Here is a 54186-nt window from a genome sequence, read left to right on the forward strand (position 1 = left end):
CCTGCCGCTGCATCGCGAGCTCGACGCCTTGCGCGAATCGTCCAACGCCATCACCTCGATCGGCACGACCCGCCGCGGCATCGGCCCGGCCTATGAGGACAAGGTCGGCCGCCGCGCCATCCGCCTGATGGATCTCGCCGACCTCGACACCCTGCCGCACAAGATCGAACGCCTGCTGGCGCATCACAATGCGCTGCGCCGCGGCCTCAACCTCGCGGAGATCGACGGCAAGAGCATCCTGAGCGAGCTGTCGGCGATGGCGCCGAAGCTATTGCCCTATGCCGAGACGGTGTGGCGGCTGCTGGACCTCAAGCGCCGCGAGGGCAAGCGCATCCTGTTCGAGGGCGCGCAGGGCGCGCTGCTCGACGTCGACCACGGCACCTATCCCTATGTGACGTCGTCCAACACGGTGGCGGCGCAGGCCGCGACCGGCACCGGCCTCGGCCCGGGCGCGGTCGGCTATGTGCTGGGCATCTGCAAGGCCTACACCACCCGGGTCGGCCAGGGTCCGTTCCCGACCGAGCTGAACGACGAGATCGGCGAGGAAATCGGCCGTCGCGGCAAGGAATTCGGCGTCAATACCGGGCGCAAGCGCCGGGTCGGCTGGTTCGATGCCATGCTGGTGCGACAGACTGTCCGCACCTGCGGAATTGCCGGGCTGGCGCTGACCAAGCTCGATATTCTCGACGGGTTCGACAGCATCAAGGTCTGCATCGGCTACAAGCTCGACGGCAAGGAAATCGACCATCTGCCGGCGGGCGAGGGCGCGCAGGCCCGGGTCGAGCCGATCTATGAGATCATCGAGGGCTGGAAACAGCCGACCGCCAATGCGCGGTCCTGGGCGGACCTGCCGGCCCAGGCCATCAAGTACGTTCGCCGGGTCGAGGAACTGGTGGGGTGTCCGATCGCCCTGCTGTCCACCAGCCCGGAGCGTGAAGATACTATTCTGGTACAGAATCCGTTCGAGGCTTAACGGGATATTACCTATATCCCTCCAATTGTGTGGAAATGGCTGACTACTACCCGCTGATCGCCCGTGCCATCGCCGGATTGGACCCCAACGCCCCCGGCGAAGCCCGCCGTGCGCTGTATGCGCGGGCGCGAACGGCGTTGATCCAGCAGCTCCGCGGCGTGCAGCCGCCGCTCTCCGAGTCCGAGATCACCCGCGAACGGCTGTCGCTGGAAGAGGCGGTTCGCAAGGTCGAGTCCGAGGCCGCGCAGCGCGCCCGCGAGGCCTCGCGTCCCGGTGGCGCTGCCGCTGTCCGCGGCAGCCGCGCCAATGCCCGGCCGCCCGAGCCCGGTCCCGCCGACACTGCCGCGCGCCCGCGGCCCCCGGCCGAACCCCGTCCGCCGCGCAATCTGCGCCCCGACGCGCCGCCGCCGGCCCCGCCGCGGCCGCAAAACCCGCCGGTCCCGCCCGAGACCCAGGCGCCGCCGGCCCGGCCGGGCCCGCCCCGCCGCGGTCCGGAAGGCGCGCCGCCGCCGGTGCCGCCGGCCGCGCCGGGCGTGCGCGGCTTCCGCGACATCACCGCCGATGCTGACGATCTCGGCCGTGCCGCGGCGCAAGCCAGCCGCAACGCGCGCAAGACCTACGCCAACGTGCCGTCGCCCTCGCCGGAATTCGATCGGCTCGAGCCGAGCCTTGAGAATCGCGGCGGCGATCCCGAGGCGCCGTATTCCTACGACGAGTCGATCGAGGAGGCCGAGCGCTACACCCCGCAGCCGCCGCAAGGTCCGCCGCCGCAGCGGTCGCGGGCCGGCAACGGCGAGCGCGAGCCGAAGAAGCCGCCGCGCGTCGGGTCGATGTTCCCGTTCAAGACCGCGATCGTGATCGGCATCCTGCTGATCCTGGTCGGCACCGGCATCCTGTTCCGGCAGCAGGCCATGACCCTTGTCAGCAGCCTGTTCAAATCCTCGGCCCCGGTCGAGGCGCCGAAGGATGCCGCGTCGACGCCTGCGAGCAAGAAGATCACCGACCGCGTCGGCCAGCCCTCGTCGTCGGGCGAGACGGTCGCCCCGGTGGCGCAGCGCGTGGTGCTGTATGACGAAGACCCGTCGGATCCGAAGGGCAAGCAGTATGTCGGTTCGGTGGTCTGGCGCACCGAGCAGGTCAAGGGATCGGGCAACCAGAAGCCCGACATCGCCGTGCGCGCCGACATCGACATTCCCGATCGCAAGTTCAAGATGACGATGTCGTTCCGCCGCAACACCGATTCATCGCTGCCGGCGAGCCATACCGCGGAATTGACCTTCATCCTGCCGCAGGACTTCGCCAATGGCGGCGTCGGCAACGTGCCGGGCATCCTGATGAAGTCCAACGAGCAGGCGCGCGGCACGCCGCTGGCCGGGCTCGCGGTCAAGGTCACCGACGGCTTCTTCCTGGTCGGCCTTTCCAATGTCGACGCCGACCGCTCGCGCAATCTGCAACTCTTGAAGGAGCGCTCGTGGTTCGACGTGCCGCTGGTCTACACCAACCAGCGCCGCGCCATCATCGCGATCGAAAAGGGCGCCCCCGGCGAGCGAGCCTTCAACGAGGCGTTCGCGGCGTGGGGTGAGTAGCGGCCCTAGCTCTCGCCCCGGTCGCCAGCAATGTCGTCGCCCGGCTTCGTCCGGGCGATTCCGTATCGCAGCAAGATCAGCGGCTGTTGCAGCGCATCGACGTGCAGAGCTCCGGAACATCGCCGCGACTTTCGATTTTTCCCTAGAACCGTCGCGCGACCGCGTTACACTTGGTTGACGTCGGGCAAGGGCACGCCATGAAACGCTATCTGATCTTCGCAGCCATCGGGCCGTTCATCGGCGGCTTCCTGCTGCTGCTCATGACCACCTATCAGTCCGGCTACTGGACCGAGACCAGCGGCGGCGAGGTGACCAAGCTGCTCGTCGTGTTCGTGAAGTCGCTGCAATACAATTATCTGTTCGGCATCGTGCCGTCGCTGATGTTCGGTGCGATCGACGACATCCTGATGCATGTGAGGCGGATCGCGCCGGTGGTGCGGATGCTGCTCGTTGGTGCGGTGGCGTTCGTCGGCGCGGCGTTGACCTACGCCTCGCACGGCTCCGAAAGCGGCGCGGTGCAGTTCATCCTGTACGGAATGGTCGGCTTCATCCCGGGCGTGATCACGTCCTGGCTGGCGCACAAATATGCCGAAGAGCTGCACGCGCCGGCGCAGCCGGCTTCCCAGCATTAGGGCAGGTGCTCAGTACCAAGGGAAAAGCAGAAGTCGCGTTCGGCGACTTCTGACCCAACCGCGAAATGAGCACGTCGCGATCGGACAAGGGCCGCGCTCAACGCCCGGCGCGGAATAGATCGCCCCTTGCAGTAATCGTATCAGCGCGCGAGACGCCGGAGGTCCGGCTACCTTCACACAACTGTCACATCATCGTCATGCAAACGTAGTCCCAATGTCATGTCCGCGTTCGTCCTCGCGACCCGCGGCCGCCCGGGGCAGTGGCGATGCCGATCCCGGGCCTGCTCCATTCTGTGTTCGCGCATTTATTTCAGCCGTTGCTGCAGACGACCGGGACGTACGGGATCTGCGTTTCGGATTCGGGGAAAGGAATTTCGAGTGGCAGATGCAAGCTTCAGCCTTCTGACGGGCAACAGTATCGAAACGCGCCTGGTCCGAGCCGGCGGCATTATTTTTCGCGAGGGGGAGCAGGCCAACGAGCTCTTCGTGATCAAGAGCGGCTATGTGCGCATTCAGGTCGGCAACAAGACCATGGCGGACCTCGCGCCTGACACGATCTTTGGCGAGATGGCGTTGATCGACAATGGGCCAAGGAGTGCGACCGCCACGGCGCTCACGGATGTCGAACTCGTCCCGGTCTCGGAAAAGCAGTTTCTCTTCCTCGTGAGCCAGACGCCGCATTTTGCCCTGAAGGTGATGAGGACGCTGGCGCAGCGGCTCAGAACGATGAACAAGGGCGTCTACTGAAGCGAGCACGGCAGAGCGTCGAGGTAACAGGCCTTGAAGGTGACACAGTGGTAATGTGACGCAACTTGAACCGCCTGCCTGCGTTACCATGTGATGGCCATGACCGAGGACGACATCTTCACGCCCCACGCCGCGCGATCGCGGCCGCCCTTTGGCGGCGCGCAGGCGCGCGGCAAGGTCATCGACCAGGACGGGCGCGAGCTCGCCGATGGCCCGCTGCATCCGCAGTTCCAAGGTTTTCAGGAAGGCTTTCAGTTCGACTTCCGCAACTCCACCGCCAACCCGTTCGGCAATCTGACTCGCGAGCAGCGGCTGCAGCGGCTGGAGACGATCGCAAAGTTGCTCGACGTCGCCTTCATCGTGCCGGGCACCAATGTGCGCTACGGCATCGACGGGCTGATCGGCCTGATCCCGGTGGTCGGCGATATCATCACCACCGCGATCTCGCTATGGCTGGTGCGCGAGGCCCGGTTGCTGGGCGCGCCCTGGCACATCACTGCGCGGATGCTCGCCAACGTCGCCGTCGACGGCGTGATCGGCATGGTGCCGGTGGCGGGCGATGCCTTCGACGTCATGTTCCGCGCCAATATCCGCAATGTGCGGATGCTGCGGCGCTGGCTCGACAAGCAGCCGAGATTGTGACCCTCAAAAACAAAAGCCCCCGGATCGATCCGAGGGCTTTTCGTTGAGCGAAGAGCAGAAAGCTTATGCGGCGTCAGCGTCGGTCTGGCTGGCGGCCGGGCGCGGACGACGCGGCAGCGGGAAGGCCTCGCTCTCATAGAGCGAGCGGATGCCGTTCTGGTCGAAACGGGCTTCCTCGACCTGGAGATAGGCGCCGTTCAGCGAGTCCGCCGGCAGCTGCTCCATCGCGAACTGCACGGCCTCGGCAGCGGTGCCGAAACGGCGGTAGGCGAAACCCGCCCGCTTCTTCTTGCGGATCGCGGCGGGGAACAGTTCGGCGGATGTGTTATAGTTGAACGGACGCAGGGGACGCATGGTCGACGACCTCTTGTGTTCTTTTCAGTTGGCGTTGCGAAAGGGATTTTGGGGGACGGCGGCCTATTATCGGCGGCGCGCCGTACATGTCATTTCGACCCCTAATATAGGCCTCTTTGACAAAAATGCGACCCCAGAAGAGCCCCTGACAGGGCACATGCTGAATCCGCGCATAGCACCGGCACCGGCCAGATAAGTCATTTTGTTTCAATGACTTATGGCTCTCAAATCTTGTCGAGCCAGGCCAGGATCGCGACCACGATCAAAATCACCCCGAAAAGGCCCATTCCGGAGTGGCCGAGGCCATAGCCATAGCCGCGAATTCGGCCGCTATAGCCGCCCAGCAGGATAATCAGCAAAAGGATGATGAGGATCAGTCCAAGCGACATGGCGCCCTCCTCAGAACAGGCGGCAGCCGCACGGCGAGACGCCTACGGCCCCCGCGAATACCGAGCAAAGCACATTCCGGCCTGCGAGTCGTTAAGGCCGTTTGCCGATCACGAGGATGTTGTAGGTCGCCGAAGCCAAAACAAAGCCCCACGCGACCGGCCTGTTGGTCGCGTGGGGCGCGGTGTAGTGGGCGCCGTTACTTCTTCTCGTCGAGCTTCAGCGCCGCCGAGTTGATGCAGTAGCGCAGGCCGGTCGGGCCGGGGCCGTCGTTGAAGACGTGGCCGAGATGGCCGTCGCATTTCGAGCACAGCACCTCGGTGCGGATCATGCCGTGGCTCATGTCGCGCTCCTCGTCGACATGGCTCTCGACCGCGGGCTTGGAGAAGCTCGGCCAGCCGCAGCCGGAATCGAACTTCTGGTCGGATTCGAACAGCGTCTGCCCGCAGCCGGCACAGACATAGGTGCCCTTGCGGGGATCATGCTCGTATTCGCCGGTGAAGGGCCGCTCGGTCGCTTTCTCGCGCAGCACGGCGTACTGCATCGGCGTCAATTCCTTGCGCCACTCGGCCTCGCTCTTGCGGACCTTGCCGTCGGTCTTGGTATCGGACATGGAAACTCCCTTGTTGGTTGTCATTGCGAGGAGGGAAGCGACGAAGCAATCCATCTTTCCGCTTGCCGCGGCATGGATTGCTTCGCTTCGCTCGCAATGACGGGAAGCGTCGCCTCAGTTGGTGACCTTGGTGCTGCCCACCAGCGTCGGCTTCTCGATGTAGTTCTCCGCGAAGATCTTCTTCAGGTTCTCGACCTTCGGGATGTCGTTATAGGCAATATAGGGTTGGTTCGGGTGCAGCGTCAGATAGTCCTGGTGGTAGCCCTCCGCCGGATAGAAAGCCTCGAGCGCGCCGACCTTGGTGACGATCGGCTTCTTGTAGACCTTGGCGGCGTTGAGCTGGGCGATATAGGCGTCCGCCACCTTCTTCTGCTCGTCGCTGGTGGTGAAGATCGCCGAGCGATATTGCGTGCCGGAATCCGGGCCCTGCCGGTTCAGCTGGGTCGGGTCGTGCACGACGGAGAAGAAGATCTGCAGGATCTTGCCGTAGGAGATCTTCTGCGGGTCGTACTTGATTTCGACGGACTCGGCGTGGCCGGTGGTGCCGGTCGAGACCTTCTCGTAATCGGCGTTCGCCTTGCTGCCGCCGGAGTAGCCGGACACCGCGCTGACGATGCCGGTGGTGTGCTGGAATACGCCCTGCACACCCCAGAAGCAGCCGCCGGCCAGCACTGCGGTCTTGATGCCGGATTCCGGCGCGCTCGCGGCCGGCGCCGGGATGATCACGGCGTCCTCGGCGGCAAGCGAGGGCGCAACGGCAAAAGCTGTGACGGCCAGCGCGCCGATCGCGGCGGCGCACAGCGAGAGGCGGCTGAGGGAGCTTTTGGGCATGGGTTCCTCGTGGGATCGCAATTGGGGCCAGTCTAGAGCGGGAGCCGGCATTGGCCAATCAGGCCGGGTGGCTCCGACGCTTCAAAATACGGGAGAGGAGGCGTTTTGTTACGGCGCCGGCCACACGGTTTCGTGAGGGAAATGCTGGGGATATGGCGCAATCTCTCCTCCCGTCGTCCCGGCGAAAGCCGGACCCATAACCACAGGATTGAATTGTTAGAAGGCTGTGGCCCCAGCGTCGTGCAACAATGACCTTCGGTGGTTATGGGTCCCGGCTCCCGTGCGCAATTGCGCACTAGGCCGGGACGACATCGGGTATGTTGCGTCATCGAGAGTCATACATTCACGGTCTCTCAGGATGACGGGTCTACAAGTGCGCGGCACGTCACACCACCACGCTCAGCCGCTTCGCCGCCCGCGTGATCCCCGTGTAGAGCCACCGCGCGCGCGAGTCCTGGAAGGCAAAGCTCTCGTCGAACAGCACGACGTCGTCCCATTGCGAGCCCTGCGACTTGTGCACGGTCAGCACGTAGCCGTAGTCGAACTCGTCATAGGGCTTGCGCTGCTCCCACGGCACGCCCTCGACGCCGCCGTCGAAGCACTCGCCGCGCACCGAGACCTTGGTGACCTTGTAGCCGAAATCCTCGTCCGGCATCACGCGCATGGTGATGATCCTGGATTTGGACTGCGCGCGCGCCTTGACCCGCCACAGGCCGCCGTTGAACAGGCCCTTCTTGCGGTTGTTGCGCAGGCAGACCAGCTTGTCGCCGGTGACCGGCAGCGGATCCTCGATGTTCTGCCGCTGCCGCACCCGCATGTTGTAGGCGCGGCGGGTGTTGTTGCGGCCGACCAGCACCTGGTCGGCGCTCATCACGCGGTCCGGATCGAGCTCCTTGCGCGACACCACCTCGCTCTCGCCATGGCGGCCGATCTCGAGCTCGCGACCCTCGCGGATATCCATCGACATCCGCACGATCGGATCGTCCTGCGCCTGGCGGTGCACCTCGGTCAGCATCGCGTCGGGCTCGGCATCGGTGAAGAAGCCGCCGCCCTGGATCGGCGGCAATTGCGCGGGATCGCCGAGCACCAGCAGCGGGCAGTCGAACGACATCAGATCGCGGCCGAGCTCGGCATCGACCATCGAGCACTCGTCGATCACGATCAGCTTCGCCTTCGATGCCGGCGCATCGTCCCAGAGCTCGAAGCTCGGCTGCTCGACGCCGGACTCGCGGGCGCGGTAGATCAGCGAATGGATCGTGGAGGCGCTGTCGCAACCCTTGTTGCGCATGACGAGCGCCGCCTTGCCGGTGAAGGCCGCGAACTTCACCTCGCCGTCGACGCCTTCGGCGATGTGGCGGGCGAGCGTGGTCTTGCCGGTTCCGGCATAGCCGAACAGGCGGAACACCGGCGGCGTGCCATTCTGGCCGGGCTTGGCCTTCAGCCAGTCGGCGACGGCTTTCAGCGCAGTGTCCTGATGCGGCGTGAAGGTGGTCATGGGCTTTCGGAAGAGTGAGCGCGCGACCGATAGCGCCGCGACTCAGGCCAGCACAAGCTAAACATTCATGCGTTCCGATCAAGCCGTCTCCCGCTGCGCGGAATTGGGGTTTCGCCCCCAAGGCTAGACTTGATCCGGAGCGCCACTAGACTGCCCCAAAACAACAAGCGGTCGAGACCACGACAAGTGGTCGAGCAAGCGACCTTGGGAGTGACTCCATGAAATTCGGCATCTTTTACGAGCTGCAACTGCCGCGCCCCTGGAACGACGGCGACGAGCTCAGGCTCTACCAGAACGCGCTGACGCAATTGGAAACCGCCGACCGGCTCGCTTACGACTACGCCTGGGTCGTGGAGCACCACTTCCTCGAGGAATATTCGCACTCGCCGGCGCCGGAATCCTTCCTTGCCGCCGCGAGCCAGCGCACCAAAAACATCCGGCTCGGCCACGGCATCTTCCAGCTCACCACCAATCATCCGGCCCGCGTCGCCGAGCGGGTCGCGGTGCTCGATCTCTTGAGCAACGGCCGCTGCGAGTTCGGCATGGGCGAGAGCGCCTCGATCACCGAGCTGACGCCGTTCGGCCGCGACATGGAGACCAAGCGCGAGGTGTTCGAGGAAGCCGTGCAAGCGATCTTCCCGATGTTCAGCAAGGTCGGCACCGAGCATCACGGCAAGTATTTCGATATCCCGCTGCGCAATGTCGTGCCGAAGCCGGTGCAGAAGCCGCATCCGCCGCTCTGGATGGCATGCTCGCAATTGCCGACCATCGAACGCGCCGGGCAGAACGGGTTTGGCGCGCTCGGCTTTCAGTTCGTCAGCGCCGAGGCGGCGCATGCCTGGGTGCACGCCTATTACAACGCGATCACCAAGCGGCTGAAGAAGCTCGCCGACTACGAGATCAATCCGAACATGGCGCTGGTCTCGTTCTTCATGTGCGCGAAGACCGACGAGGAAGCGCGCCGGCGCGCCGACGGCGCAACCTTCTTCCAGTTCGCGCTGCGCTATTACGGCCAGGCCCAGAACCGGCAGCGGCCGGCGCCCGGCACCGTCAACATGTGGGACGAGTACAACAAGTGGAAGCGCGACAATCCGGAGGCGCAGGAGGCCGCGCTGCGCGGCGGCCTGATCGGCTCGCCGGAGACCTTGCGCAAGAAGCTGCGGCGCTTCCGCGCCTCGCATATCGATCAGGTGATCCTGCTCAACCAGGCCGGCAAGAACACCCATGAGCACATCTGCGAGTCGCTCGAGCTGTTCGCGAAGGAAGTGATGCCGGAGTTCCAGCACGATCCCGAGCACGAGGCCTGGAAGAAGGGCGTGCTCGACGGCTCGATCCAGCTCGAGGAGATCGACACCCAGGCGTTCACGGACCGCTATGGTAAACTCGCTGTCAATGTCGGCTCGAAGGCAGCAGCTGCGGGCTGATCAATTAATGCGCAGCCGCCTCGCGATCGCGTGAAGAAAATAATTCGCTACACGCGCTCGGAGCTTTAAAAGAAACGGCACGCGCGATGCCTACACCGAAGTGCGGGCATCGCTATTTTTGTGCGGTGCTCGACAGCTTCATTCGCGCGCCCCATCATCCTGACATCGCATGATCGTGCAGCGTGATAGCGCGCTTGATCGTCAGGAGAGTTTGGAATGAAGCGTCGTGAGTTCCTCCAGCTGTCGCTCGTCACAGCCGCCGCCGCGCTGTCACGCGGTGCGAAGGCGCAGGCGGACGCGAAGGAAATTCGTATCGGCTACCAGAAGAACGGCGTGCTCGTTATCACGCGCCAGCGCGAGGCCTTGGAAAATCATTTCAAGCCGCAGGGCATCGGCGTGAAATGGATCGAGTTCTCCTCGGGCCCGCCGATGATGGAAGCGATGAATGTCGGCAGCGTCGATTACGGCGCGGTCGGCGATTCCCCGCCGATCTTTGCGCAGGCCGCCGGCGCGGCCATCGTCTATGCCGCGGCGCAGCCCATCATCAACGGGTCCGGCATCCTGGTGCCGCAGAATTCGGCGATCGCGTCAATCGCCGATCTCAAGGGCAAGCGCGTCGGCTTCACCAAGGGATCGAGCGCGCATAACGTCGTGATCCAGACGCTGGAGAAGGCCGGGCTCACCTATGACGACATCACGCCGGTCTATCTGACGCCGCCGGACGCCGGTCCGGCCTTCGCCAATGGCGGCATCGATGCCTGGGCGATCTGGGATCCGTATTTCGCGATCGCCGAGACCAAGCAGAACGGCCGCATCCTGGTCAAGACGCGCGACATCACCAAGACCAACTCGTTCTACATCGCCAACCGCGACTTCGCCCGCAATCGCGGCGCGATCCTGCAGCAGATCGTCGATGTCACGACGTCGAGCGCGGCATGGGCGCAGGCGCATCCCGATGAGGTCGCCAAATCGCTCGCCGCCGTCACCGGCGTGCCGCTCGATATCCAGACCATCGCGGCGAAGCGGGCGGGCTTCTCGGTCGGACCCGTGACCGACGACATCATAGCGACCCAGCAGGGCGTCGCCGACCGCTTCTTCAAGCTCGGCCTGATCCCGAAGCAGATCGCGATCCGCGACATCGTCTGGCGCAATCCCCAGACCTGATCGGCGCGCGTTTGGTCATTTCAATACAGAGGATAGTCCCATGACGCGTTTATTTCGACGCTGGGTCGCTCGCGCGGTGCTGTCGCTCAGCATCGTCGCCGCAACCGTCAGCGCCTCCTACGGCCAGGAGAAGGTCGTCCGCATCGGTTACCAGAAATACGGCAAGCTGGTGCTGCTCAAGAGCAAGGGCTCGCTCGAGGAAAAGCTGAAGGCGGTCGGCACCAAGGTGGTGTGGACCGAGTTTCCGTCCGGGCCGCCGCTGCTCGAGGCGCTCAATGTCGGCGCGATCGATTTCGGCAACACCGGCGAGGCGCCGCCGATCTTCGCGCAGGCCGCCGGCGCGCCGATCCAGTATGTCGCCTATGAGCCGCCGGCGCCGAAGGGCGAGGCGATCCTGGTGCCGAAGGACAGCGCGATCAAGTCGGTCGCTGACCTGAAGGGCAAGAAGGTCGCGCTGAACAAGGGCTCCAACGTCCACTATCTACTGGTGAAGGCGCTGGAGAAGGCCGGTGTCAAATATTCCGAGATCGAGCCGGTGTTCCTGGCGCCGGCCGATGCGCGCGCGGCGTTCGAGCGCGGCGCCGTCGATGCCTGGGTGATCTGGGATCCATTCCAGGCCGCGGCGGAAGCTGCGACCGGCGCCCGCACGGTCGCCGACGGCACCGGCATCGTCGCGAACTATCAGTTCTACTTCGCCTCGAAGAAATTCCTGCAGGCCGATCCGAAGATCGTCGAGCTCGTGCTGGCGCAGCTGAGCGAGGTCGACGACTGGGCCAAGGGCGATATCCACGCCGTTGCCGAGCAGTTGGCGCCGAGCATCGGCCTGTCGGTGCCGGTGGTCGAGGTCGCGTTGAAGCGGCAGGCCTACGGCATCAAGCCGGTCACCGATGCGGTGGTCGCGGATCAGCAGCAGGTCGCCGATACGTTCTTCGCGCTCGGCCTGATCCCGAAACAAATCAAGATTTCCGACGTCGCATGGAGGCCGGGCACGTGAGCACCCCAACCAACGCCAACATCCTCTGGTTCCTGCCGACCCACGGCGACAGCCGCTATCTCGGCACGTCGATCGGCGGCCGCGAGGTGAACTTCAATTATCTGCGCCAGATCGCGCAGGCCGCGGATCAACTCGGCTATTACGGCGTGCTGCTGCCGACCGGGCGGAGCTGCGAGGATTCCTGGGTGGTGGCCTCGGCCGTCGCGCCCTGGACCGAACGCCTGCGCTATCTCGTGGCGGTGAGGCCCGGCCTGCAGTCGCCGAGCGTCGCCGCACGGATGACCGCGACGCTGGACCGGCTGTCGAACGGCCGCCTTCTGATCAACGTCGTCACCGGCGGCGATCCGATCGAGAACAAGGGCGACGGCATTTTCCTCGATCATGACGAACGCTACGCGGTGACCCGCGAGTTCCTCAACGTCTACAGCGATCTGCTGGCGGGCAAGACCGTCAATGTCGAAGGCAAGCACATAAGGATCGAGGACGGCCGCCTGCTGTTCAATCCGGTGCAGTCGCCGCGGCCGCCGCTGTATTTCGGCGGCTCCTCGGATGCCGGCATCGACGTCGCGGTCGACACCGTCGACAAATATCTGACCTGGGGCGAGCCGCCGGCGCAGGTCGCCGAGAAGATCGCCAAGGTGAAGGCGGTGGCGGCGCAGCGCGGCCGCAAGCTCTCGTTCGGCATCCGCCTGCATGTGATCGTGCGCGAGACCAATGCGGAAGCCTGGAAGGCCGCCGACGAGCTGATCCAGTACGTCACCGACGACACGGTGGCCGCCGCGCAAAAGATCTTTGCGCGGATGGATTCGGTCGGCCAGCAACGCATGGCGCAACTCCATGGCGGCCGCCGCGACCAGCTCGAGATCAGCCCGAACCTGTGGGCCGGCGTCGGCTTGGTGCGCGGCGGGGCCGGCACCGCGCTGGTCGGCGATCCCGAGACCGTCGCCGCGCGGATCAAGGAGTATCAGGAGATCGGCGTCGATACCTTCATCATGTCGGGCTACCCGCATCTCGAGGAAGCCTATCGCTTCGCCGAATTGGTGTTCCCGCTGCTGTCGCTGGCGCAGGTCGGCAACGTGACGCCGATCCGCGTCAACACCGGGCCGTTCGGCGAGACCATCGGCAACGACTACCGTCCGCAGAAGCAGGCATCGCAATCATGAGTCTCATCGACAGTCTCCCGCGCCGCAAAGCGTTTTCGAGCGAAGTGGATGCCGGTTCGCGTGAAGAAAACGCGTCAAAACAAAAATCTGGAGCTCCGTTCCGATCCCATCGGAACGGAAACAGCTCCAGCGCGCCGAAACTCCCGAAGGTCGATGGCTTGATCCCCTGGATCGTGCCGCTGGCGATCGTGCTGGTGTGGCAACTTGCCTGCGTCACCGGCTACGTGCCCTCGCGGGTGTTGCCAGCGCCGACCGACGTCGCGGTGGCGGGGTGGAAGCTGCTATTGTCCGGCGAACTGGTCCGCAACATCTGGGTCAGCTTCTGGCGCGCCTCGATCGGCTTCTTGATCGGCGGCGGCATCGGCTTTGCGTTCGGTCTCGCCAACGGCCTGTCGCAGCTGTCGGCAAAGCTCACCGACACCACCTTGCAGATGGTGCGCAACATCCCGCATCTGGCGCTGATCCCGCTCGTCATCCTGTGGTTTGGCATCGACGAGTCGGCAAAGCTGTTCCTGGTTGCGCTCGGCGTGTTCTTCCCGATCTATCTTAACACGCTGCACGGCATCCGCACCGTCGATCCGCAGCTGATCGAGATGGGCCGCATCTACGGTATGACCGACGGTGAGCTGTTCCGCCGGGTGATCTTCCCGGGCGCGCTGCCCTCGATCTTCGTCGGGCTGCGCTTCGCGCTCGGCATCATGTGGCTGACGTTGATCGTCGCCGAGACCATCGCGGCCTCGTCGGGCCTCGGCTACATGGCGATGCAGGCGCGCGAGTTCATGTTGATCGACGTCGTCGTGCTCTCGATCCTGATCTACGCCTTGCTCGGCAAGCTCGCCGACAGCGCCTCGCGGGCGCTGGAGCGGCTGACCCTGTCGTGGCATCCCGCCTTCCAGAAGAAGTGAGAATGAGAATGCAAGAAGCGCTTCGTTTCGAAACCGCTGAAGCCGAGCCGGTCGACCGCACCGAGATCGTCGTGAAGGCGAGACAGTTGCGGCGCGTGCCGGAAGGCGCGGCCCGCGGCCTGTCGCTGACCATCCGCGGCCTGCGCAAGGCGTTCGGCGACAACGAGGTGCTGCACGGCATCGACCTGCACATCCCGGCCGGCCAGTTCGTCGCGATCGTCGGCCGCAGCGGCTGCGGCAAGAGCACGCTGCTGCGTCTGATCGCCGGCCTCGACGCGCCGACGGCGGGAAGCATCGCCTTCGGCGAACCGCCGCGGGCGCAGGATGTCCGCGTCATGTTCCAGGAGCCGCGGCTGCTGCCCTGGGCGCGGGTGCTGTCCAATGTCGAGGTCGGGCTGGGGCGCGAGCGCTCGTCTGCTGATGCACAGGCGCGCGCCGAGCGCGCGCTGGTCGAGGTCGGACTCGGCGACAAGCGCACGCAGTGGCCGTCGGTGCTCTCGGGCGGGCAGAAGCAGCGCGTCGCCCTGGCGCGGGCGCTGGTCAGCCAGCCCCGCGTGCTGGCATTCGACGAACCGCTCGGCGCACTCGACGCGCTGACCCGGATCTCGATGCAGCAATTGCTGGAACGGGTTTGGCGCGATCAGGGCTTTACCGCGATCCTGGTGACGCACGACGTCGCCGAGGCGGTCGCGCTCGCCGACCGCGTGCTGGTCATCGAGGACGGCCGCATCGCCGAGGATGTCGCGATCGACCTGCCGCGGCCGCGCCGGCGCGGGTCGGCCGAACTCGCCGCGCTGGAGGGCGAGATCCTGAAGCATTTGCTCGAAGGCAGCGAAGACAGTCTGTGAGGTCGCCATGAATTCCATCGTCCGCAATGTTTCGATCGAGCCCGCGGTTGCGGCCGCCGAATTCCGCGGCGCGATGCGTCACCTCACCGGCGGCGTCAGCGTGATCACGGCCGGTCGGGGCAAGGATATCTCGGGAATGACGGTGACCTCGGTGTCGTCGCTCTCGGTCGAGCCGCCGTCCTTGATCGTCAGCATCAACCGCGCGGCCTCGTCATGGCCGCTGATCGCACGCCATGGCGTATTCGGCGTCAATATCCTGGCCGCGGACCAGCGCGACATCGCCGAGCGCTTCACCGGCAAGGGCGGCCTGAAGGGCGCGGGCCGCTTCACCGGGGCCGAATGGACGACGCGGGCGTCAGGCGTCCCGCTGCTGGTCGGCGCGCTTGCCGCGGTTGATTGCGAGGTCGAGGAGACCATCGAACGGCATTCGCACGTGATCGTCATCGGCCGCGTGCTCGACGTGATCGCGTCCGAGCGTACCGCCGCGCTGGCGTATTGGCACGGCGAGTATGTCGCGCTCGACCATGAGGAAGACGCCGCACGGCTGGCTGAGGTCAGCCTGCCGTCGCGTCATGTTCATGTGCGAGGGCCGCGTTAGCGCGCCGTGCTTATCCGGATCGGACTTTAGAAAACTGCGCTCAGCGATGCCGGGCTGTCGATGATCACATTGCTGCCGCGGACGCCAGCCCATACAGCTTGGACGGTCTGAGCTGCATTGGCCAGCGGAATGCCAACGACGAGTGTGGTCGGGATACGGCCAAAGCTCGACGGGGTCTCGTTATAGGTGAAGCTTGCGACGACCGGCGAGACCGTGCCATTGACGGTGACTCCGAACACGCCGCCCGGAATATCATTGCCCGTGGCGTAGGGATTCGGAACGTTAAGGGTGATGATCGCGGTGGTGCCGACGCCCTCCGGAATCGTCAGGCTGAGGCCTTGCATCGGCGTTAAAGTCGCGGAGGTTGTGGACAGGGTGCCGCTGGTCTGCACATAAAGGGCCATATCACTCTCCAGTTGTTTAAGAATGTAAATGCAATAGGAGATTGAATAAGGCAACCTGCCGCAAGATTCAAGGGATGAACGGCACCGAGGCCGGCGCGGCTTGTCGGCCGTGGCGCTTTCCCAATCGGCGCATTAAATGGCGCGGATGTTTCGGAGAGGTGACGGTTCGATGAAGCGCGTGGGAACCTGGCTGTTCTACATCGTCGGTGCGATCGCCGTCGCCTATCTTGCGCTCTATGCCTATGTGACGTTCACGGGCCGCGACATCACGCCCGGCGATCCGATCCGGATCTTCCGCAAGCCCGACGCGCCCAGCTATTCGTGAGGCGAGGCAAGCGGCGGGACTTGCCGCCACCAGGGTTTCTCAGCCGGCGTTCGCCATGCGCTGATAGTCGGGCGCGCCATTGCCGGCCGGGGTGATCGGGATGCCGCCGTCGGCATATTCGTTCAGCTTGTTGCGCAGCGTGCGAATCGAGATGCCGAGGATGTTGGCGGCATGGGTGCGGTTGCCGAGGCAGTGCTTCAGCGTCTCCAGGATCAGGTCGCGCTCGACATCGGCGACCGTGCGGCCCACCAGCGCGCGGGTGACCTGCTCGGCGGCCAGCGTGGCGTGCGCGACCGCGGGCGCGGTCTTGGCGAGGTCGAGGCGGTCGCCGTCGGGGGTCAGGATCGCCTCAGCGCCGATCTCGTCGCCCTGCGCCATCAGGACCGCGCGATGGATGGTGTTCTCGAGCTCGCGGACGTTGCCCTGCCAGCGGTTCGCGGTCAGGACGCGGCGGGCATCAGTCGAGATCGGACGGACCGGCATGCCGTTGGCCTCGGCATATTTCCTGGCGAAATGCTGCGCCAGCTCGAGGATGTCGGCCGGGCGGTCGCGCAGCGGCGGAATCTTCAGGTTGACGACGTTGAGGCGGAACAGCAGGTCCTCGCGGAAGGTGCCTTCGCGCACCGCCTCCGAGAGGTTGCGGTTCGAGGTCGCGATGATGCGGATGTCGACCGGGACCGGCTTGGTGCCGCCGACGCGGTCGATCACGCGCTCCTGGATCGCGCGCAGCAGCTTGGACTGCAGCCGCACGTCCATCTCGGAGATTTCGTCGAGCAGCAGCGTGCCGCCGGTCGCTTCCTCGAACTTGCCGATGCGGCGGGCGACCGCGCCGGTGAAGGCGCCCTTCTCATGGCCGAACAGCTCGGATTCAAGGAGGTGCTCGGGGATCGCGGCGCAGTTGATCGAGATGAACGGCCGCTTGGTGCGGGCCGAGCGGGAATGGACGTAGCGCGCCAGCACTTCCTTGCCGGTGCCGGACTCGCCGGTGATCATGACGGAGGCGTCCGAGCCCGCGATCTGCTGCGCCAGCTTGATCACCCGGCCCATCGCCTCGTCGCGGTAGATCAAATCGCGCGCGTCATTGGCGACCGCGGCCAGCACCGCTGCGATCAACTCGGGGTCCGGCGGCAGCGGGATGTATTCCTTGGCGCCGGCATGGATCGCGGCGACCGCGGCGCGGGCGTCGTTGGAGATGCCGCAGGCGACGATCGGCACGTGGATGTGCTCGGCTTCGAGCCGCATCACGAGGTCGCGGATGTCGAGGCCGACATCGACCAGCAGGAGGTCGGCGCCCTTGCCGCCGCGCAGCACGTTCATCGCCTGTTCGGCGGCCTCGGCGTGGGTCACCGAGGCGCCGTTGTCCATCGCGATCTTGGTCGCGGTCGTGAGCTGGCCCTTCAGGGTGCCAACGATGAGAAGCCGCATGATGATCTCCTGTTCGTCTGGTCGCGCAGGTCCCGCGCGTGACCGCCTGAGTTGTTAAGAGCGTTCTGCCTTGATGATTTCGGTCATGGTCACGCCGAGCTTGTCTTCCACCAGCACCACTTCGCCACGCGCCACCAGGCGGTTGTTGACGTAGATGTCGATCGCCTCGCCGACGCGGCGGTCGAGCTCAAGCACGGTGCCCGGTCCGAGCTTCAAGAGGTCGCCGACGTCCATCTTGGAGCGGCCAAGCACCGCCGAGACCTGCACCGGCACGTCGAACACGGCCTCGAGATCGGCCGCGATGCGCGCGGCATGTTCGTCTTCGTTGTAGCCGATGTCGTCGATGGTGGGCGCGTCGGCGGAGTTGAGATCGGGAAGCGGGACTTGGGTGTCGGTGTCGGTCATGGTTCAGCCCTCAATCGCCTTCAGCCGGCCTGGCCGCGGGACGCCAGATAGCGCCCGACGAGTTCGTTGATCTTGCCTTCGATCGCGGCGCGTTCCAGCACGACGCCGCCATCGGCCCATTCGATCCGGCAGTCGCCGGTCGCAATCGTCGGCTCGGCCAGGATCACCAGCCGGCCCTGAAAGCCGGAATGCGCCGCCATCCGCTCGATATTGTCATGCGCCGCCTCGTAGAGCGCGTCGTTGATGCGGACCACGAGATGCGGCGTCGCCACCAGATGCGAGAAGCAGTCGGAGACCAGCGCGGTGATCTCGCCGAGCGGCTCGCGCGCGATCAGCTCGGAACAAAGCTTGCGGGCGACCGCCACCGCGACGTCCACGGCCTCGGTCTCCATCCGCGCCTCGATGCCGGCGAAGCGCGCCGCGATGCCCTTGATCGCGGTGCCGATCTCCTCCAACGCCTGCGCGGCGCGGCGGTCGCTCTCGACCTTGGCCTCGCGCAGCGCGGCCTCGTAGCCGGCGCGATAGGCCCGCGCCTCGGCGTCGGCGACCTTCTGCGCGACCTCGGCCGGCGTCGGCGCGCGTTCGCGTGCGCGGTCCGGCGCCGAGAAATCCGTGTCGAACAGGAATTTTGCGGGCGCGGCCATCAATACACCAGCTCGTCGTCGGCGCGGTTCTTGGTCAGCGTGATCTCGCCGCGGGCGGCGAGATCCTTGGCGAGGTTGACCAGAAGCGCCTGCGCCTCGTCGACGTCGCGCAGCCGCACCGGGCCCATCGCGGCCATGTCGTCCATCAGCATCTTGCCGGCGCGCGAGGACATGTTGCCGAGGAAGAAGCTGCGTACCTCCTCGTTGGCGCTCTTCAGCGCGACGCCGAGCTTGTCCTTGTCGATGTTGCGCATCAGCGTCTGGGCCGAGGCGGTATCGAGCTTGATCAAATCGTCGAAGGTGAACATCAGCGCCTTGATGCGCTCGGCGGATTCGCGGTTTTCCTCTTCCAGCGAGGTGATGAAGCGGGTCTCGGTCTGGCGGTCGAAATTGTTGAAGATCTCGGCCATCACCTCATGGGCGTCGCGGCGGCGGGTCTGCGACAGGTTCGACATGAACTCGGTGCGCAGCGTCTGCTCGACGCGCTCGATGACTTCCTTCTGCACGGCTTCCATCCGCAGCATGCGGCCGACCACGTCGAGGGCGATGTCCTCGGGCAGGATCGCGAGCACGCGCGCGGCGTGCTCCGGCTTCAGCTTCGACAGCACCACGGCGATGGTCTGCGGGTATTCGTTCTTGAGGTAGTTGGCGAGCACCTCTTCCTGCACGTTGGAGAGCTTCTCCCACATGTTGCGGCCGGCCGGGCCGCGGATCTCGTCCATGATGCCGGAGACGCGCTCGGCCGGCAGGTATTGCTGAAGCAGCCGTTCGGTGGCGTCGAAATTGCCCATCAGCGCGCCGGAGGCCGACATCCGCGAGACGAATTCCAGCATCAAGTCCTCGACCACGTCGGCCTCGACGGTGCCGAGGGTCGACATGTGGACCGACAGCTCGCGGACTTCCTCGTCGTCGAGCATCGACCAGATCTTGCCGCCATACTGCTCGCCGAGCGCGAGCATCAGGATTGCCGCGCGCTTGGGGCCGGGCAGCGGCTTGCCCTTAGGCCGGGCGCTTTGCCGGTTCGCCAGCGTCGAGAGGACGGTGGCGATGTCGTTGGCGTTGGTGGTCTGGGGTACGGCGGCCATGTCAGTTCTCTACCGGCTCGCTCAGCCATTGACGGACGATGGAGACGGTTTCGTTCGGATTGCGTTCGGCGAGCTCGCCGACCCGGTGCACGGCCTGGGCGTGGACCTGGCCCTGGATCTGGGCGACGTCGATCAATTGCGCCGCGCCGCTGCCGCTCGGGATCAGCGCCTGACCTGGCGTTGCGGCGCTCTCGGCATGCGCTTCCGCCAACGCGGGCATGCCCGCGCCGGCCAGCGCCGGAATGACGTCGGCCGCCACGATGCGCTTGACCAGCGGGCGGACCACCATGAACAGCACGACGAGGCCGAGCATCATCATGACGCCGAGCTCGATGACGTACATCACGTCATCCTTGGTGAATTGCAGCATGCCGAGCAGGCCGGTCGGCTCGGCGATCGGCTGCGCAGCGGGCGGCTCGGCGAAGCGCAGGTTGACGACCTCGACCTGGTCGCCGCGCTTCTGGTCGAAGCCGATCGCGGAGCGGACCAAAGCGGCGATGCGGTCGAGCTGCTCCTTGGTGCGGTCCTGATAGACCAGCTCGCCTTTTTCGTTCTTGGAGTAGCTGCCGTCGACCAGCACCGCGACCGAGATGCGGTTGACGCGGCCGGCCTCGGTCACCTCGGTCTTGGTGGTGCGGGAAATCTCGTAATTGTTGGTCTCTTCGCTCTTCTTGCTCTGGTCGCGGGCGCGGGCGGCGTTGTCCTGGTTCTGGCTGCCCGGCAGCTCGTTGGCGACGGTGACCTGGCCGGAATTGTCGGCGGTGAGGCTACTTTCCTCGCGGGTCTGGGTCGAGCGCAGCACCCGTCCTTCGGGATCGAACTTGTCCGAGGTCTGGGTGATCTTGTTGTAGTCGAAGTCGGCGGAGAGCTGGACGCGGGCGCGGCCGGCGCCGACCACCGAGGAGACGATGTCCTCGACCTGCTTGCGCATCCGCTTCTCGAAGGCGGCGCGGCGCTCGTCGCCGACCGCGGCGTCGGCATCGGACTGGGCGCCGTCGGCGAGCAGTTGCCCGGCCTCGTCGACGATCGAGACCCGCTGCGGCTTCAGCCCGTTGACCGCGGAGGCGACGACGTGGCGGATCGCCCGGATCTGCTGCGGCTCCAGCGCGCCGCGCACCCTGAGCACGATCGAAGCTGATGGTTCAGGCGTCTCGCGCGAGAACAGCGGCTTCTCCGGCAGTACCAGATGGACGCGCGCGGCCTGGACGCGGTCGATGGCGCGGATGGTGCGGGCGAGCTCGCCCTCCAGCGCCCGCAGATGATTGATGTTCTGGACGAAGCTCGTGGTGCCCAGGGCATCCGACTTGTCGAAGATCTCGTAGCCGACGCCGCCGCCCTTGGGCATGCCGCCCTCGGCGAGCTTCATCCTGAGCCGCGTCACCTTGTCCTTCGGCACCATGATCGCAGCGCCGTCATTGCGCAGCTCGAACGGGATCGCCTGGCGCTCCAGCTCCTTGATGATTCCAGAAGAATCCTCGGTCGACAGGTCGGTGAAGAGGGTGGTCATCTGTGGCGTCGTGACGCGCATGATGACGAAGGCGAAGAAGCCGATCAGAGCCGCGGTGACCGCAACCATGGCCGCGAGGCGGGCCGCACCAAGACCTCTCAGGAAAGCAACCAGACTTTGCACCAACGGCCCCCAGGGATTCGGCCCGCGCGGGTCCGACTGGGCAAATATTGCCTAGGGTATGGTTTCCATATGGTTAACGAAGGTTAAGGACCGCGGCAAAATCGCGGACATGAAAAAAACCGGCTTCGCAAGGCGAGGCCGGTTTTCGTCAAATGCCACAGGATCGGCGCCGAATTACTGCCGATATTGCTGGATTCGGGTGGTGCGCAGCCCGGCCAGACCGTGCTGGTCGATCGAGAACTGCCAGGAAAGGAATTCATCGACGGTCAATGTGTAGCGGCTGCAGGCCTCCTCGAGGGAGAGCAGGCCGCCGCGGACCGCAGCGACGACTTCGGCCTTGCGGCGGATGACCCACCGTTTGGTACCGGGGGCCGGCAAATCCGCAATCGTTAACGGGCTGCCGTCAGGCCCGATGACGTATTTCACCCTCGGGCGATGGGGTTCTGTCATGGCGTACTCACAAACTCTCAACCACTGAACTCGCAAGGGGTAAGCTACGCCTCCCGGTTTAAAATTTGCCTAAGCCCAAGCGTTCAATACGAATCTCGTTGGAACGGCCGGGAACAGGCGGGTCTGCCCGCCGGCAGGCACACCGGCGCGCGGCGCAATTCGCGGTTCGGCGCGCTCAGATCGTGGGGCGCAGGGGACCGCGCGCCAGCGTCAGCAAGGCGTCGGCGAGCGCCTCCGAGGCCTTGTCCGGCCGTCTTTTCTCGTAGATGGCGAATTCTAGATCGGGAAGCGGCGGCAGGCCGTCGCCAATTCCGAGAACGCGCAGGCCCGTGGTGACCGCGCTGAGCGGCAGCGGGGTGACGGCAAGTCCCGCGACGGCGGCGGCACGGACGCCGGTCAGGCTCGGGCTGGTATAGACGATCTCCCAGCCGAGCTCGCCGTCGCGCAGCGCGGAGAGTGCGGCGTCGCGCGACACCGATCGTTCGCGGTACAGCGCCAGCGGCAGCGGCGCGCCGGGAACGAGATCGAACGTTTCCGCCGCGGTCCACACCAGCGGTTCGCGCCACACCAGACGGCCTTTCGACGTTCCGAGCGGCCGCTTGGCGAACACCAGATCGAGCCGGCCCGCATCGAGCTGCTCGATCAGTTCGGCGCTGACACCGATCTGCACCTCGAGCTTGACCCCGCGATGCAGCGCGGCGAAGCGGCCCAGCGCCGACGGCAATGAGCCGCCGGCGACTTCCTCGACCACGCCGAGACGAACCGAGCCGGACAGCCGCGGCGCCACCAGCCGCTGCCGCGCCGCTTCCTCGAGCTGCAGCAAACGCCGCGCATCGCCGAGCAGCATCTCGCCTTCGTCGGTCAGCGCGACGCTGCGCGTCGTGCGCCGGAACAGCGGCCGCCGGGTCTCGAGCTCGAGCCGCTTGATCTGCTGGCTGATGGTCGACTGGGTCAGATGCAATTGCTCGGCGGCGCGGTGGAAGCCGCCGCAATCGGCGACCGCGACGAAGGCCCGCAAAAGTTCGAGGTCGAGCATCGATTAATCCATATCTGTAATCAATCATATTATAGAATATCGTTTCTATTATCAATTCCGCCCGCCTACCTTCGCTTCAGATGATCAAGCAAGGAGAGGCCATCATGTCGGAGACGACACCACGAACCGATCGCACGGCGCGCCTGGCGCGCGCGCGAACTGTCTGCGGCACAAACGGAAAGGTCTGCCCGACCGACCGCGCGGTCGAGCTGCTCGAGGCGGTCATCGCATCCGGCGACCGGGTGGCGCTCGAGGGCGACAACCAGAAGCAGGCGGACTTCCTGGCCGCGTGCCTCGCCGGGGTGGACCCGTCGCGGGTGCATGATCTGCACATGGTGCAGTCGGTGCTGGCGCTTCCCGATCATCTCGCGGTGTTCGAGCGCGGCATCGCCAACCGCCTGGACTTCGCCTTTGCCGGCCCGCAGAGCCGCCGCCTTGCCGAGCTCGTTGCCGCCAAGGCGCTGCGGATCGGTGCGATCCATACCTATCTCGAGCTTTACGCGCGGATGCTGGTGGACCTGACGCCGCAGGTTGCGCTCATCGTGGCCGACAAGGCCGATCGCGACGGCAATCTGTACACCGGTCCGAACACCGAGGACACGCCGACCATCGCCGAGGCCGCGGCGTTCCGCGGTGGCGTCGTCGTGGCGCAGGTCAACGAGATCGTCGATCGTCTGCCGCGCGTCGACATCCCCGGCGACTGGGTCGATGTCGTGGTGCCCGGTCCGAAGCCGTATGCGATCGATCCGCTGTTCACGCGCGATCCCGCCAAGGTCAGGGACGAGAACGTCCTGATGGCGATGATGGCGATATCGGCGGTGTATGAGCCTTATCAGGTGACACGGCTCAATCACGGCATCGGCTATGCCACCGCGGCGATCGAGCTGATCCTGCCGACCTTTGCCGCCAAGCGCGGGCTGAAGGGCAAGGTCGCGCGGAATTTCGTGCTCAACCCGCATCCGACGCTGATCCCCGCCATCGAAGCCGGCTTCGTCGACAACGTCTATTGCTTCGGCTCGGAGCTCGGCATGGAGCGATTTGTCGCCAGCCGTCCCGACGTGTTTCCGGTCGGCGCCGACGGCAATCTGCGCTCCAACCGCGCGCTGGCGCAGGTCGCCGGACAATATGCCTGCGACCTGTTCGTCGGCGGCACCTTGCAGATCGATCCCGAGGGCAACAGCTCGACCGCCACCAAGGACCGCATCACGGGCTTCGGCGGCGCGCCGAACATGGGTGCCGATCCGCGCGGCCGACGCCACGACAGCGTTGCCTGGTTGCGTGCCGGCGAGGAAGCAGGCGAGCGTCTGCGCGGCCGCAAGCTCGTGGTGCAGATGGTCCAGACCTGGCAGCCGAACGGCGCGCCGAGCTTCGTCGAGCGCCTCGACGCGTTCGACCTCGCGGCCTCGGCCGGCTTTGCGCTGCCGCCGGTCATGATCCATGGCGACGACGTCAGCCACGTGATCACCGAACGCGGCGTTTGCAACCTGTTGCGTTGCCGCTCGCCGCAGGAGCGCGAGGCCGCCCTGCGCGCGGTCGCCGGCGACACCGAGTTCGGCCGGCGGCAGGACGCCGGGACGACCGACGGCCTGCGCCGCCGCGGCATCGTGATGCTGCCGTCCGATCTCGGCCTCGACGTCGAGACGGCGACGCGCGACTGGCTCGCCGCGAAATCGATCGACGACCTCGTCACTGCATCGGGCGGCCTCTACGTGCCGCCTGCCAAATTCCGCCGCTAGAAGGAGGCTCCCATGACCCACGCCGAGCACATCCCAGGCAGTCCACCGGCCTCACTCGACAAAGCGAGGCAACTCGCCGCGGCATTGTTGTCCGAGCGCGGCGAAGCGTCGGGCGCCCTGATCGCGCGCCAATTGCAGCAGACCATGCGCGCGCTCGATGCCACCGGCCGGCACGGCTTTCAACGTTATCTGGCGAGCGCGTTTCAGCCCGACGCGGCGGCGCTGCAGGATGCGGCGAAGCGTTATCTTGCCGACGGCACCGCGGCCGCCGCGGCCGATTTGGCCGACGCCGCGGATCCGCCGCGCCAGGAGGTGTTGCGGCGGATGAACATGGCGCCCGGCGGCACGGCGAGCCTGATCGCGATGCGCAGCGAGATCGCCGGCCGTTTCGGCTCCGAACCGGAGCTGAAGCTGCTCGATGCCGATCTCAAGCATCTGTTCGTCTCATGGTTCAATCGCGGCTTCCTCGAGCTTCGCCGCATCGACTGGCAGTCGCCGGCCGCCGTGCTCGAGAAGCTGATCGCCTATGAGGCGGTGCACGAGATCAAGGGCTGGGACGATCTGCGCCGCCGCCTTGCGCCCGACCGCCGCTGCTTTGCCTTCTTCCACCCCGCGCTGCCCGGCGAGCCGCTGATCTTCGTCGAGGTCGCGCTGGTGCAGGGATTGGCCACCGCCGTGCCACCGCTGCTGGTGCAGGATGCGGATCAAGACAGCGCAGGCCTCAGGGCCGCGCATGCCGACACCGCGATCTTCTATTCGATCTCCAACTGCCAGGACGGACTGCGCGGCGTGTCGTTCGGCAATTTCCTGATCAAGCAGGTGGTCGAGGAGCTGCAAACGGAATTCCCGCAGCTGAAGCGCTTCTCCACGCTGTCGCCGATCCCGGGCTTCCGGCGCTGGCTCAGCCAGCAGCCGCAATCCGGCGGCAACGAGGTCGCGACGCTGCGCGAGCTGGAGCGCGAGGGCTGGTGGCACGACGCGGCGACCTGCGAGACCTGGCGTCCGGTCCTGATGAAGCTGTGCGCGCAATATCTCACGCGCTCGCCGGCGTCAGGAAATCGCATCGATCCGGTGGCGCGCTTCCATCTCGGCAACGGTGCCCGGCTGGAGCGGATCAATTGGCTCGGCAACACGGCCGACCGCGCGATGGCGGAATCCTTCGGCATCATGGTCAACTATCTTTACGATCACGACAGCATCGAGCGTAACCATGAGGCCTTTGCGCGCGTAGGAGAGATTGTCCGTTCACCGCAGGTGGACGCGCTTCTCTGATTTTCAACTCAGCATACAACAACGGAGCAGTAACATGATGATGAACAGACGCGCCTTCTCGACCGCCTTGCTCGCTGGAGCCGCGGCTTCACTGGTGTCCACGCGCGGCATGGCCGCCACCACGCCGCCGGTCAAGGCGCGCAACGTCGTGCTGGTGCACGGCCTGTTCGCCGATGGCTCCTGCTGGTCCGAGGTCATTCCGCGGCTGCAGGCCGCCGGGCTCAACGTCACGTCGGTGCAGAATCCGTTGACCACGCTGCCTGAAGCGGTTGCCTCCGCGCAGCGGGTGCTCGATCGCCAGGATGGTCCGACCGTGCTGGTCGGTCATTCCTTCTCCGGCATGATCGTCACCGAGGCCGGCGTGCATCCGAATGTCTCGGCGCTGGTCTATGTTGCGGCGCGCGCACCCGATGCGGACGAGGATTACTCCGCGCTGGCCAAGACCTATCCGACGCCGCCCGCGAGCGCCGGCATCGTGTTCGACGGCGACGAGGGTCGGCTCGGCGAAGAAGCGTTCCTGCGCGATTTCGCCGGCGACCTGCCGGAGGCGAAGGCGAAGGTGCTCTATGCCGTGCAGCAGCCGTTCCAAAAGCAACTGCTGGCCGGCAAGACCAGCCATGCGGCCTGGCGCAGCAAGCCGAGCTACTACGCCGTCTCGACCGAAGACCGCACCATCAATCCGGATCTCGAGCGCTTCATGGCCAAGCGGATGGGCGCCACCACGATCGAGGTGAAGGCCAGCCATCTCGCGCTGATCTCGCAGCCCGACGCGATCGCGCGGCTGATCCTCGACGCCGCGCGACAGTCGAGCTGAGCGTCGGCGCCAGCCGTGCGTGGGAGAGCATCCGCTTCTCCCGCGCACGATGGCGCGCCTTAGAGGATATGCGCGCCATGACCGTCGAAAATGCCGCGATCGCCGGCGCGCGGCACAAGGTCATGTCCGGCGGCATCGACATCCGGCGGCCGGGCGCGCTTGGTGCCGAGCGTGTTCAGCAGCGTCGCGACCGCGGCCATCGCAGCAACACCGGCAAGACTGAGTCCGATCTGCATCGAGAGCCGGTTCGAGATGTCGAACAGGTCACATTGGCTGCCGAGCGCCAGCAGGACGCCGAGACAATAGATCGGCAGCGAGTTCTCGCCACAACGCCTCGCGCTGCGCAGTATCGGCATCGACAGTCCCTGCCAGCCCGCGGGAACGAGCCATGACACCACGATGGCGAGCGCCAGAAAATGCAGCAGCCGCAACGGGCTCAGATTCGACTTGTCCATCGGAAACAGCAAATCCGTCAGCGCCTGCGGCAGCAGCGGCGGCTTGATGCCGTGGCCCAGCGCAACGACGAGGCCGAACACAAGATAGAGCGCGGACAGAACCAGCGCAGGGCGCGACGTCACCCATCCCTGGATCGTCCTTCCCTCGATGACGTACCATGCGCCCAGCACGACCGGAAGCTGCCAGGCCAGCGGGTTGAAGAACCAGACGCCGTCGGGCCAGGAGGGAATGCTCCAGCCGAAGACATGCACCAGCGCATAAAGCGACAGCGAAAGGCCAAGCGTCAGGTTCGGCGCCCGCAGCAGCAGCCACAGCAGCGGTGCGAATAACACGTGGCAGATCACAAAGACCGGCAGCACGTCGGTATTGACAGGGTGGAATTGCAGGACCGCGGCGTGCGCAAGCGCTGCACCCGGACGTTCGAACAGAACCCGCGTATTGCTGTCGTCGGCGAGGCGATCGCTGCCCGCGAGGTAGACGACGATCGCGCAGGCGAGCGTCAGCAGCAGAAAGGCGGCATAAATATCCCATCCTCGCCGCAGCGAACGGCCGATCATGCCGCGCCAGCCGTCGCGCTGACGCGCTCTGCCGTAGGCCAGGGCGCAGGTGACGCCCGAGATGAACATGAAGATTTCGGCGGCATCGCAGAAGCCGTAGTTGCGCAGGGTCAGCCAGCTTCCGACGTTGTCTGGAATGTGATCGAGAAAGATCCACCACAACGCGATTCCGCGACAGACATCGATGCGCGGGTCGCGGCCGGTCGATCTGAACTCCGGCGGGGTCTCGCCGAGCAATCGCTTCGAGCTGCGGGTTCGATCGTGCATCTGTCGATCTGTCTGGCGGGCGCGCGCGGCCTCATCGGACCTAGGTCCATGAGACGCTCGGGTGCTCCGAGGCGTGCGCGTGCCGGACTAGCCTCCGGCCAACCTGTATGATTGTGCGCTCCAGCTACTACCCGAGGGTTGGCGGCGCTTCCGCCGGCCAGCCGCACTCACGGGGACCGGGTGGATCGCTATCCTCCGACGGCGCCGCCTGCGCGACGTCGCCGATGGCCGGCAACAAATGCTGCTTTCGCATTTCGGCGAGGCGGGCACGACAGTATTCACGATAAAGCATGTCGAATATGATGGACATGATCGAACGCCTTCTTGATCACCAGGTTGACTTTCCCACGTGACAGATTTCGACCATTTCAACCGGCGGCGATAACCGACAGTGCCGCAGGCAGTCCGACGCAACCAAAATCGATATCAGTCGTCCTACTGAATGACCTGCGCGTGGCGACTTAGCCAGGAGACCGCGTACAGGGGCATGACACTGATTTGCGCTATACTCTGCCAGGAATGTTTGAAACGGATCCGATGGCAGCAATTACAAATAGAGCGATCGCGACTGCTTCTTCTTAAAAGGGAAATTTGCCGCGATTTTCATGATGTCATTATATACGTAATATTTTGACCACCAAGTGAATTAGTTCACATCAGCATCAATCACAGGCGAACAAGACTAGCAGACCGGTAACGTGGCTTCTTGGACTCATGCGCACGGATCGGGCGAAGACCGGTGCGTGAATCGCAAAATGCAGATACCGATTGTGGAGTGCCGCAACATTTCATTCCGACGTTTTGTGAAGGCTGGAGGTCCCCATGCCGATGGACGCAGCCAATTTCGCATCGTATCGATTTTCGACGTGCGAGCTTCCGGAACGCATTCGTATCCCGCTCTGGCGCGAGCACTTTGGCCGATGCATCGTGCACGCCGATATCGAGCCTCTATCGAACGTTTCATTCCAGGCCGATGCGTCGCTGCGAGCGGTTCAGGGTTTGCGCATGCTGGCGCTGAAGGGCACGTCGATGCGGTTCAAGCGTTTGCAGGCGAACCTTGCCGATGGCGATGACTCCATCGGGGTCATCTTCTGCTCTCCGGGCAGATGTCAGCTATCGCAGCGCGGCCGGGACGCCGATTTTCGCGCCGGCGACGCAATTGCAATTCTGCATTCCGAGCCCGCCAGCGTCACCTATATCGACGGGTTGCAATTCGGCCTGGCCGTGCCGCGCGAGGCGCTTGCGCAGCGCGTGACCGACGTCGAAGGTCTGGTCATGCGGCCGATTTGCCACCGGACAGAAGCATTCCGACTGTTCATCTCATATCTGAAATCGGTGCTTAAGACGAAAGCGCTGAGCGCGCCGAAGCTTCGCGATACAGTCGTGACCCATATCCACGATCTCATCGCGCTCGCGATCGGCGAGTGTGCTGCGTTGGGCGAGAGCAGCGCGAGCGCCGTCGTCGCTGCGCGGCATCGTGCTATGCTCGACTACATCGCCGCACACTTTGAGGAGCCTGGGCTCAACGTTCAAACGGTTGCGCGTGGCCAGGGCATCTCGCCGCGCTATCTGCAGCGCCTGATGGCGTCATCAGGCCCGTCGTTCACCGAGCGCTTGAATGAATTGCGCCTCCAGCGGGCGCTCAAATTGCTCACCGAGCCAGATGCCGGCCGTCGGCGAATTTCCGATATCGCGCTCGAGGTCGGTTTCTCGGATGTTTCGCATTTCAACCGTCTGTTCCGAGCCCGCTTCGGCGATTCGCCACGCGGTGTGCGGCTCGCACGAAAGGGCTCTCACTGAGCCGCCGCCCCTGATCGGCATGTGCGCGAGATGCTGCCTGGGGGCGCTCCGGAGCGAAGGGCGAGGTGGGTTGAGGCCGGCTGCAAGTCTCGTTGGGGCAAAACCCGACGTTGGGGCGGGCCCGAGCCTCGAACGCCTCTCGCGGCTGTGCGCGCATTAGCTTATGTGAATCGACACAACTTATGTGAATCGAAGCGCTATGGTGGCGGCTCTGCTCCCGGAGTGGCGAGCCATTGGTCGATCTGGACGGCGCGCTCGGCCTCGCGGGCCTTCTTGAGAAGTCGTTCCCGCTCGGTGCCGGGAGGCAGATGCGAAGCCCTCGCGCGGGCCGCTTCCTCCAGCTGAATGAGGCGGTATGCGAGCGTTGTGGTTTGCTTGAAGCGATTACGGCGTTTCATGTGTGCAATTGGTGTTTTCAACCCTGATGTAGGTCCGAACCGCGCTCGTCGTCGTTTGTTCCTATTGAACGGCGGGGCGTGGCCTGTCCTGGTCGCGTCCTTGAGAGCACCATGCGGCGGGCCGGCCAAGGAATGCCGGACATCGGCCGGCAGCGTCGGTCTGCGGGAAGCGAGCCGAGCCGAGATGAGAACGATCACTCCCCGTCAGACGCTCGTCGAAGCCAGCGGGATGCGGAAGAGCTCGCTATCGCCCGCATCGCGAACCGAAATGAAATTGCCGTCGCGAACCATCTCCGGCTTTTCAGTCCCGATCCGGTGAGCGATGAAGCTGCCGTGATCCTGGGCGTCCTTGTCGTCGGCACAGTCGTGACCGACAACGTCGTGTGCGGGGATGTCGCCCGCGAGATGGAAGAAGTATCTGGGCATCTAGGTCAGCTTGTCCAAATTGCCGAACGGCTTCGCGGGCGGCGCGTTCTCGGCCTTCTTGATCTGCTGCGCGCCTTCCTCGGCAAGCCTGCCATCGTTGATGATCTCGGCGATGAGCTGCTTGACCCGTCCGCCGATCCTGTCTGCAATGCCTGTCATGGCTTACCTTTGTTCGTGCTGCCGCCCGCTGCCTCTCACGACTGAAGTATCGCTCGTGGAGAATGTTCCTCCGAGGGGTGAGGACCCAGCCATCCAGAAAGGAACAAATGACTGTCCGGAAGATTGGATCGCCAGCAACGGCCGAGGCTCAGGCCGAGCGGTTGACGCGAGAAGTTCAGTGACGAAGCGCCTGACCAGGAAAGAGCAGTTCGATCGATCGAAGATCAACATGCACGATCTGCTTCAGGTGAGATGCTGGACACATGCCCTCGGCGTGTCGCGCGAACAGCTGCGCAAAGCCGTCGAGAAGGTCGGTGACTCGGCCGTGACGGTTCGCAAGGAGCTCGGAATTCTCGAGGAATGACATGGCCACCGAACAGCAGATCCGGGACTACGCGCGGCAGCTCTGGGAGAAGGCCGGAAAGCCCGACGGCAGGGACGAGGAATTCCGGCACGCGGCCGAGGTCGAGCTGAATGCGGAGAGCGAAAGTCCGGACGCGCCAACACTGGACCAGCCGAACAAGACGTCCATTCCCGGATGAACGCCTTGGCGCGAGGAGCGCGCCGGCAACGCGATTGATCGGGATCTTCCGTTAGGAACATTGCCATTCTGTCGCGGTTCTCGAAACGCCGCATGGAGCGGTGAGGAGGACGTTATGAAGAAGCTGGTTCTGATTTCTGTTGCCGCCGTATTGGCGTCGACGGGCGCTTTCGCCCAGAGCACGATTGTCGGCACGACCGGTGCCGGACATGCCGCCACAGTGCAGATCGAGCCGCAATATCGCACGCGAATCCACAGCTATGTGACCGAACACAAGATCCGTCCCGTCGAGACGCGGGAGAGGATCGTCGTCGGCTCGCCTGTGCCGCGCGAGGTCGAGCTTGAAGCGGTGCCTGCCGATTGGGGCCCGTCGCTCACCAGATATCGCTATGTCTATACCGGCCAGCGCGTGATGCTGGTCGATCCCGACACCCGTACGGTCGTGCAGGAAGTCGAGTGAGGCCGCTCTGATGGCGGGCCGCCTGCAACGGCGGCGGCCCGCGCTCAAGCGCCGTTCCGTCAGCGGCCATCGACCGCGTCGGTCGTCAGAGACCGATGCTGGCCACAGCCGCTTCCGCGACGCCCTTCGCGTCGAGGGCGCCGGTCTTGCCGATCTCGATGACCTTGCGGGCCACGATCTCGCAAAGCGGATCGTTGCGATCGACCAGACCCATCGAATGCAGCGCCAGGCTGAACGCCCTGTTGAAGAGCTCGATTTGCTCCGGCGTGTATTCGCCCGTCTTCAGCAAGCGATTGATCGGCATTGTCGAGCCCCACAGCAAGCAGCCAAGTGACGTGGCTATAGCATGGAACCGTCGCGATCGGCACCCGGCTTTTCCCTGCGCGCCCTACAACAGTGAAGGCGGAACGAACAGCAAAGCTCGGGCAAATCATGTCGCGAGAATGCGATCGTGTGACCACAAAAACCGCGCCACACACTCAGTGTCGTCCCTGCGAAAGCCGGACCCATTACCCCAACTCTCAATTGTTGCGCGACGCTGGGGCCACGATCCCGTTCATTACCAAATGCAGTGGTTATGGGTCCTGGCTTTCGCCAGGACGACGATAAAGTGTGGTGTGCGCGGTCGCCCGCTCACAGCGCAGCTACGGATCGTGGCAATGTGCTCAGCTCGAGCCAGTCGCCCCGCGCACCACGCGCTTGATCTTGTCGGTGGTATAGGTCTGCCCGCCGATCGAGAGCAGCGGCGGGGAGGCGGTCAGGTCGACGGAGTCGACAACGCCCTGCACCTCGGTCGAGATGGCGATCGGGTTGCCCTTGGAATCCTTGCCGGTGGCGGCCAGCGTGTAGGTGCCGGCCGGCCATTGCGTGCCGTCATTGCCCTTGCCGTCCCAGACGAAGCTGGCGTTGCCCTGCTTCAGGCTGAAATTGCCGGAATAGGCGGTCTGGCCGGTCGAGCTGGTGATCGTGATGGTGGCGCTGGTGGCTTGCGGGGACACCAGATTCCAGGTCGCGGATTTGTCGAACTGGGTCTTGCTGCCGTCGACCGCGACCGTGTTGCCGACATAGACCAGCGCCTGGGTCGACTGCGCGCTCTTCTCGATCTCGATCAGCGACTTCAGCTGATCGTTGGATTTCAGTTGCTGCTCGACGCCCGCGAACTGCACCAGCTGCTGGGTGAACTGGTTGGTGTCGAGCGGGTCGAGCGGGTTCTGGTTCTGCAATTGCGTGGTCAGCAGCGTCAGGAAGGTCTGGAAATTGTCGGCGATGCCCTGCGAGGAGGTCGTCAGGCCGCTGCCGCTGCTGCTTCCAGAGTTCGTTCCGTTGCTGGTGCCCGGTGCTGAGACGACGGGGCGTCGGCATGGTTGCATCGACTGCCATGGTGAACTCCTTACACTCTGATATCGACGCCGCCGAGGGCGCCGGTTGCACGGCCGTAGGAGCGGCCCGCCGCTGCGGCGGGAACGCTGTCCTCCTCGGTGACGATCAAACGATGGGCGTTCGGATTGGACTGGCCATTGTTGTTCTGGCCCGACTGCGACTGGTCGCGCAGGCTGAACTGCAATCCGCCATTGCCGGTCGAGAGGCCGGCATTGTCGAGCGCGCGCTGCAGCTGGTTGGCGTCCTGGCGCAGCATCGACAGCGTTTCAGGGCGTTCGACGGTGAGATGCGAGGTGACCTGGCCGTTGCGATCGACATCGATGCGGACATCGATGCGGCCGAGCTCGGCGGGGTCGAGCCGGATCTCGAAGCGACTCTTGCCGCTCTTGGCGGAGGCGGCGATCTGCATCGCAAGCCCGCTGAGCGGCACGGCGGCGCTCTGCGCGGCGTTGGTCACGGTCAATTGTGCGGTCGCAGACGGCGTCGTCTGGGTGGTCGCCAATTGGGTCTGGAACGTATTGGGCGCCTGAGCGCTGGAATCGGGCGTCGCGAGCGGGGATTGCACAGCCGCCTGGCCGCCGACCGTCGGCGCGGCGTTGCCGTCGCCCTTCGCATCGGACTTGATGGCATCGGCTGCACCGTCCGCGGCGGCCTTCGCCTTGCCGGCGGCGGCGGCCGATTGCGCGACCGCGGGGACGATGTTGGTCGGAGCGGCCTGCGCGGTGTTGGCGTTGCCCTGGGCTGCGCCGTCCTGATCGGCAGGCGCCGTCGCGGCCGCGTCCGTCGTGGCGACCTGCGCCTTGGCCTGCGTCGTCGTCTTCGCGGCGGGCGTTCCGGCGGCAAGCGTGGCGGCGAGTGCCGCATCGCCGGTCGCCGTCGCGGCGCCCGGAACCGTCGTCGCATCGGCGGTGGTGATGATCTGCGCGTCGGTTTTGACGCCGGCTGCCTTCGCGACCTTGTCGGCGTTCGCTGTGGTGGCCGCCGCCGCTGCGGTGTCGGCGCCGGCAGGCGCGCCGCTGCCGGCCGCCGCACCGGTGCCGGCGATGGCCGAGCTTGCCGCGATGGCCGCCGCCGCGATCGCGAGTGGTGCGGCCGGCTGGTCGGACGGCGCGGTGGCCGCCGGTGTCGGGGCGGTCGCCGGTGTCGCGGCAACAGGAGCAATCACGGCATTCACGGTTGCCGCACCGGGATCCTGCTGCGCAGTAGCCTGCGTCGCGTCCGGCTGGTCACTGGTCGATTTCGCATCGGAGCTCGATGTCGAGTCGTCCGATTTCGATTTCGATTTCGACTTGGTCTTGGACGGCGCGTCGCTGTCGCTGTCGACCTTGTTGTCGTCCCGAGAACTGGCGGAATCCCGCGACGTCCGGTCGGGGCCCGTGCTGGTGTCGCGGGGGCGTGCGTCGGTCGTCGAGGGCGGATCGTCGGACCGCCGCGAGGGCGCCGGCTGGGAGTCGTAGCGGCTGCTGTCGTTTGCGGACGCAGTGTTGCTGTCGACCAGCGCGGCAAAGCCGTCGTTCCCCGCCTGCGAAGCGGGATCAGGCCGCGACGACCGCTGCGTCGCGCCCTGAAAAGACCGGCCTGCCAATGCTTCCGACGTGACGCTGACCACTGCCAACCCTCGCAAATGAGACTTCCGGCATTTTGTCAGCAAGGAGTGGGCCAACCGGCGATGGTAATAAATATTGAGTTATTTCAGAAGGTTATGGAGTGCCTTGGCCGGCTGGAACGGGTTCCCGGCAGGTCTCCTTTTTGCCCGGCGGCAAGATTTGCCGTCCAGGCGCGGCGCCGCACGGCTTCCGCGGATTGCCTCACCGGAATACGGCCTATATTAAAGGTGGCCTCCAACGCGTCTGAACCGACCGAACCGGCCTTGGATGTGTTCTAAGGCTCTCTGGACAAAAGGCTTTTTCCAATATCGTCGCGGAGCGTCTAAGCTCGCCGCGACAGTGACCAATGACCGCTTAAAGATGCTCAACAGTCTGGATCTCGAAGGCCGCCCTGAAGACACACGGATCGTCGTTGCCATGTCCGGCGGCGTCGACTCGTCAGTGACGGCTGCGCTGTTGAAGTCGCAGGGTTACGACGTGGTCGGGATCACGCTGCAGCTGTACGACCACGGCGCCGCGACCCATCGCAAGGGCGCCTGCTGCGCCGGCCGCGACATCCACGACGCGCGCAATGTCGCCGAGCGGATCGGCATCCCGCATTACGTGCTCGACTACGAAAGCCGCTTCAAGCAATCGGTGATCGACAATTTCGCCGACAGCTACGCGCTCGGCGAGACGCCGGTGCCGTGTATCGAGTGCAACCGTTCGGTCAAGTTTCGCGATCTGCTCGCGACCGCGCGCGAGCTCGGCGCGCAGGCGCTCGCTACCGGCCACTATGTCGCCTCGCGGCGGCTTGCCGACGGATCGCGCTCGCTGGTCTGTGCCGCGGATGCCGATCGCGACCAGAGCTATTTCCTGTTCGCGACCACGCGCGAGCAGCTCGACTTCCTGCGCTTCCCGCTCGGCGATATGACCAAGCCGCAGACCCGCGAGCTGGCGCGGCACTTCGATCTCGAGGTCGCCGACAAGCAGGACAGCCAGGACATCTGCTTCGTGCCGACCGGCCGCTACACCGACATCATCGGACGGCTGAAGCCGAATGCGATCGCGCCGGGCGACATCGTCGATCTCGACGGTCATGTGATCGGCCAGCACCAGGGCATCGTTCATTTCACCGTCGGCCAGCGCAAGGGGCTCGGCATTGCCTCCGGCAGCCCGCTCTATGTGGTCAAGCTCGATGCGGCGACGCGCCGTGTCGTGGTCGGGCCGCGCGAGGCACTGCGGATGGATCGCATCGCGCTGCGCGACGTGAACTGGATCGGCGACGGCGCGCTGGATCGGGTGATCGGCGAGGGCATCGAGATCTATGTCCGCGTGCGTTCGACGCGCGCGCCGCAGCCGGCGTGGTTGCGCGCCGTCGATAGCGGCTATGAGGTCGAGCTCGTCGCCGGCGAGGAGGGCGTGTCGCCCGGCCAGGCCTGCGTGTTCTACGACGCCGCCTCCGGGCAGGCGCGTGTGCTCGGCGGCGGCTTCATCAGAAGTGCAAGCGCCAGCCGCGCAATGGGGACCGCGACGCAGGACGTGTTGGCGCCGCTTGCGGAAGCGGTTCGCGGATAGACAGAAGAAACGTCGGGGCAGGGGAATGGCTGGGGACATCGACCGCGAAGGGGTCGAAAAGGCGTATGGCCGCTGGGCACCGATCTACGATCTGGTGTTCGGCAAGGTGTTCGATCAGGGCCGTCAGTCGACGATCGCGGAAGCCGACCGGATCGGCGGCCGCGTGCTCGACGTCGGCGTCGGCACCGGGCTCTCGCTGTCGGAATACAAGCGCACCACAAAACTATGCGGCGTCGATATTTCCGAGCCGATGCTGCGGCGGGCGCTCAAGCGCGTGCGCACGCAGGGCCTGACCAATGTCGAGGCGCTGGCGGTGATGGACGCCAAGAATCTCGCATTTCCGGATGCGTTCTTCGACGCGGTGGTCGCGCAATATGTCATCACCGCGGTGCCGGATCCCGAGGCGACGCTCGACGATTTCATCCGCGTGCTGAAGCCCGGCGGCGAGCTGATCCTGGTCAATCACATCGGCGCCGAGAGCGGCCCCCGCCGCGTCTTCGAGCTTGCCTTCGCGCCGCTGGCACGGCGGCTCGGCTGGCGTCCGGAGTTTCCGTGGGAGCGGCTGACCAATTGGGCGGCGAAGCATGGCGGGGTCAGCCTTGCGGAGCGCCGGCCGATGCCGCCGATGGGGCATTTCTCGCTGATCCGCTTCCGCAAATCGTGAGGTTGCGGCGATTTTGCGAGGGAACATCGACGCGTCGTCACGGTTTTCTCGTCATGAGGATCAGTCGAACACTCGCTTTATCCTGTGTGCTGATGCTGGCACCTGCTGTTGCCGCGGCGCAGGCGCCGCCGACATCAGCCACGCCGCCGGCACAGACCGCGCCGCCGGCGCCGCAGCGCGCCGCCGCGAATTGCGCGCCGCAGCAGCAGCCGTCGCATCCCGGCGCGCCGGCTCCCGAGGGAACCACCACCGGGCAGAGCAGCCAGCCGCTGGGCGACAAGCTCGCCAAATCCGACGGGGTGTTGTGCCCGCCGGCCGGGGTCGATCCCGAAATGCGTGCGCCGACCCCGCAAGGCGGCAACACGCCGGTGATTCCACCGCCCGGCAGCCCCGGCGGCGACCCATCGGTGAGGCCGAAATAGCCTCTGCCTGCAATAAGTTGCTGCCCCGTCCGGGTTTGCTTGACAGGCGCGCATGCCACTCTTTATATGCCGCGCGTTCGCACCCGCGGCTCACCAGCCGCCGATGGCGAGCCCATGGCGGGGTAGCTCAGCTGGTTAGAGCACGGGAATCATAATCCTGGGGTCGGGGGTTCGAGTCCCTCCCCCGCTACCATCTTTCCCCACACTCCTTTGACTTGGTTTGGATAGGCCTTTTCCCCGAGCAGGGCGTTTAGCCGGCCTGCTATCTCCACGGCTACACCACCTGGGCGGCCTGGATCGCGGAACACGGTGACCGACTCAACCAAGTCTCTGATCGCTTCTGCGGCCTCTCCGTCGCCCGCACTGACACCTTTACCAAGTGCTTCTTCAAGCCGACCGAGTTGCTCCTCATATCGTTTGAGGATGGCCGGATGCAGTGCGACTTCCTTCAGGGCGGGTGGTTCACTCTGCAACTCCTCAGATATCCGCTTTCGTTCGGCATCTAAGGCAGTCGATCGCGGTCCGAAAACGGATGGATCGCCATGTCCTTTCGCGATCGCATCCACCAGTCGTTCGATTTCCCGGTTTATTTGCCCAAGCTGCTGCTCAAGGCGCTGCCGTTTTGCATGTGAGGTGGCCGCGAGGCGCTTCCGCTCCTCAAGATACGTGCGTACGTATTCTGAGATAACCTTCGGTGCGCGCAATTCGGCCTTTAGTCCGTTGAGGACTGCGCTCTCGACAGTGTCTAAATAAAAAGTCTTGGCGTCCGGACACGTGCCGCTCTCCGTCGCCGCCGAGCAGCGAATGCGAACGCGCCCTGATTTGTCCCGCCCATTGGTTGCCATGCCCGAGCCGCACGAGCCGCAACGGAGCAGGCCAGACAGCATCCGACGAGGCCGGCGTTGATGGCTGGGGTGGGTGTGACCGCGTTCCTCTTTGCGCTGCTGAGCTGCTCTAAATAGCTCTGGATTGACAATTGCAAGATGCGGCACTTCAGCCACCTGCCAGTCACTCTTAGGATTTGGTCGTGACAGGCGCTTTCCCGAGTCGGGATCTTTCACCATCCTGACTTTGTTCCAGACGAGGCGCCCTACATAAAGCTCGTTCTGCAGAATGCCGGCACCTCTTTCGAGATTGCCATTGATAGTTGAGGCATTCCATGCCCGCCCTCGCGGAGGTGATACCCTCTCTTTGTTGAGATCGTGCGCGATTTCGCGAGGCGTCCGACCGTCCACGTATTCCTGGAAGATGCGCCGGATCACTTGTGCCTCGGCCTCGACGATGACCCGTTCGCCACTCTTTCCAGCGACCGCAGCGTATCCGTATGTTAGGCCACCTCCCGCCAAACCCTGCTTGACCCGGCCTGCTTGGCCACGCCGCACCTTGTGCGCGTTGTCCTCGCGATAGAGTTGTCCAACGAGGCCGCGAAGACCGACCAGCACGGTATTCACGACGCCTTCGTGGACTGCCCGGATCTCGATGCCGAGAAAAGATAGTCGCTTATGGATACCTGCTAGATCTTCCATATCGCGAGAGAGGCGATCGAGCGCTTCGACGATCACCACGTCAAAGGATCTCTCCCGCGCTTGGTCTAACATCCGCAGAAGGCCTTCGCGTCCCATGACCGAGCCACCTGAACGAGCCCGATCTTCATGGCTGCTGATAACCGTTAAACCTTCGCGCTCTGCATAGGCTTGACAAAGTGAAAGCTGATCTTCAATCGAGCGCTCGTTCTGAAGATCGGTTGAGAATCGAGCATAGATCGTCGCTCTCTTCCTTTTCTCTTCGATCGGCGAGCTCTCTTTCATGATCTTCCCTCGCGGCCAGACGAGCAAGTACGCGCGCAAGGCGTAAGATCGCCTTGTCTGGATTCGTCTGCAAGGACAATTTGCGAGGCGCTTCACGCACGATCGAACCTCTAGGTGATCGCGCAACTCAACGAGGTGCACACACCTGCGCTGGCGCCACACCACAAAATGTCGGCGTCGGAGATCATCCAGAGCATCATGCTTGGGCGGTGCCTAAGCGGAATGGCCGCTATGAGCTCGTCGTGCAATTGGATGCCGCGGCGAAGAAAAAGGGATAGAGTTCAGAAGGCCTTCACCGCCGAAGTGCGTGCTGCTAGGCACCCCTGCTCATGCAGACGAGCCGGGCCAGAGATCCGTAAGGTCTCCATCGCAGGACTCTCCTCACGATGATCATCAGGCGGATCGACTTTACCCTCTCAAGGCTGAAACAGGGGTTCGATTCCCCTAGGGAGCGCCAGCGGCTCTAGAAGCGCTGATAGATCAAAAACATCCTGCAAATCATGGCTTTGTCTGCTGTCGGGTGGTAGCAGAGAGTAGTAGCTTTGACGCGCGCGCTGATGGGACTGATCAAGGACAGACACGGGACTTACCACGCTCAGCGCAAGGTGCCGGAACGCCTGCAGGAGGCGGTTGCGCGTGTGCTCAATTCCGGCCGCGACCGCCAAGTCTTCCTCAAGAAATCGCTCGGCACCAAGAAGCTCAAGGACGCAAACGTAGCTGCCACGCACGTCTTGGCTGATTTCGACCGAACATTTGCCGCTGCCGAGGAGCTGCTCAAGAAGCGTCCTGTCATTCCCTCACTGACCGATGGCCAGATCAAGCGCATGGCCGAAAGCTTCTACGCCAGCACGTTGGCGAACGACGAAGAGGAGCGCCAAGAGGGAACTGGATCGGAGGCAATCTTCCAGAGCGTTGCGGAGCAGCTTAACCTCGGTGCGATGCCTCACTGTGGCTGGCGCATTCGCGAAAAATTTTCTCGTCGCCCTTAGTGTCCGGAAGTATTCGAACCGCCGCTGACGTGCGCTGTCGTACGCGAGCGCCCTCGGATGCTCGCATTGACGTTGCTCGTCACACAGAGCCAACTCTCGTCCTGTCGAGCTTTATGCGGATAGGAGGGCCACGTGAGATACGATCGACGAGATCGTGCACGAAGGTGGTCGGCGGGAACTTCATCGTCGCGAGGTCCACGTCGCTCGGCGTCTTGCAGCGCGCGCACCTGATCTCCAGCCAGGGGAAGCCTCCATTCACGGCCTGATCGATGGTCGGCGATGGATCGATCGGTTCGCCGTCACTCCACATCCGCTCGTTCCAGCTCTCGCAAAGCAGCCTGTCCGCTTGCTGGATCATTGCTTCGCCCTTGGCCCGCATCTCCGCCGATTGGCCAGCCAGGATATTCGCCATCGCGCGTGCCTTGCCGAGCTCTTTCGCCAGAGCCTTGCGCTCGCCGCCCGACAGGGGCGTAGGGTGATACTTCGGGGCCATCCGGACATCCAGGCGCAAAGAGATCGGATCGGCAAATCCTGAGCAAACTACGGCGTCTCGAACGCTGGCCAGCACCCGTCTTCTTCATGTCTGCCGGTGCGCTGCTGGCAGGTGTTGTCGAGCAACCGTTGCGCCACGTCCTTCCAGACGGCGTTGGCGCCATACAAGCGGACGGCATCGGCGGTCTGGATCTCCACGGTCCGCTCGCAGCGGCGGCAGGAGACGCGCAGCACGTGGGCCTTAATTTCCGAGAGGCGTCGCTGTCGAGCCTGGGCCACGGCCGGGCCGGCGCGAGGGTCTTTGAGGACCGATTCCCAATATTCGGCCGGGAGCGGAGCATCTGGACCCGCAGCGGACGGCGCTCGTCTACGGTCGGCTTCAGCGGTCAGTTTTTCCATTTGCTTCGGGTTCGGCATGCGCCAGCTCGCGGGTCGGTCGGTCATGTCCGAATTAGAACATAGCAAGAACAAATGTCGAGTCCGACCTAGCAGCAGCTGAGAAAAATCCTCCTTTGGGACGGGTCGCGATGTCGGAACCAAGCCGGGTCGTTCGTCTTGAATCCGGCATCAGTATCGGAGTTCCCATGGCCCCCCGCGCTAACTGGAAAGGCTTCCTGCGTCTTTCCCTCGTCACCTGTCCGGTCGCGCTTTATCCGGCCACCTCGGACTCCGAAAAGGTCTCATTCAACCAGCTGAATCGAAAGACCGGCCATCGGATCAAGTACGCCAAGGTCGACGCCGACACCGGCGAGGAGGTCGACAACGAGGACATCGTCAAGGGCTACAAGGTTGATACCGATACCTTCATCGAAGTGACCAAGGAGGAGCTTGAGAACGTCGCGCTGGAATCGACGCGAACCATCGAGATCGACGAGTTTGTCGACCGAAGCGAGATCGATCCGCGATATCTCATTCGCCCCTATTACCTGCGTCCTGACGGCAAAGTTGGGCACGATGCCTTCGCCGTCATTCGGGAAACCATCCGCGAGATGAACAAGGTCGCGATCGGCCGTGTGGTGCTGACCAATCGCGAGCACATCATCGCGCTCGAACCGCTCGACAAGGGTCTGATGGGTACGCTGTTGCGCTACCCTTACGAAGTCCGCTCCGCCGAAGAGTATTTCGACGAGATCCAGGACGTCAAAGTCACCAAGGACATGCTCGATCTCGCCAAGCACATCGTCAATCAGAAGGCGGGCCATTTCGAGCCGGACAAGTTCGAAGACCAGTACGAAACCGCCCTCATCGATCTCATCAATCAAAAGCGCGCCGGCAAGCCCATCACCGCGAAAGTGCGTCCCCGCGGCGAGAACGTGGTGGACCTGATGGACGCGCTGCGCAAAAGCATCGGAAGAGAGGGCGCGTCCGCGACAAAGGCACCCAAGAAATCAGGAAAAAAGCCGCGCAAGGCGGCGGCCGGGCAGAAGGAAATGCTGATGCCGATCGCAGGCAAGAAGCCGGCGAAAGAGGCCGCGGCGAAGAAGCCGGCGGCCAAGCCGCAGCGGAAGTCGGCTTAGGTGTCGTGAAGCATCCGGTGACGCCGGACGGCCCTACTTCGATGTCCGAGGCAGGCTCGGGAGAATGGCAAATCCTATCTCGACGAGGTCACGCGAGATCATCTCGTCGGCCGTCTATTGGCGACCCGATGGGGCGATGCGCGCCAGGAAGGCGGCCGACCGCGAGGCCGAAGTAACGGTGCATGGGACGTGGACGAGGCTAAGCAGGCGCTCGGCGAACGCGGTCCGGTATGGCGGGACGACGGCTCGCCGGCGCTCGATTGCTCTGCAAAGTAGGAGCGATATGGCTGCGGTGAAAAAGACTTCCAGGAGATCGACCTTGAGCGCAGGCATTCTCGCATACCGCAAGGGCGCTCATGGGCTCGAGGTTCTGCTCATTCATCCCGGCGGCCCGTTCTGGCGTAAGAAGGATGATGGCGCCTGGTCCATTCCTAAGGGCGAAATCGATGCCAATGATGCTCCGGAGCACGTCGCTCGACGCGAATTTGCCGAAGAACTCGGCCCGAGCGCTTCGATTGGTCCGCTCCAGCCGCTGGGGGAAGTCCGACAGCGAGGAGGGAAGCGTGTCATCGCGTTCGCCGGCGAGGGCCACTTTGATCCGGCAGCGCTGACCAGCAATACCTTCGATATCGAATGGCCGCCCCGAAGCGGTCGACGGCAGAGTTTTCCCGAAGTCGACCGCGCGGAATGGTTTGATATCGAACTCGCGCGGACCAAGATGCTGTCCGCTCAGGTGGAATTTCTCGATCGCCTTTTGGCAATCGCGGTTGAGAGCGTCGGGAAATGAGCTTCCGGATTGGAATCATTTCGGACACACACGGCCTATTGAGACCCGAAGCGGAACGAGGCCTGACGGGCGTCGATCACATTATCCATGCCGGCGACATCGGGCGCCCCGAGATCGTCGACGCGCTTCGCCGGATCGCGCCCGTCACGGCCATTCGTGGAAACGTAGACAGTGGCGAGTGGGCTCGCGACTACCCCGACACGAAACTCTTACGTCTGGCGGGTAAGTCGATCTACGTTCTGCACGACCTGAAGACGCTGAAGGTCGATCCCGGCGCCGGCATCGACGTCATCGTCTCCGGGCATTCCCACGTGCCGAAGATCGACACGGTCGGTGGCATTCTCTACCTGAATCCCGGCAGCGCGGGACCGCGTCGTTTCAAGCTGCCGATCACGCTTGCGACGCTCGAACTCACGCCTGACGGCATGCGACCGGAAATCCACGACCTTGAAGGCGACTGAGTGCCACCGCGGAGGGCCGGAGGAGGCGAGTGCGTCAATCCTTCCGTTGCCGGGTTACGCCCCCGAGGGAAGTGCTATTTGCGCGGACGTTCTCGCTCGCGTACGACCTCCTTCGCCCGCTTGTCGGACCTGAGCCCAAGATAGACGGGCTGACGCAGTTCGCCCTTACTCGTCCACTCCGCGAATTTGACCTCGGCAACCCACGAGGGCTTGACCCAGGTCGTGGCAGCCTCGTCCTTCACTTTGGCAGGGAAGGGTGATTTCGGGGTCGTCAGCTTCACGAGCTTGGCGTGGAGCCCTTCCAGGACCTTGTGGCTGAAGCCAGTGCCGACATGTCCGATATAGCGCCATGTGTCGTCTTCCCGCACGGCGAGGACCAGGGCGCCGAAGAACGGCCTGGTGCGCTTAGGCGCCGTGAAGCCAGCGATCACCACTTCCTGCCGCTTTGCTGTCTTGATCTTCAGCCAATCCGCCGTCCGGCTTCCGGAGGCATACGCGCTGTCGGCGCGCTTCGCCATGACGCCTTCCAGACCCTTCCGCTCGGCCTCGGCGAAAAATTTCGTGCCGCTCGCTTTGCGGTGACGGCTGAAGGCGATCAGCCGGTGACGCGGCAGGATCGCTTTGAGCCGCTCCTTGCGCTCGAGAAGAGGCTGTTTGCGCAAGTCAACCGTGTCCTGAAACATGAGATCGAAGGCGCAATATAGGAGCTTGGCTTCATGACGCAGCGCGTTCTGAAGCAGCTGGAAATGCGAAACGCCGTCCTTTCCGATCGCGACGAGCTCGCCATCGATCACGGCGTCGCCCTTCACGCCCTCCAGCGCTTTGGCGACCTCGACATAGCTGCGGCTGATGATCTTGCCGTTGCGGCTGTAGAGTGCAACCTTGCCCCGCCGGATTTCCGCGATCATCCGGAAGCCATCGTACTTATCCTCGAAAACCCAGCCGCGGTCATCGAACGGCGCGTCGGTGAGCGTAGCGAGCATTGGCTGTAGGCGTTTCGGCAGGGTCGACGTCCGGCTCATTCAAGGGCCAATCCTTCGGAGCGTGTTGCGTAATGCACGGACGGCACCTTATCGCTCGAGGTAGCCAGGGCCGGTTCGATGAAGCCGGGGAAAAGCGCCTTGGTACCGATAGCCGCCGGCCTTTTACGCTGAAACGCCACTGAAGAACTCCACGCTGCAGCCAATTCAAATTGGCACAGTTCGAATCGTTCCGGAACGTGCGAATCCTTGTCGCGTTTGCTTCGATGTCGCAACAGGAGGCACCGATGGCGGTAGCGAGGAGGAGCAAGACGGCGCGCGGACGAAAACAGGACCGGGCGCGGGTGGCTGGCGGGCAGGACTACGAAGTGCAGTACGAGGCAAAGAAGAGTGGAAAGTCGGCACCGCGGTGAAAAAAGCAGTCAAGAAGGTCGGCAATTCGCGCAAGCGTGTAGAGAAACGGCTGGGCCGCTGAGTCGGAGAAGGGTCGGCGTCGGGAGCTAGCGCCGGTCCTCCTCGTCAGGGAGGCATTCTGGGCAGGTATCACCAATCGAGTCCAGCACGTCGCGAACCGCGGCCTCCGCTGCTTGACGGGATACGTCTTCCGGCAGGTCTCGGCGGGCGATATCGAAGGCCCGCTCTCGGGCATGCGGATCGGCGCGGTCCTGCATCCAACCGTGCTCCTCGCACTCGCGGATGGCGCCGGCTTCGTTCAGCACGTTGATCGCCCAACCGCGCAGGGTGCGGATCGCCGGCCGTCTCTGCTTGGTCATCAGCATTGAAAGGTTCTCCCACGCTGAGACGAATCGTTTAGCCCCGCAGACGTTCCCCATCGCTAACACACGACTGGGATTCTGGAGTGGGATCTCGTGGTCCATCGAAGGCCGAATTTTCCGCGCGGCCAGGTGCCAGGGCGGGCAAGAACGAACTGAAGAAACCGTTTTCCGATACTTCAGACGTCTTATCCGTTTTTTGCGCATGCGGCTGTCGCCGCACCGGGCCCTCGTGAACCGAGCCCCGGAGCATCTACGCCTTGCGGCTTCGATCCGTCGCGCACGAGCAGACCATGGCCCCTCGCGGGGCAGAAACGAAAAACCGGACCTTTGTGCAGCAGCCACCTGCACAAAGGTCCGGTCTTATCTTAGCGTGCCGCGATACCGAACGGCTGCAAAGGACGCTTCATATCCTTTGGAAGGTCTCGCTTTTCATCCGGGTTGCGACCCGGAGGCGGCAATAGATCAGTAGCCGATACGACTACTTCTTTTTCTTTGAAGTCTTCTTTGCCACCTTCTTGGTAGCTGCCTTCGCGGTCTTCTTTGCCTTCTTCGCTTTCTTGACCATGTCGTCCTCTGTAAGAATTGGCTCTAGTGAACATGCCCACGCCGTGCATAGACACGCGCACGAGTGAGACGATATCACAAAAGCAAAATTGATACCAAGGAGACGTGAATCCGCATTGAGTCGCTCGCCGGAGGCACTCGCCCTCGGGCCCGCCGTCATTGCATGCCGGCGTCGCTATCACTGCCCTTCGGGTCGGGTGCCTTTTTAACCGGTCTCGCGACTGCACTCGGTCCCGGGTCCCGCCGCTACGCGTCGGCGCTATGCTGACCCTCCTGCGGGTGCCTCTTTTGATTCTCTCACTCTTCTCTTGTTGTCAGCCCTGCCGGGCTACCCGGCATTCTCACGGTTGAGATCTAAGTCCGTATGTCCTTTAGCGCCAGCATAGCGGCGCCATCGGTCTCCGTCGCAGTCGAGCCGCCGCCGCGTATGAAGGCGCGGCGGCTCGACATCGGAGAATGCAGATGCAGAAGATTCTTTACGTGGGGCTCGACGTTCACAAAGTCAGCATTTCGGTGACCGTGGCGGAGGACGGACGCAACGGGACCGTGGGTTTCATCGGTGCGGTGCCAAACACACCGGCAGCGTTATCTAAGCTGCGCAAACGGTTGGCCAAGGACGGCCATCGACTGGAGTTTTGTTACGAAGCCGGCTTCTGCGGCTATGGCATATATCGGCACCTTCGCCCACGTACGCGGGAGTGCGATCAGGGTCGCTAGCGTTTGCCGGACGCGCCCTTTTAGCCGTTGATGCGCTGGTGTCAGCAGGTGCCCGTTTGATCCGGCTGTGTCCTTGTGCTGCGTCGATTTCGACCGCCATGGTGGTCTCCGTCAGTTCGTTCATGGCGCGTCCAACGCAACCTCGAAGGGGTTGATCAGGCCCGAGGGCCGGCAAAAGCCTCGATCGCCTTCCCGCAACGGCTACGCCTGCTTTTTTCCCCTGCCGCGAAGGGGCGGCATTCCTCGCGGTACAAAAAAGCAGGCTATCGCCGTCCTCCGCTGGCGCTGCGGGCCTGAAGGCTGCGGGCCGATCGCTCCCCGGGCCAAGGATCGCCATCGAGGCTGCGATGGGCGCGGCCCGAGCAACAAACGGAGACCACCATGGCTACCATCGGCACCTTCACCGCTTCGGACAACGGCTACATTGGCTCGATCAAGACGCTGACGCTGAACATCAAGGCGAGGTTCGCCGTATCCGAGAAGGACAACGACAAGGCGCCCGACTACCGCATCTTTGCCGGTGTGACCGAGTTCGGTGCCGCGTGGAAGAAAACCGCCCGCGACAGCGACCGTGAATACCTCTCGGTCAAGCTCGACGATCCGAGCTTTCCGGCTCCGATCTACGCCTCGCTGGTGAAGGTCGACGGCGACGAGGGCTTCACCCTGATCTGGTCCCGCCGCAACGGCGACTGATCCCATAGGGATCATCAGCCCCGCCTCCTCGGAGGCGGGGCTTTTTGCTTTTCTTGCGCCGCTTTGCAGGAGGAAGAGCATTTTTTCTTTGAAGAGATTGCGAAGGGCTCCGCCCTCGCGCGGGCAAGGGTGAAGCACACTTCGTGTGCCGGCCGGAGCGGTATCCCCGGTCTTCCGCGCAAGAGTTCTTCATGACGACGTCGTCGTCAGGCGCGTGCAGACGCGCGCCGCTGGCGCGCCCTTGCCAGGCGGGTAATCCCCCTCCGCGTCCTGCCGCCCTTGCCCTTGCTACCCCAGGTCTCGCCGACGGGCAGGGTTGCAGCGCAGCGCTGCGCTTCAACCTCAGCCCATAGGAGAGCGATCATGAACACAATGACCTTGTCCCAAAGCGAACAGCCTGCGCCCGGCGGTTTCCGCGTGGATATATCGCGCGGCCAGCGGATTGGCCGCGTGTCGTCTGAGTGGTTTGCGCGACCCGATGACGAACGGTATCTGAATTTGCCGGACCTTTATGAATCGGTGCGAGGACGGGCCGAACGCGCGCAAGCTCGGACGGTGGAAAGTCGGACCATTCGGGTGGAGGCGAGCCGGGACAATGCCGAGCGGCTGGCCCTCACTGTGCCGGGACGTGACGAGCCGGTGGCGCCGACCCATTGGAGCTTTGGCCAGTTGTGTACGCTGGTCGGGGCGCCGACCTCCTATCTGCGGCTGCTTCCCGCGGCCCTGTCGGCCATCAACCTGCAACACGGCTTGCTGTCGCATCGCGCCGAGCTCGTGAAAACCTTGGAGACCAATAGCGGACGCGTCGAGCTTCGTGCTGTCACCGGGCCGGACTATGGCCGTATCTGGGATCATGAGCTGGTCGCGGCCGTCATGAAGATCGCGGGCAACGGCACGGGTGACACCCGGTGGAAGGTTCCGGGCGTGATGGACTGGGCGACCATGACCCACAATCCCTTTGTGGACGTGACCAAGGACACGACGACACTCTACGCCAGCGATCGCGACGTGTTCCTGTTTCTGGTCGACGATACCAATCCGATCGAGGCGGGACGCCTGCCGGATGGATCACCGGATGTGTATTTCCGGGGATTCTATTGCTGGAATAGCGAGGTCGGCAGCAAGACGCTGGGGATCGCCAGCTTCTATCTCCGGGCCGTCTGCATGAACCGCAATCTGTGGGGCGTGGAGAATTTCGAAGAGATCACGATCCGGCATTCGAAATCCGCGGCCCAACGTTTCGTGCATGAAGCCGCCCCGGCGTTGACTAGCTTTGCCAATTCCTCGCCCGCGCCATTCGTCGCCGGGATCAAGGCGGCGCGGGAGCGGATTGTTGCCCGCACTGACGAGGACCGAGAGAGCTTCCTCCGCAAAAGCGGGTTTTCCAAGTCCGAGACCTCGAAAATCATTGAGACCGTTCTGGGCGAAGAGAATCGCAAGCCGGAAAGTATCTTCGATTTCGTGCAGGGCATTACCGCATTGGCGCGCGGCAAGGCTCATCAGGATACGAGGCTTGAGCTTGAAAGCAAAGCGAAGCGCTTGATGAAGCGCGCAATCTGAAGACTTGAGCCGCGTAACCGGGGCGCCAGTTGCGCGGCCCCTCCAAGCCGGATCGCCGGCGGCGCTGACGCGCGTCCGCGTCCGGCGCTCGCCGGGCCTTCGGCCCGGCTCGCGGAAGAGATCAGGATCGAATCTTAGACACTTTCTCGTCAAGCAGGTCGACCGGCCGCACCTCCAAAGCTTGGGCCGTCTCCCAGATTGTGAGCAGGGTCGCGTTTTGCAGCCCTCTTTCCATACTACTGATGAAGGCCCTATCGACGCCCATGCGTTCTGCGACGGCCTCCTGGCTCAAGCCAAGGCCTAGCCGAAAACGGCGCGCATTTGCTCCAAAGACCTTGCGAATGTCCATCCGCAGGATAGGAAGCAATCGCGTATTTTGGCGCTACGTGTTATAATACGCGGACGACCTCGGTTGCGTGTGCTCGCAAAAGGAGTTTCGAGTGCGGAAGGATAGAAGAACGCGCTTTCCTGCGGCGCCAAGCTTGGGGCAGGTAGCATGCCATGCGCTGGTGTCGGCGACGATGCGAGAGCGCGCGTTGCGAGCGCTGCGAGTCGAGTCCCGTTCCCTGGAACAGGGTAGCCCCGATGCCAAAACCACCGCTTGATCCGGAGGTTGCGGACGCCGCGCCGGACGATCCGACCGTTACACCATATGACCAGCAGCATGTCGTAACCTACATGCGACTTCTACAGGCTGAGGGTGAGGGGGCGGACTGGCGCGAAGTGGCTCGAATCGTCCTGCATATCGCTTCGGAACATGAGCCCGAGCGCGCGCGGATCGCATACCAGAGTCATCTTGCGCGCGCCAAGTGGATGACCGAGCAGGGCCGTCTTCTACGCGGTGCGGGGGCGAGCTAGAGGAGATTCGTCAACCAGAAGATCAATCTAGAAACGTCTTCTCCAGCCGCAGGTGGTCATCCGGAAGCACCACGTGGTGCCAAACTAGGGACTTCCTACAACTCGCCAGTTCACGATTATCGCACCGCAATCCTTGTTAGTTGCGTGCATGCGGGTGGAAGCAATGCCTGAGTTCGACTGGCGGTCGCCGGAATCCTACAAGAGTCTTCAGGACGCAGAGATTATCGACATCGCCGGGGAATGTCTTCGCCGTAACGTGGATTACCGACGCAGCTATGAAGCGATGCTCGCCAACAGCCCGGATGGCGAAGTGACGCCCGAATTCAGGAGGAGGTGGGGCATCTGCTTTCGCTCATGACCCGCTGAGGTTCTTCAAGGAACAGACGGTCTTTTGGGCATCCGAGGTTCTGCCGACCGTCGTTCCAATCTCAATGACCACGTCGCCCGTTAGCAGTGACGCAGCGTCTCAGCCGTCGATCGATGTCGCGGCTGGTCGGGTTCGCCGCGCCGCCGACGGCTGGCATGCAGTGCTGCGCATTGGCGCGGTCGACCACCGTGTCTGGTCAAGAGAAGCGCCGGCCGTTGCCACCCACTACGTGGCCACGTTGTCGTTTGACGGCGACTTCGCCGCGCGGGCGTACGCTGCGCGACGGCTGTGGCGAGCCATGAGCGGGCGTGCGCCAAATCCTGCCTTTCACGAGCTATCCAAACAGCGACGCGAACGGTTGAGCGCGGCTCTTCGCGCGCTCGATGCGCGTGGGGACGGCGGCACGTATCGCAGCATCGCTGAAGCGTTGTTCGGCAGCAAGCGTATCCCGGACCGTGCCTGGAAAACACACGATCTGCGCAACCGGAGTCCGTCTGGTGCAAACCGGCCTCGCAATGGTGCGCGGCGGTTATCGCCAAATTCTGCGGCGCGGGCGCACGGGCAAATAGCACAGCCCCGCCTGGGGTATCGAAAATCGTCCTTCTCAAACTTCGGCTCCCACTCCGAGATCGCGCTCCCTCTAGGTCTACTTGGCCGGTATAGCGCATCTACCTGAGCTTTCGCGACCGATGTGGCGTGCCCGGCGCGTTTGCAGCGTCCATGCGGGACCAACGCGTTACGAGAGACATCTTGCGGGCGGTCCGTCGCCGGCGGAAACGCAAGCCAATATCAGCGATCTCGCGAGCTTGCCGGGAGTTGGGGTTCGCGTTCAATCGCTCCCACGGTGAGTTCCGCTGGACCGCCAGTCCATTGGACATGTCGGTGCGGCCGAGCGTCAGGTATACTTTCACGCCAGCCGGAACGACGATCATGGTGCTGTCTCCCTTGCGGCGAGCTGCCGCATCACCGCAGGCGGAGTGCTGCTGGCCGGCGCAAAGACACGCCGTCCATCGGCCAGCTTGGTGTCCATTATGCCGCCCGCGGCTGCACCAGAACGCGCAAGGCGGCGAGCGCCGGCATCTCATTGGCCGTGCCGTCGGCGTGCGTCACCGTCGCGAGTTGCGGTGCCTTGCAAGCGGTCAGCCAGCGGACCGCCATGCTGGTGGCGGCGCCATCGCGCCGGCAAACCTGCGCCACGCTGACGCCCGGCTTCTCCGTCTGCTGCTCGATCGCCTGCTTCGCCTTGTTGCTGAACCGACGCCGGATCGACCGGCCGTCCACCGCTTCCGGTGTCACGTAGTTTTGGGGCGCGCGCAATTAGCAGCGCTGCTTGATTGAGCCCGGGCACCCGGAGAAGAACAATCGCCAGTCCAAACTCGTCGCCGGAATCTTCGGGACGATCGCGCCAGATCCGCAGCGAATCGGGCGAAAGACCGAGCGTCGCGGCATACCCGGCATGCCCGATGCCGCTCCAGTTCATCGCCTTGACATGCATGCCCAGAACGCTCGAAGCCCGATCGGATCGCAGTTCGAGCGCACACTGTAGCGATAGCGCGTGGGCCTCTTGCGCCGCTTCGGCTACCGCTTGTTGGGTGGACGTTCTGCCGTCGCTTGGCGAAAATTCCGCTGCTCTTCCACACGTTTGCGCGAGCCTCCCGGACTCACCAGATGGCGAACCCAGCGCTCGAACCTCGCCATCGAAAGCATGCGCCGGCCGCAATATTCCTCCGCATCCTGGTCGTCGCAGTACCAAATCTGAACGTGCAACGACCAGCGGGGTTCGCCTTTGCCCATGAACGGCGAGGCGCCGTCGGAGATCATCCACTGGAGCAGAAAACCCGAAATGGAACGAGAACACACTATGGAAGAGTTGTGCAGGGACCGGACGCTTAAAGACGACCGAGCGATGGCGAGATAAAAGGGCGCAATGTGCGCCGCGGTCGGTTCGTTGTGTTGTTTGGAGTTTTCCGCCTGCCGCGCAAGGTGCTTGCCTGGGCAACAATGTGCGCGCTGCACGCAAGTCACTGACACTCCGCGATCTAATAAACATTGCCGAGGTTGGCGGCGGCTGAGGATCGTGAGTTTCGCATCCGGCCCGGCGGCATCTGCTCATCCACTTCGCAGCGGGCGCGGCGCTTTATTGCGCAGGCGATCGCGGCGGCGCAGAGGGTTGGCGGGCAGGTGCCCCGTTCGGACCGCATTATTACGGGCAACCGGTCACGCCTCGGGCGCGGCCGGATCGCCAGCGTGCCGGCCAACCACCTGTTGACGGGGCGCTCGTGCCTCGTCGTGATCAAGACCCGCGTCATCCGTCACATCGCCCGCGCCGCACCGTTCGTCGCCCACCTCAATTATCTCCGTCGCGAGGGGGGATCGACGACACGGACAAGGCGCGGCTGTTCGGGCCGCAGACCGAGGACGTCGACGGCCGTACCTTCGCGGAGCATGCGAGAGCGACCGTCATCACTTCCGTTTCATCGCGTCGCCCAGGACGCGGCAGCCATGGTGGGCCTCAAGTCCTTCGCCCGCGCGAGCTGATGGGCAGGTGGCGAAGGACCTACTTGGCGGCTCGGGCTGGCTAGCAACCTGTTGATCGATCCCCGGACCCACAGGCGATGATGGCGCCTGCCTTACCGTCTGTCAGGACGATCACCCGGCCGATCAACTCCTTCCCGGCAGCATGCAGTTCGCGGAGGATGCTATTGGCTCGGCCGTATGGCGTCAGGGCCAGTGTCGAGTACCAGCTTGGTCGGTCCATCAGCAATTGCACTTAGAAGGGGCAATTCTGATTCTCATTGACCTGTCCAGATTCGCGGAGCAGCCTGAAGCCCGATGGGCATCGCACATCCGGTCCGCTGAGCTTTCTCTGCTAGGACCTTACGAGAGCCGAATGGTGTTGGCGATCCGCCACATTGTCCTGCGAAGAGCAACCAACAAATTGTTGGTTCGGGTGCGCGCGCTTTTGCGTCGCAACGAATTCTACCTGATCCCGCTGGCGCTCCTGGTAGGCCTCATGGCGGGTGCCATTGTCACGCTGATGAGCGAGGTCGCCCAGATCGCCCATGTCCTGATCTACGGGATCCCGGTCGACGTCCGCCTCAGCGCCCATGACCATATCAACCCGTGGGCGGCGCTGAGCGCCCCCACGGTCGGAGGACTCGCGCTCGGGATCATGGAGTGGTCGCGGCGGCGCCTGAAGATATCGAGCGCGGTCGACCCGATCGAGGCCAACGCGCTGCGCGGCGGACATCTCTCGCTCCGCGACAGCGTCGTGGTCTCGAGCCAGACCCTGATCTCCAACGGCTGCGGCGCGTCGGTCGGGCTCGAGGCGGGCTACACCCAGATCGGCTCGGGCGTCGCCTCCCTGCTCGGCCAGTTCCTCAATTTGCGGCGCACCGACCTCCGCCTGATCGTCGGCTGCGGCGCGGCCGCCGCGATCGCGGCGGCGTTCGGGGCCCCGATCACCGGCGCGTTTTATGCCTATGAGCTGATCGTCGGCGTTTACTCGGTGGCGAGTGCAGCCCCCATTCTCGCCGCGTCGCTGTCGGGGGCGCTCGCCGCGCAATGGTTCGGCGGCTCGCCTTATTTGCTGGAAGTTCCCCGCGTCGGCACGGTCAGCGTCGAGCAATACCTCGCCCTCATCGTGCTGGCGTTGATCGCCGGTGGTGTCGGAATTCTGTAGATGCGAAGCTCCGTTCTGTTCGAGCGCATGTTCACACAATCCTGGCTTCCGCTCTGGATCAGGCCGGCGATCGGCGGAATTTGCGTCGGCGCGCTGGCGATCGTCACGCCGCAGGTGCTCGCCGCCGGCCACGGGGCGATGGTGCTCGATATGCACCACGAGATGGCGGCGGGCCTGATTGCGACGATCATCGTGCTGAAGCTTGCCGCCTGCATGATCTCGCTCGCCTCCGGCTTCCGCGGCGGTCTCTTTTTCGCCTCGCTGTTCGTCGGCAGCCTGCTCGGAAAATTGTTCGCCGCGCTGGTGATCCTCGCGAGCCCGAAGCTCGGAATTGATCCCCTGGTCGGCATGCTCACGGGCATGGCGACGCTCGGCGTCGCCATCGTCGGCGGTCCGCTGACGATGTCGTTCCTGGTGCTGGAGTTGACACGCAGCGTCGACGTCACCGCCGTTGTGCTGGCTGGCTGCATCGTCACCAGCATCTGCGTCCGCTTCAGTTTCGGCCATTCGTTCTCGACCTGGCGCCTGCACCTGCGCGGGGAGACTATCCGAAGTGCCAACGACGTCGGCTGGCTGCGCAACCTGTCGGTGGAGCGGATGATGCGCAGCGACGTCGCCAAGGCGCCATCGACCTCGACCATCGCGGCCTGCCGCCGCGA

At 64.2% G+C, this 54186-nt stretch carries 58 protein-coding genes, 2 tRNA genes and 5 pseudogenes (2 of these 65 running past the window's edge); 39 read left to right on the forward strand and 26 right to left on the reverse strand.

What is annotated here, in order from left to right; translation table 11 throughout:
- The 5 genes from ACVWZM_RS26690 to ACVWZM_RS26710 form a co-directional block, all read left to right on the forward strand.
- Positions 1 to 973: the 3' portion of an adenylosuccinate synthase gene (locus ACVWZM_RS26690; protein ID WP_076829982.1), read on the forward strand. Its footprint begins 320 nt before the window's first position; only the last 973 of its 1293 coding nucleotides appear in the window; its start codon lies off the left edge, out of view; the stop codon is at positions 971 to 973.
- Between the two features lie 35 nt (positions 974 to 1008).
- Entirely contained in the window at positions 1009 to 2559 is a 1551-nt protein-coding gene (locus tag ACVWZM_RS26695) for a hypothetical protein (RefSeq protein WP_456782586.1), read from the forward strand.
- A 197-nt stretch (positions 2560 to 2756) separates the two neighbouring features.
- Positions 2757 to 3191, forward strand: coding sequence for a DUF5413 family protein (locus tag ACVWZM_RS26700; protein WP_028343492.1), 435 nt, complete (start codon positions 2757 to 2759; stop codon positions 3189 to 3191).
- Between the two features lie 378 nt (positions 3192 to 3569).
- On the forward strand, positions 3570 to 3938 hold the full coding sequence (locus ACVWZM_RS26705) for a Crp/Fnr family transcriptional regulator (protein WP_244558901.1): 369 nt from the start codon (positions 3570 to 3572) through the stop codon (positions 3936 to 3938).
- Positions 3939 to 4031: 93 nt separating this feature from the next.
- Positions 4032 to 4580, forward strand: coding sequence for a DUF4112 domain-containing protein (locus ACVWZM_RS26710; RefSeq protein ID WP_456855313.1), 549 nt, complete (start codon positions 4032 to 4034; stop codon positions 4578 to 4580).
- A gap of 63 nt (positions 4581 to 4643) precedes the next feature.
- Here ACVWZM_RS26710 and ACVWZM_RS26715 read toward each other — a convergent pair whose 3' ends face one another.
- From ACVWZM_RS26715 to ACVWZM_RS26735, 5 genes are all read right to left on the reverse strand, one after another.
- Positions 4644 to 4934 carry a hypothetical protein gene (locus ACVWZM_RS26715; protein WP_016844322.1) on the reverse strand — a complete coding sequence of 97 codons (291 nt, stop codon included), beginning with the start codon at positions 4932 to 4934 and terminating at the stop codon, positions 4644 to 4646.
- Between the two features lie 224 nt (positions 4935 to 5158).
- Positions 5159 to 5323 (reverse strand): DUF3309 family protein, encoded by a 165-nt coding sequence (locus ACVWZM_RS26720; RefSeq protein WP_016844323.1) that lies wholly within the window; start codon positions 5321 to 5323, stop codon positions 5159 to 5161.
- 197 nt (positions 5324 to 5520) lie between these two features.
- Positions 5521 to 5934, reverse strand: a complete 414-nt coding sequence (gene msrB / locus ACVWZM_RS26725) for a peptide-methionine (R)-S-oxide reductase MsrB (RefSeq protein ID WP_057017314.1) — start codon at positions 5932 to 5934, stop codon at positions 5521 to 5523.
- Positions 5935 to 6048: 114 nt separating this feature from the next.
- Positions 6049 to 6765: a peptide-methionine (S)-S-oxide reductase MsrA gene (msrA, locus tag ACVWZM_RS26730; RefSeq protein ID WP_456855314.1), complete on the reverse strand. Its 717-nt coding sequence runs from the start codon at positions 6763 to 6765 to the stop codon at positions 6049 to 6051.
- 385 nt (positions 6766 to 7150) lie between these two features.
- The gene (locus ACVWZM_RS26735; protein WP_456855315.1) at positions 7151 to 8260 is read right to left on the reverse strand and encodes an ATP-dependent DNA helicase; all 1110 of its coding nucleotides are present in this window, start codon (positions 8258 to 8260) and stop codon (positions 7151 to 7153) included.
- Positions 8261 to 8478: 218 nt separating this feature from the next.
- Between ACVWZM_RS26735 and ACVWZM_RS26740 the strand changes: the two genes are divergently transcribed.
- The 7 genes from ACVWZM_RS26740 (at position 8479) to ACVWZM_RS26770 (ending at position 15356) form a co-directional block, all read left to right on the forward strand.
- Positions 8479 to 9684: an LLM class flavin-dependent oxidoreductase gene (locus tag ACVWZM_RS26740; RefSeq protein ID WP_456855316.1), complete on the forward strand. Its 1206-nt coding sequence runs from the start codon at positions 8479 to 8481 to the stop codon at positions 9682 to 9684.
- A 216-nt stretch (positions 9685 to 9900) separates the two neighbouring features.
- Complete coding sequence (locus ACVWZM_RS26745; RefSeq protein ID WP_456855317.1) at positions 9901 to 10848, forward strand: sulfonate ABC transporter substrate-binding protein; 948 nt, start codon at positions 9901 to 9903, stop codon at positions 10846 to 10848.
- A gap of 40 nt (positions 10849 to 10888) precedes the next feature.
- Positions 10889 to 11842 (forward strand): sulfonate ABC transporter substrate-binding protein, encoded by a 954-nt coding sequence (locus ACVWZM_RS26750; protein WP_057017319.1) that lies wholly within the window; start codon positions 10889 to 10891, stop codon positions 11840 to 11842.
- The gene (gene ssuD, locus ACVWZM_RS26755; RefSeq protein ID WP_057017320.1) at positions 11824 to 13005 is read left to right on the forward strand and encodes an FMNH2-dependent alkanesulfonate monooxygenase; all 1182 of its coding nucleotides are present in this window, start codon (positions 11824 to 11826) and stop codon (positions 13003 to 13005) included. Before ACVWZM_RS26750 ends, ssuD begins: the two co-directional genes overlap by 19 nt.
- A gap of 158 nt (positions 13006 to 13163) precedes the next feature.
- On the forward strand, positions 13164 to 13910 hold the full coding sequence (locus ACVWZM_RS26760) for an ABC transporter permease subunit (RefSeq protein WP_057017321.1): 747 nt from the start codon (positions 13164 to 13166) through the stop codon (positions 13908 to 13910).
- 8 nt (positions 13911 to 13918) lie between these two features.
- Positions 13919 to 14758 (forward strand): ATP-binding cassette domain-containing protein, encoded by an 840-nt coding sequence (locus tag ACVWZM_RS26765; RefSeq protein WP_456856777.1) that lies wholly within the window; start codon positions 13919 to 13921, stop codon positions 14756 to 14758.
- Between the two features lie 7 nt (positions 14759 to 14765).
- Positions 14766 to 15356, forward strand: coding sequence for a flavin reductase family protein (locus ACVWZM_RS26770; RefSeq protein WP_057017322.1), 591 nt, complete (start codon positions 14766 to 14768; stop codon positions 15354 to 15356).
- A 26-nt stretch (positions 15357 to 15382) separates the two neighbouring features.
- Here ACVWZM_RS26770 and ACVWZM_RS26775 read toward each other — a convergent pair whose 3' ends face one another.
- Positions 15383 to 15760, reverse strand: a complete 378-nt coding sequence (locus ACVWZM_RS26775) for a hypothetical protein (protein WP_057017323.1) — start codon at positions 15758 to 15760, stop codon at positions 15383 to 15385.
- A gap of 169 nt (positions 15761 to 15929) precedes the next feature.
- Between ACVWZM_RS26775 and ACVWZM_RS26780 the strand changes: the two genes are divergently transcribed.
- The gene (locus ACVWZM_RS26780; protein WP_028333460.1) at positions 15930 to 16085 is read left to right on the forward strand and encodes a hypothetical protein; all 156 of its coding nucleotides are present in this window, start codon (positions 15930 to 15932) and stop codon (positions 16083 to 16085) included.
- Between the two features lie 39 nt (positions 16086 to 16124).
- Here ACVWZM_RS26780 and flbD read toward each other — a convergent pair whose 3' ends face one another.
- From flbD to ACVWZM_RS26815, 7 genes are all read right to left on the reverse strand, one after another.
- Complete coding sequence (flbD, locus tag ACVWZM_RS26785; protein ID WP_057017324.1) at positions 16125 to 17510, reverse strand: sigma-54-dependent transcriptional regulator FlbD; 1386 nt, start codon at positions 17508 to 17510, stop codon at positions 16125 to 16127.
- Positions 17511 to 17564: 54 nt separating this feature from the next.
- Positions 17565 to 17915 carry a flagellar motor switch protein FliN gene (fliN, locus tag ACVWZM_RS26790; protein ID WP_028333458.1) on the reverse strand — a complete coding sequence of 117 codons (351 nt, stop codon included), beginning with the start codon at positions 17913 to 17915 and terminating at the stop codon, positions 17565 to 17567.
- A gap of 20 nt (positions 17916 to 17935) precedes the next feature.
- Positions 17936 to 18559 (reverse strand): FliH/SctL family protein, encoded by a 624-nt coding sequence (locus tag ACVWZM_RS26795; RefSeq protein WP_057017325.1) that lies wholly within the window; start codon positions 18557 to 18559, stop codon positions 17936 to 17938.
- Positions 18559 to 19644 carry a flagellar motor switch protein FliG gene (fliG, locus tag ACVWZM_RS26800; RefSeq protein ID WP_018273552.1) on the reverse strand — a complete coding sequence of 362 codons (1086 nt, stop codon included), beginning with the start codon at positions 19642 to 19644 and terminating at the stop codon, positions 18559 to 18561. The genes ACVWZM_RS26795 and fliG overlap by 1 nt, the downstream gene beginning before the upstream one ends.
- Position 19645: 1 nt before the next feature.
- Positions 19646 to 21274 carry a flagellar basal-body MS-ring/collar protein FliF gene (fliF, locus tag ACVWZM_RS26805; protein ID WP_057017466.1) on the reverse strand — a complete coding sequence of 543 codons (1629 nt, stop codon included), beginning with the start codon at positions 21272 to 21274 and terminating at the stop codon, positions 19646 to 19648.
- A gap of 174 nt (positions 21275 to 21448) precedes the next feature.
- The gene (gene sciP / locus ACVWZM_RS26810; protein WP_002714638.1) at positions 21449 to 21724 is read right to left on the reverse strand and encodes a CtrA inhibitor SciP; all 276 of its coding nucleotides are present in this window, start codon (positions 21722 to 21724) and stop codon (positions 21449 to 21451) included.
- Positions 21725 to 21899: 175 nt separating this feature from the next.
- A complete protein-coding gene (locus tag ACVWZM_RS26815; RefSeq protein WP_057017327.1) occupies positions 21900 to 22760 on the reverse strand; it encodes a LysR substrate-binding domain-containing protein in 861 nt (286 codons plus the stop codon).
- 80 nt (positions 22761 to 22840) lie between these two features.
- Between ACVWZM_RS26815 and mdcA the strand changes: the two genes are divergently transcribed.
- From mdcA to ACVWZM_RS26830, 3 genes are read left to right on the forward strand one after another with little or no spacing between them, the layout of a single operon-like run.
- Positions 22841 to 24496 (forward strand): malonate decarboxylase subunit alpha, encoded by a 1656-nt coding sequence (gene mdcA, locus ACVWZM_RS26820; RefSeq protein WP_141342574.1) that lies wholly within the window; start codon positions 22841 to 22843, stop codon positions 24494 to 24496.
- Positions 24497 to 24508: 12 nt separating this feature from the next.
- Positions 24509 to 25768: a malonyl-CoA decarboxylase gene (locus ACVWZM_RS26825; protein WP_082653791.1), complete on the forward strand. Its 1260-nt coding sequence runs from the start codon at positions 24509 to 24511 to the stop codon at positions 25766 to 25768.
- A 34-nt stretch (positions 25769 to 25802) separates the two neighbouring features.
- Positions 25803 to 26582, forward strand: coding sequence for an alpha/beta fold hydrolase (locus ACVWZM_RS26830; protein ID WP_057017328.1), 780 nt, complete (start codon positions 25803 to 25805; stop codon positions 26580 to 26582).
- 59 nt (positions 26583 to 26641) lie between these two features.
- Here ACVWZM_RS26830 and ACVWZM_RS26835 read toward each other — a convergent pair whose 3' ends face one another.
- Positions 26642 to 27862: an OpgC domain-containing protein gene (locus ACVWZM_RS26835; protein WP_057017329.1), complete on the reverse strand. Its 1221-nt coding sequence runs from the start codon at positions 27860 to 27862 to the stop codon at positions 26642 to 26644.
- An 822-nt stretch (positions 27863 to 28684) separates the two neighbouring features.
- Between ACVWZM_RS26835 and ACVWZM_RS26840 the strand changes: the two genes are divergently transcribed.
- The 5 genes from ACVWZM_RS26840 (at position 28685) to ACVWZM_RS26860 (ending at position 31646) form a co-directional block, all read left to right on the forward strand.
- A complete protein-coding gene (locus tag ACVWZM_RS26840; protein WP_057017331.1) occupies positions 28685 to 29662 on the forward strand; it encodes a helix-turn-helix transcriptional regulator in 978 nt (325 codons plus the stop codon).
- A gap of 509 nt (positions 29663 to 30171) precedes the next feature.
- The gene (locus ACVWZM_RS26845; RefSeq protein ID WP_156436214.1) at positions 30172 to 30690 is read left to right on the forward strand and encodes a hypothetical protein; all 519 of its coding nucleotides are present in this window, start codon (positions 30172 to 30174) and stop codon (positions 30688 to 30690) included.
- Between the two features lie 133 nt (positions 30691 to 30823).
- The gene (locus tag ACVWZM_RS26850) at positions 30824 to 31009 is read left to right on the forward strand and encodes a DUF3606 domain-containing protein (protein WP_057017333.1); all 186 of its coding nucleotides are present in this window, start codon (positions 30824 to 30826) and stop codon (positions 31007 to 31009) included.
- 1 nt (position 31010) lies between these two features.
- Positions 31011 to 31187, forward strand: a complete 177-nt coding sequence (locus ACVWZM_RS26855; RefSeq protein WP_076830016.1) for a DUF2934 domain-containing protein — start codon at positions 31011 to 31013, stop codon at positions 31185 to 31187.
- A gap of 114 nt (positions 31188 to 31301) precedes the next feature.
- Complete coding sequence (locus ACVWZM_RS26860) at positions 31302 to 31646, forward strand: DUF1236 domain-containing protein (RefSeq protein WP_028333446.1); 345 nt, start codon at positions 31302 to 31304, stop codon at positions 31644 to 31646.
- 85 nt (positions 31647 to 31731) lie between these two features.
- Here ACVWZM_RS26860 and ACVWZM_RS26865 read toward each other — a convergent pair whose 3' ends face one another.
- The 3 genes and pseudogenes from ACVWZM_RS26865 to ACVWZM_RS26875 form a co-directional block, all read right to left on the reverse strand.
- The gene (locus ACVWZM_RS26865) at positions 31732 to 31950 is read right to left on the reverse strand and encodes a hypothetical protein (RefSeq protein ID WP_018273549.1); all 219 of its coding nucleotides are present in this window, start codon (positions 31948 to 31950) and stop codon (positions 31732 to 31734) included.
- A gap of 361 nt (positions 31951 to 32311) precedes the next feature.
- Positions 32312 to 33026: pseudogene (locus ACVWZM_RS26870) on the reverse strand (flagellar hook assembly protein FlgD).
- Between the two features lie 10 nt (positions 33027 to 33036).
- The gene (locus tag ACVWZM_RS26875) at positions 33037 to 34635 is read right to left on the reverse strand and encodes a flagellar hook-length control protein FliK (RefSeq protein ID WP_456855318.1); all 1599 of its coding nucleotides are present in this window, start codon (positions 34633 to 34635) and stop codon (positions 33037 to 33039) included.
- Between the two features lie 358 nt (positions 34636 to 34993).
- Between ACVWZM_RS26875 and mnmA the strand changes: the two genes are divergently transcribed.
- From mnmA to ACVWZM_RS26895, 4 genes are all read left to right on the forward strand, one after another.
- Positions 34994 to 36190 (forward strand): tRNA 2-thiouridine(34) synthase MnmA, encoded by a 1197-nt coding sequence (gene mnmA, locus ACVWZM_RS26880; RefSeq protein ID WP_057017334.1) that lies wholly within the window; start codon positions 34994 to 34996, stop codon positions 36188 to 36190.
- Positions 36191 to 36215: 25 nt separating this feature from the next.
- Positions 36216 to 36854, forward strand: a complete 639-nt coding sequence (locus ACVWZM_RS26885; RefSeq protein ID WP_141343435.1) for a class I SAM-dependent methyltransferase — start codon at positions 36216 to 36218, stop codon at positions 36852 to 36854.
- A 53-nt stretch (positions 36855 to 36907) separates the two neighbouring features.
- Positions 36908 to 37276, forward strand: a complete 369-nt coding sequence (locus ACVWZM_RS26890; RefSeq protein WP_076830031.1) for a hypothetical protein — start codon at positions 36908 to 36910, stop codon at positions 37274 to 37276.
- 116 nt (positions 37277 to 37392) lie between these two features.
- A tRNA-Met gene (locus ACVWZM_RS26895) sits at positions 37393 to 37469 on the forward strand.
- A gap of 532 nt (positions 37470 to 38001) precedes the next feature.
- Here the strand turns inward: ACVWZM_RS26895 and ACVWZM_RS26900 are convergent.
- Positions 38002 to 39084 (reverse strand): annotated as a pseudogene (locus tag ACVWZM_RS26900) (recombinase family protein); the annotation flags it as partial.
- 387 nt (positions 39085 to 39471) lie between these two features.
- Here ACVWZM_RS26900 and ACVWZM_RS26905 point away from each other — a divergent pair.
- Both ACVWZM_RS26905 and ACVWZM_RS26910 read left to right on the forward strand, forming a co-directional pair.
- Positions 39472 to 39541 (forward strand) — tRNA-Glu (locus tag ACVWZM_RS26905).
- A 100-nt stretch (positions 39542 to 39641) separates the two neighbouring features.
- Complete coding sequence (locus ACVWZM_RS26910; RefSeq protein ID WP_076830034.1) at positions 39642 to 40073, forward strand: DUF6538 domain-containing protein; 432 nt, start codon at positions 39642 to 39644, stop codon at positions 40071 to 40073.
- Positions 40074 to 40152: 79 nt separating this feature from the next.
- Here the strand turns inward: ACVWZM_RS26910 and ACVWZM_RS26915 are convergent, their stop codons facing one another.
- Both ACVWZM_RS26915 and ACVWZM_RS26920 read right to left on the reverse strand, forming a co-directional pair.
- The gene (locus ACVWZM_RS26915) at positions 40153 to 40566 is read right to left on the reverse strand and encodes a hypothetical protein (RefSeq protein WP_253625457.1); all 414 of its coding nucleotides are present in this window, start codon (positions 40564 to 40566) and stop codon (positions 40153 to 40155) included.
- 47 nt (positions 40567 to 40613) lie between these two features.
- Positions 40614 to 41009, reverse strand: coding sequence for a hypothetical protein (locus ACVWZM_RS26920; protein ID WP_200844448.1), 396 nt, complete (start codon positions 41007 to 41009; stop codon positions 40614 to 40616).
- A gap of 140 nt (positions 41010 to 41149) precedes the next feature.
- Here ACVWZM_RS26920 and ku point away from each other — a divergent pair, with 140 nt between their 5' ends.
- The 3 genes from ku (at position 41150) to ACVWZM_RS26935 (ending at position 43330) form a co-directional block, all read left to right on the forward strand.
- Positions 41150 to 42082, forward strand: a complete 933-nt coding sequence (ku, locus tag ACVWZM_RS26925) for a non-homologous end joining protein Ku (protein ID WP_456855319.1) — start codon at positions 41150 to 41152, stop codon at positions 42080 to 42082.
- Positions 42083 to 42365: 283 nt separating this feature from the next.
- A complete protein-coding gene (locus ACVWZM_RS26930) occupies positions 42366 to 42869 on the forward strand; it encodes an NUDIX domain-containing protein (protein WP_253625459.1) in 504 nt (167 codons plus the stop codon).
- Positions 42866 to 43330 carry a metallophosphoesterase family protein gene (locus tag ACVWZM_RS26935; RefSeq protein ID WP_253589108.1) on the forward strand — a complete coding sequence of 155 codons (465 nt, stop codon included), beginning with the start codon at positions 42866 to 42868 and terminating at the stop codon, positions 43328 to 43330. The genes ACVWZM_RS26930 and ACVWZM_RS26935 overlap by 4 nt, the downstream gene beginning before the upstream one ends.
- Positions 43331 to 43404: 74 nt before the next feature.
- Here the strand turns inward: ACVWZM_RS26935 and ligD are convergent, their stop codons facing one another.
- Positions 43405 to 44352 carry a non-homologous end-joining DNA ligase gene (gene ligD / locus ACVWZM_RS26940; RefSeq protein WP_253589109.1) on the reverse strand — a complete coding sequence of 316 codons (948 nt, stop codon included), beginning with the start codon at positions 44350 to 44352 and terminating at the stop codon, positions 43405 to 43407.
- A 245-nt stretch (positions 44353 to 44597) separates the two neighbouring features.
- Between ligD and ACVWZM_RS26945 the strand changes: the two are divergent.
- Positions 44598 to 44785: pseudogene (locus ACVWZM_RS26945) on the forward strand (DUF3606 domain-containing protein).
- Between the two features lie 25 nt (positions 44786 to 44810).
- Here the strand turns inward: ACVWZM_RS26945 and ACVWZM_RS26950 are convergent.
- Entirely contained in the window at positions 44811 to 45089 is a 279-nt protein-coding gene (locus tag ACVWZM_RS26950; RefSeq protein ID WP_141340648.1) for a hypothetical protein, read from the reverse strand.
- A 362-nt stretch (positions 45090 to 45451) separates the two neighbouring features.
- The gene (locus tag ACVWZM_RS26955) at positions 45452 to 45700 is read right to left on the reverse strand and encodes a hypothetical protein (RefSeq protein ID WP_253589111.1); all 249 of its coding nucleotides are present in this window, start codon (positions 45698 to 45700) and stop codon (positions 45452 to 45454) included.
- Between the two features lie 412 nt (positions 45701 to 46112).
- On the opposite strand from ACVWZM_RS26955, the gene ACVWZM_RS26960 reads away from it, so the two are divergent.
- The 3 genes from ACVWZM_RS26960 to ACVWZM_RS26970 all read left to right on the forward strand — a co-directional run bounded on the left by ACVWZM_RS26960 (position 46113) and on the right by ACVWZM_RS26970 (position 48620).
- The gene (locus tag ACVWZM_RS26960) at positions 46113 to 46367 is read left to right on the forward strand and encodes a hypothetical protein (protein WP_253589112.1); all 255 of its coding nucleotides are present in this window, start codon (positions 46113 to 46115) and stop codon (positions 46365 to 46367) included.
- A 381-nt stretch (positions 46368 to 46748) separates the two neighbouring features.
- Complete coding sequence (locus ACVWZM_RS26965) at positions 46749 to 47060, forward strand: DUF736 domain-containing protein (protein WP_253625461.1); 312 nt, start codon at positions 46749 to 46751, stop codon at positions 47058 to 47060.
- 363 nt (positions 47061 to 47423) lie between these two features.
- Positions 47424 to 48620 carry a DUF932 domain-containing protein gene (locus ACVWZM_RS26970; protein ID WP_141340642.1) on the forward strand — a complete coding sequence of 399 codons (1197 nt, stop codon included), beginning with the start codon at positions 47424 to 47426 and terminating at the stop codon, positions 48618 to 48620.
- 121 nt (positions 48621 to 48741) lie between these two features.
- Here the strand turns inward: ACVWZM_RS26970 and ACVWZM_RS26975 are convergent, their stop codons facing one another.
- Positions 48742 to 48969 carry a helix-turn-helix domain-containing protein gene (locus ACVWZM_RS26975; RefSeq protein WP_141340641.1) on the reverse strand — a complete coding sequence of 76 codons (228 nt, stop codon included), beginning with the start codon at positions 48967 to 48969 and terminating at the stop codon, positions 48742 to 48744.
- A 236-nt stretch (positions 48970 to 49205) separates the two neighbouring features.
- Here ACVWZM_RS26975 and ACVWZM_RS26980 point away from each other — a divergent pair, with 236 nt between their 5' ends.
- The 3 genes from ACVWZM_RS26980 (at position 49206) to ACVWZM_RS26990 (ending at position 50521) form a co-directional block, all read left to right on the forward strand.
- Positions 49206 to 49478 carry a DUF2285 domain-containing protein gene (locus ACVWZM_RS26980; RefSeq protein WP_141340640.1) on the forward strand — a complete coding sequence of 91 codons (273 nt, stop codon included), beginning with the start codon at positions 49206 to 49208 and terminating at the stop codon, positions 49476 to 49478.
- A gap of 163 nt (positions 49479 to 49641) precedes the next feature.
- Positions 49642 to 49836, forward strand: a complete 195-nt coding sequence (locus ACVWZM_RS26985) for a transcriptional regulator domain-containing protein (protein WP_141340639.1) — start codon at positions 49642 to 49644, stop codon at positions 49834 to 49836.
- Between the two features lie 307 nt (positions 49837 to 50143).
- Positions 50144 to 50521, forward strand: coding sequence for a DUF2285 domain-containing protein (locus ACVWZM_RS26990; RefSeq protein ID WP_246786598.1), 378 nt, complete (start codon positions 50144 to 50146; stop codon positions 50519 to 50521).
- A gap of 353 nt (positions 50522 to 50874) precedes the next feature.
- On the opposite strand, the gene ACVWZM_RS26995 is transcribed toward ACVWZM_RS26990, so the two are convergent.
- Both ACVWZM_RS26995 and ACVWZM_RS27000 read right to left on the reverse strand, forming a co-directional pair.
- Entirely contained in the window at positions 50875 to 51162 is a 288-nt protein-coding gene (locus ACVWZM_RS26995; protein WP_141340638.1) for a helix-turn-helix domain-containing protein, read from the reverse strand.
- Positions 51163 to 51423: 261 nt separating this feature from the next.
- On the reverse strand, positions 51424 to 51861 hold the full coding sequence (locus ACVWZM_RS27000; RefSeq protein ID WP_141340637.1) for a hypothetical protein: 438 nt from the start codon (positions 51859 to 51861) through the stop codon (positions 51424 to 51426).
- 42 nt (positions 51862 to 51903) lie between these two features.
- Here ACVWZM_RS27000 and ACVWZM_RS27005 point away from each other — a divergent pair.
- Both ACVWZM_RS27005 and ACVWZM_RS27010 read left to right on the forward strand, forming a co-directional pair.
- Positions 51904 to 52374 (forward strand): annotated as a pseudogene (locus ACVWZM_RS27005) (type VI secretion protein); the annotation flags it as partial.
- A gap of 361 nt (positions 52375 to 52735) precedes the next feature.
- Positions 52736 to 54186 (forward strand): annotated as a pseudogene (locus ACVWZM_RS27010) (chloride channel protein); it runs 340 nt beyond the window's last position.

Source organism: Bradyrhizobium sp. USDA 4501 (assembly GCF_054062115.1).

Coding starts and splice junctions, on each gene's coding strand:
- ACVWZM_RS26695 (WP_456782586.1), top strand. CDS start 1,009: ATGGCTGACTACTACCCGCTGATCGCCCGTGCCATCGCCGGATTGGAC.
- ACVWZM_RS26700 (WP_028343492.1), top strand. CDS start 2,757: ATGAAACGCTATCTGATCTTCGCAGCCATCGGGCCGTTCATCGGCGGC.
- ACVWZM_RS26710 (WP_456855313.1), top strand. CDS start 4,032: ATGGCCATGACCGAGGACGACATCTTCACGCCCCACGCCGCGCGATCG.
- ACVWZM_RS26715 (WP_016844322.1), bottom strand. CDS start 4,934: ATGCGTCCCCTGCGTCCGTTCAACTATAACACATCCGCCGAACTGTTC.
- ACVWZM_RS26720 (WP_016844323.1), bottom strand. CDS start 5,323: ATGTCGCTTGGACTGATCCTCATCATCCTTTTGCTGATTATCCTGCTG.
- msrB (WP_057017314.1), bottom strand. CDS start 5,934: ATGTCCGATACCAAGACCGACGGCAAGGTCCGCAAGAGCGAGGCCGAG.
- msrA (WP_456855314.1), bottom strand. CDS start 6,765: ATGCCCAAAAGCTCCCTCAGCCGCCTCTCGCTGTGCGCCGCCGCGATC.
- ACVWZM_RS26735 (WP_456855315.1), bottom strand. CDS start 8,260: ATGACCACCTTCACGCCGCATCAGGACACTGCGCTGAAAGCCGTCGCC.
- ACVWZM_RS26740 (WP_456855316.1), top strand. CDS start 8,479: ATGAAATTCGGCATCTTTTACGAGCTGCAACTGCCGCGCCCCTGGAAC.
- ACVWZM_RS26745 (WP_456855317.1), top strand. CDS start 9,901: ATGAAGCGTCGTGAGTTCCTCCAGCTGTCGCTCGTCACAGCCGCCGCC.
- ACVWZM_RS26750 (WP_057017319.1), top strand. CDS start 10,889: ATGACGCGTTTATTTCGACGCTGGGTCGCTCGCGCGGTGCTGTCGCTC.
- ssuD (WP_057017320.1), top strand. CDS start 11,824: ATGGAGGCCGGGCACGTGAGCACCCCAACCAACGCCAACATCCTCTGG.
- ACVWZM_RS26765 (WP_456856777.1), top strand. CDS start 13,919: ATGCAAGAAGCGCTTCGTTTCGAAACCGCTGAAGCCGAGCCGGTCGAC.
- ACVWZM_RS26770 (WP_057017322.1), top strand. CDS start 14,766: ATGAATTCCATCGTCCGCAATGTTTCGATCGAGCCCGCGGTTGCGGCC.
- ACVWZM_RS26775 (WP_057017323.1), bottom strand. CDS start 15,760: ATGGCCCTTTATGTGCAGACCAGCGGCACCCTGTCCACAACCTCCGCG.
- ACVWZM_RS26780 (WP_028333460.1), top strand. CDS start 15,930: ATGAAGCGCGTGGGAACCTGGCTGTTCTACATCGTCGGTGCGATCGCC.
- flbD (WP_057017324.1), bottom strand. CDS start 17,510: ATGCGGCTTCTCATCGTTGGCACCCTGAAGGGCCAGCTCACGACCGCG.
- fliN (WP_028333458.1), bottom strand. CDS start 17,915: ATGACCGACACCGACACCCAAGTCCCGCTTCCCGATCTCAACTCCGCC.
- ACVWZM_RS26795 (WP_057017325.1), bottom strand. CDS start 18,559: ATGGCCGCGCCCGCAAAATTCCTGTTCGACACGGATTTCTCGGCGCCG.
- fliG (WP_018273552.1), bottom strand. CDS start 19,644: ATGGCCGCCGTACCCCAGACCACCAACGCCAACGACATCGCCACCGTC.
- sciP (WP_002714638.1), bottom strand. CDS start 21,724: ATGACAGAACCCCATCGCCCGAGGGTGAAATACGTCATCGGGCCTGAC.
- ACVWZM_RS26815 (WP_057017327.1), bottom strand. CDS start 22,760: ATGCTCGACCTCGAACTTTTGCGGGCCTTCGTCGCGGTCGCCGATTGC.
- mdcA (WP_141342574.1), top strand. CDS start 22,841: ATGATCAAGCAAGGAGAGGCCATCATGTCGGAGACGACACCACGAACC.
- ACVWZM_RS26825 (WP_082653791.1), top strand. CDS start 24,509: ATGACCCACGCCGAGCACATCCCAGGCAGTCCACCGGCCTCACTCGAC.
- ACVWZM_RS26830 (WP_057017328.1), top strand. CDS start 25,803: ATGATGATGAACAGACGCGCCTTCTCGACCGCCTTGCTCGCTGGAGCC.
- ACVWZM_RS26835 (WP_057017329.1), bottom strand. CDS start 27,862: ATGCACGATCGAACCCGCAGCTCGAAGCGATTGCTCGGCGAGACCCCG.
- ACVWZM_RS26840 (WP_057017331.1), top strand. CDS start 28,685: ATGCCGATGGACGCAGCCAATTTCGCATCGTATCGATTTTCGACGTGC.
- ACVWZM_RS26845 (WP_156436214.1), top strand. CDS start 30,172: ATGCGGCGGGCCGGCCAAGGAATGCCGGACATCGGCCGGCAGCGTCGG.
- ACVWZM_RS26855 (WP_076830016.1), top strand. CDS start 31,011: ATGGCCACCGAACAGCAGATCCGGGACTACGCGCGGCAGCTCTGGGAG.
- ACVWZM_RS26860 (WP_028333446.1), top strand. CDS start 31,302: ATGAAGAAGCTGGTTCTGATTTCTGTTGCCGCCGTATTGGCGTCGACG.
- ACVWZM_RS26865 (WP_018273549.1), bottom strand. CDS start 31,950: ATGCCGATCAATCGCTTGCTGAAGACGGGCGAATACACGCCGGAGCAA.
- mnmA (WP_057017334.1), top strand. CDS start 34,994: ATGCTCAACAGTCTGGATCTCGAAGGCCGCCCTGAAGACACACGGATC.
- ACVWZM_RS26885 (WP_141343435.1), top strand. CDS start 36,216: ATGGCTGGGGACATCGACCGCGAAGGGGTCGAAAAGGCGTATGGCCGC.
- ACVWZM_RS26890 (WP_076830031.1), top strand. CDS start 36,908: ATGAGGATCAGTCGAACACTCGCTTTATCCTGTGTGCTGATGCTGGCA.
- ACVWZM_RS26910 (WP_076830034.1), top strand. CDS start 39,642: ATGGGACTGATCAAGGACAGACACGGGACTTACCACGCTCAGCGCAAG.
- ACVWZM_RS26915 (WP_253625457.1), bottom strand. CDS start 40,566: ATGGCCCCGAAGTATCACCCTACGCCCCTGTCGGGCGGCGAGCGCAAG.
- ACVWZM_RS26920 (WP_200844448.1), bottom strand. CDS start 41,009: ATGACCGACCGACCCGCGAGCTGGCGCATGCCGAACCCGAAGCAAATG.
- ku (WP_456855319.1), top strand. CDS start 41,150: ATGGCCCCCCGCGCTAACTGGAAAGGCTTCCTGCGTCTTTCCCTCGTC.
- ACVWZM_RS26930 (WP_253625459.1), top strand. CDS start 42,366: ATGGCTGCGGTGAAAAAGACTTCCAGGAGATCGACCTTGAGCGCAGGC.
- ACVWZM_RS26935 (WP_253589108.1), top strand. CDS start 42,866: ATGAGCTTCCGGATTGGAATCATTTCGGACACACACGGCCTATTGAGA.
- ligD (WP_253589109.1), bottom strand. CDS start 44,352: ATGAGCCGGACGTCGACCCTGCCGAAACGCCTACAGCCAATGCTCGCT.
- ACVWZM_RS26950 (WP_141340648.1), bottom strand. CDS start 45,089: ATGCTGATGACCAAGCAGAGACGGCCGGCGATCCGCACCCTGCGCGGT.
- ACVWZM_RS26955 (WP_253589111.1), bottom strand. CDS start 45,700: ATGCACGGCGTGGGCATGTTCACTAGAGCCAATTCTTACAGAGGACGA.
- ACVWZM_RS26960 (WP_253589112.1), top strand. CDS start 46,113: ATGCAGAAGATTCTTTACGTGGGGCTCGACGTTCACAAAGTCAGCATT.
- ACVWZM_RS26965 (WP_253625461.1), top strand. CDS start 46,749: ATGGCTACCATCGGCACCTTCACCGCTTCGGACAACGGCTACATTGGC.
- ACVWZM_RS26970 (WP_141340642.1), top strand. CDS start 47,424: ATGAACACAATGACCTTGTCCCAAAGCGAACAGCCTGCGCCCGGCGGT.
- ACVWZM_RS26975 (WP_141340641.1), bottom strand. CDS start 48,969: ATGGACATTCGCAAGGTCTTTGGAGCAAATGCGCGCCGTTTTCGGCTA.
- ACVWZM_RS26980 (WP_141340640.1), top strand. CDS start 49,206: ATGCCAAAACCACCGCTTGATCCGGAGGTTGCGGACGCCGCGCCGGAC.
- ACVWZM_RS26985 (WP_141340639.1), top strand. CDS start 49,642: ATGCCTGAGTTCGACTGGCGGTCGCCGGAATCCTACAAGAGTCTTCAG.
- ACVWZM_RS26990 (WP_246786598.1), top strand. CDS start 50,144: ATGAGCGGGCGTGCGCCAAATCCTGCCTTTCACGAGCTATCCAAACAG.